The organism is Peribacillus sp. NPDC058002 (genome assembly GCF_042886655.1).
In the GTDB taxonomy this organism is placed as follows: Bacteria; Bacillota; Bacilli; order Bacillales; family DSM-1321; genus Peribacillus; species Peribacillus aracenensis.
In genome coordinates, this window is record NZ_JBHVQU010000004.1 from 24,432 (window position 1) to 66,592 (window position 42,161).

Annotated in this window: 46 protein-coding genes and 2 pseudogenes; 13 read left to right on the top strand and 35 right to left on the bottom strand. The window is 40.2% G+C overall.

The genetic code is table 11. From position 1 onward, the window contains the following. A partial coding sequence (locus ACFVSH_RS01875) for an SH3 domain-containing protein (RefSeq protein ID WP_387704511.1) occupies window positions 1-485 on the bottom strand: 485 nt, incomplete at its 3' end. A 592-nt stretch (window positions 486-1,077) separates the two neighbouring features. Here ACFVSH_RS01875 and ACFVSH_RS01880 point away from each other — a divergent pair. The 4 genes from ACFVSH_RS01880 (at window position 1,078) to ACFVSH_RS01895 (ending at window position 3,083) form a co-directional block, all read left to right on the top strand. Beyond that, a complete protein-coding gene (locus tag ACFVSH_RS01880; protein WP_214790017.1) occupies window positions 1,078-1,683 on the top strand; it encodes a protein kinase family protein in 606 nt (201 codons plus the stop codon). A 34-nt stretch (window positions 1,684-1,717) separates the two neighbouring features. Then, on the top strand, window positions 1,718-2,161 hold the full coding sequence (locus ACFVSH_RS01885; protein ID WP_387602926.1) for a DUF6376 family protein: 444 nt from the start codon (window positions 1,718-1,720) through the stop codon (window positions 2,159-2,161). Window positions 2,162-2,285: 124 nt separating this feature from the next. Further along, complete coding sequence (locus tag ACFVSH_RS01890) at window positions 2,286-2,714, top strand: SRPBCC family protein (RefSeq protein WP_260285168.1); 429 nt, start codon at window positions 2,286-2,288, stop codon at window positions 2,712-2,714. Continuing rightward, window positions 2,715-3,083, top strand: a complete 369-nt coding sequence (locus ACFVSH_RS01895) for an ArsR/SmtB family transcription factor (RefSeq protein ID WP_387704513.1) — start codon at window positions 2,715-2,717, stop codon at window positions 3,081-3,083. Window positions 3,084-3,130: 47 nt separating this feature from the next. Here the strand turns inward: ACFVSH_RS01895 and ACFVSH_RS01900 are convergent, their stop codons facing one another. The 11 genes from ACFVSH_RS01900 to ACFVSH_RS01950 all read right to left on the bottom strand — a co-directional run bounded on the left by ACFVSH_RS01900 (window position 3,131) and on the right by ACFVSH_RS01950 (window position 15,364). Continuing rightward, window positions 3,131-5,980 carry a YhgE/Pip family protein gene (locus tag ACFVSH_RS01900; RefSeq protein ID WP_387704561.1) on the bottom strand — a complete coding sequence of 950 codons (2,850 nt, stop codon included), beginning with the start codon at window positions 5,978-5,980 and terminating at the stop codon, window positions 3,131-3,133. 2 nt (window positions 5,981-5,982) lie between these two features. Continuing rightward, window positions 5,983-6,489 (bottom strand): RrF2 family transcriptional regulator, encoded by a 507-nt coding sequence (locus ACFVSH_RS01905; protein WP_076370178.1) that lies wholly within the window; start codon window positions 6,487-6,489, stop codon window positions 5,983-5,985. Window positions 6,490-6,662: 173 nt separating this feature from the next. Continuing rightward, window positions 6,663-6,977 (bottom strand): thioredoxin family protein, encoded by a 315-nt coding sequence (locus ACFVSH_RS01910; protein ID WP_387704515.1) that lies wholly within the window; start codon window positions 6,975-6,977, stop codon window positions 6,663-6,665. Between the two features lie 142 nt (window positions 6,978-7,119). Continuing rightward, window positions 7,120-8,025 (bottom strand): alpha/beta fold hydrolase, encoded by a 906-nt coding sequence (locus tag ACFVSH_RS01915; RefSeq protein ID WP_387704517.1) that lies wholly within the window; start codon window positions 8,023-8,025, stop codon window positions 7,120-7,122. A 34-nt stretch (window positions 8,026-8,059) separates the two neighbouring features. Next, the gene (locus tag ACFVSH_RS01920; RefSeq protein WP_387602938.1) at window positions 8,060-9,535 is read right to left on the bottom strand and encodes a sodium:solute symporter family protein; all 1,476 of its coding nucleotides are present in this window, start codon (window positions 9,533-9,535) and stop codon (window positions 8,060-8,062) included. Further along, the gene (locus tag ACFVSH_RS01925; protein WP_387704519.1) at window positions 9,532-9,732 is read right to left on the bottom strand and encodes a DUF3311 domain-containing protein; all 201 of its coding nucleotides are present in this window, start codon (window positions 9,730-9,732) and stop codon (window positions 9,532-9,534) included. The genes ACFVSH_RS01920 and ACFVSH_RS01925 overlap by 4 nt, the downstream gene beginning before the upstream one ends. Window positions 9,733-10,508: 776 nt before the next feature. Next, entirely contained in the window at window positions 10,509-10,904 is a 396-nt protein-coding gene (locus ACFVSH_RS01930; RefSeq protein ID WP_387602941.1) for a VOC family protein, read from the bottom strand. Window positions 10,905-10,949: 45 nt separating this feature from the next. After that, window positions 10,950-12,227, bottom strand: coding sequence for a family 8 glycosyl hydrolase (locus ACFVSH_RS01935; protein ID WP_387602944.1), 1,278 nt, complete (start codon window positions 12,225-12,227; stop codon window positions 10,950-10,952). Window positions 12,228-12,862: 635 nt separating this feature from the next. Continuing rightward, window positions 12,863-13,549 (bottom strand): VOC family protein, encoded by a 687-nt coding sequence (locus ACFVSH_RS01940; protein WP_387602947.1) that lies wholly within the window; start codon window positions 13,547-13,549, stop codon window positions 12,863-12,865. A 191-nt stretch (window positions 13,550-13,740) separates the two neighbouring features. Next, window positions 13,741-14,388 (bottom strand): pentapeptide repeat-containing protein, encoded by a 648-nt coding sequence (locus ACFVSH_RS01945; RefSeq protein WP_387704521.1) that lies wholly within the window; start codon window positions 14,386-14,388, stop codon window positions 13,741-13,743. A 496-nt stretch (window positions 14,389-14,884) separates the two neighbouring features. Further along, window positions 14,885-15,364 (bottom strand): DUF4306 domain-containing protein, encoded by a 480-nt coding sequence (locus ACFVSH_RS01950; protein ID WP_387602953.1) that lies wholly within the window; start codon window positions 15,362-15,364, stop codon window positions 14,885-14,887. A gap of 130 nt (window positions 15,365-15,494) precedes the next feature. On the opposite strand from ACFVSH_RS01950, the gene ACFVSH_RS01955 reads away from it, so the two are divergent. After that, entirely contained in the window at window positions 15,495-16,166 is a 672-nt protein-coding gene (locus tag ACFVSH_RS01955; protein WP_387704523.1) for a DUF6944 family repetitive protein, read from the top strand. Window positions 16,167-16,268: 102 nt separating this feature from the next. Here the strand turns inward: ACFVSH_RS01955 and ACFVSH_RS01960 are convergent. Next, a pseudogene (locus tag ACFVSH_RS01960) lies at window positions 16,269-16,641 on the bottom strand (VOC family protein). A gap of 86 nt (window positions 16,642-16,727) precedes the next feature. Beyond that, window positions 16,728-17,129, bottom strand: coding sequence for a hypothetical protein (locus ACFVSH_RS01965; RefSeq protein ID WP_387704525.1), 402 nt, complete (start codon window positions 17,127-17,129; stop codon window positions 16,728-16,730). A gap of 167 nt (window positions 17,130-17,296) precedes the next feature. On the opposite strand from ACFVSH_RS01965, the gene ACFVSH_RS01970 reads away from it, so the two are divergent. Then, window positions 17,297-17,716, top strand: a complete 420-nt coding sequence (locus ACFVSH_RS01970; protein ID WP_387603171.1) for a MarR family winged helix-turn-helix transcriptional regulator — start codon at window positions 17,297-17,299, stop codon at window positions 17,714-17,716. 12 nt (window positions 17,717-17,728) lie between these two features. Then, window positions 17,729-18,928: an MFS transporter gene (locus ACFVSH_RS01975; RefSeq protein ID WP_387602962.1), complete on the top strand. Its 1,200-nt coding sequence runs from the start codon at window positions 17,729-17,731 to the stop codon at window positions 18,926-18,928. Between the two features lie 68 nt (window positions 18,929-18,996). On the opposite strand, the gene ACFVSH_RS01980 is transcribed toward ACFVSH_RS01975, so the two are convergent. The 16 genes from ACFVSH_RS01980 to ACFVSH_RS02055 form a co-directional block, all read right to left on the bottom strand. Next, complete coding sequence (locus ACFVSH_RS01980; RefSeq protein ID WP_387704527.1) at window positions 18,997-20,196, bottom strand: hypothetical protein; 1,200 nt, start codon at window positions 20,194-20,196, stop codon at window positions 18,997-18,999. A gap of 28 nt (window positions 20,197-20,224) precedes the next feature. Further along, window positions 20,225-21,055, bottom strand: a complete 831-nt coding sequence (locus ACFVSH_RS01985; RefSeq protein WP_387704529.1) for a hypothetical protein — start codon at window positions 21,053-21,055, stop codon at window positions 20,225-20,227. After that, complete coding sequence (locus ACFVSH_RS01990) at window positions 21,052-21,738, bottom strand: ABC transporter ATP-binding protein (protein ID WP_387704531.1); 687 nt, start codon at window positions 21,736-21,738, stop codon at window positions 21,052-21,054. Before ACFVSH_RS01990 ends, ACFVSH_RS01985 begins: the two co-directional genes overlap by 4 nt. Next, entirely contained in the window at window positions 21,735-22,115 is a 381-nt protein-coding gene (locus ACFVSH_RS01995; protein WP_192206758.1) for a GntR family transcriptional regulator, read from the bottom strand. Before ACFVSH_RS01995 ends, ACFVSH_RS01990 begins: the two co-directional genes overlap by 4 nt. A gap of 192 nt (window positions 22,116-22,307) precedes the next feature. Next, window positions 22,308-23,063, bottom strand: a complete 756-nt coding sequence (locus tag ACFVSH_RS02000; protein ID WP_260285187.1) for an AAA family ATPase — start codon at window positions 23,061-23,063, stop codon at window positions 22,308-22,310. Window positions 23,064-23,160: 97 nt separating this feature from the next. Continuing rightward, window positions 23,161-23,745 (bottom strand): YdbC family protein, encoded by a 585-nt coding sequence (locus ACFVSH_RS02005; RefSeq protein WP_387704533.1) that lies wholly within the window; start codon window positions 23,743-23,745, stop codon window positions 23,161-23,163. After that, window positions 23,726-24,277 (bottom strand): GrpB family protein, encoded by a 552-nt coding sequence (locus tag ACFVSH_RS02010; RefSeq protein WP_387704535.1) that lies wholly within the window; start codon window positions 24,275-24,277, stop codon window positions 23,726-23,728. Before ACFVSH_RS02010 ends, ACFVSH_RS02005 begins: the two co-directional genes overlap by 20 nt. After that, window positions 24,249-24,860, bottom strand: coding sequence for a GrpB family protein (locus tag ACFVSH_RS02015; protein ID WP_387704563.1), 612 nt, complete (start codon window positions 24,858-24,860; stop codon window positions 24,249-24,251). The genes ACFVSH_RS02010 and ACFVSH_RS02015 overlap by 29 nt, the downstream gene beginning before the upstream one ends. 6 nt (window positions 24,861-24,866) lie before the next feature. Beyond that, window positions 24,867-25,367 (bottom strand): hypothetical protein, encoded by a 501-nt coding sequence (locus tag ACFVSH_RS02020; RefSeq protein WP_387602984.1) that lies wholly within the window; start codon window positions 25,365-25,367, stop codon window positions 24,867-24,869. Next, on the bottom strand, window positions 25,364-25,735 hold the full coding sequence (locus ACFVSH_RS02025) for a hypothetical protein (RefSeq protein WP_387704537.1): 372 nt from the start codon (window positions 25,733-25,735) through the stop codon (window positions 25,364-25,366). The genes ACFVSH_RS02020 and ACFVSH_RS02025 overlap by 4 nt, the downstream gene beginning before the upstream one ends. Before the next feature lie 647 nt (window positions 25,736-26,382). Continuing rightward, window positions 26,383-26,988 (bottom strand): undecaprenyl phosphate transporter UptA, encoded by a 606-nt coding sequence (gene uptA / locus ACFVSH_RS02030; RefSeq protein ID WP_387704565.1) that lies wholly within the window; start codon window positions 26,986-26,988, stop codon window positions 26,383-26,385. A gap of 105 nt (window positions 26,989-27,093) precedes the next feature. After that, window positions 27,094-28,260: an MGDG synthase family glycosyltransferase gene (locus ACFVSH_RS02035; protein ID WP_387602989.1), complete on the bottom strand. Its 1,167-nt coding sequence runs from the start codon at window positions 28,258-28,260 to the stop codon at window positions 27,094-27,096. 237 nt (window positions 28,261-28,497) lie between these two features. After that, entirely contained in the window at window positions 28,498-29,088 is a 591-nt protein-coding gene (locus ACFVSH_RS02040) for a DedA family protein (protein WP_387704538.1), read from the bottom strand. Window positions 29,089-29,106: 18 nt separating this feature from the next. Then, window positions 29,107-29,808 (bottom strand): polysaccharide deacetylase family protein, encoded by a 702-nt coding sequence (locus tag ACFVSH_RS02045; RefSeq protein ID WP_387704540.1) that lies wholly within the window; start codon window positions 29,806-29,808, stop codon window positions 29,107-29,109. A gap of 35 nt (window positions 29,809-29,843) precedes the next feature. After that, complete coding sequence (locus ACFVSH_RS02050) at window positions 29,844-31,205, bottom strand: sensor histidine kinase (RefSeq protein ID WP_387704542.1); 1,362 nt, start codon at window positions 31,203-31,205, stop codon at window positions 29,844-29,846. 3 nt (window positions 31,206-31,208) lie between these two features. Next, window positions 31,209-31,907, bottom strand: a complete 699-nt coding sequence (locus ACFVSH_RS02055) for a response regulator transcription factor (protein ID WP_387704544.1) — start codon at window positions 31,905-31,907, stop codon at window positions 31,209-31,211. Between the two features lie 423 nt (window positions 31,908-32,330). Between ACFVSH_RS02055 and ACFVSH_RS02060 the strand changes: the two are divergent. Continuing rightward, window positions 32,331-33,022: pseudogene (locus tag ACFVSH_RS02060) on the top strand (COG4705 family protein). Window positions 33,023-33,220: 198 nt separating this feature from the next. Here ACFVSH_RS02060 and modA read toward each other — a convergent pair. After that, window positions 33,221-34,024, bottom strand: a complete 804-nt coding sequence (gene modA / locus ACFVSH_RS02065) for a molybdate ABC transporter substrate-binding protein (RefSeq protein WP_387704546.1) — start codon at window positions 34,022-34,024, stop codon at window positions 33,221-33,223. A 147-nt stretch (window positions 34,025-34,171) separates the two neighbouring features. Here modA and ACFVSH_RS02070 point away from each other — a divergent pair, with 147 nt between their 5' ends. After that, on the top strand, window positions 34,172-35,098 hold the full coding sequence (locus ACFVSH_RS02070) for a substrate-binding domain-containing protein (RefSeq protein WP_387603004.1): 927 nt from the start codon (window positions 34,172-34,174) through the stop codon (window positions 35,096-35,098). A 55-nt stretch (window positions 35,099-35,153) separates the two neighbouring features. Here the strand turns inward: ACFVSH_RS02070 and bioB are convergent, their stop codons facing one another. Beyond that, window positions 35,154-36,119 carry a biotin synthase BioB gene (gene bioB / locus ACFVSH_RS02075; protein WP_387603180.1) on the bottom strand — a complete coding sequence of 322 codons (966 nt, stop codon included), beginning with the start codon at window positions 36,117-36,119 and terminating at the stop codon, window positions 35,154-35,156. A 379-nt stretch (window positions 36,120-36,498) separates the two neighbouring features. On the opposite strand from bioB, the gene ACFVSH_RS02080 reads away from it, so the two are divergent. From ACFVSH_RS02080 to ACFVSH_RS02095, 4 genes are all read left to right on the top strand, one after another. Then, on the top strand, window positions 36,499-37,083 hold the full coding sequence (locus tag ACFVSH_RS02080) for a biotin transporter BioY (RefSeq protein WP_260285201.1): 585 nt from the start codon (window positions 36,499-36,501) through the stop codon (window positions 37,081-37,083). Next, window positions 37,062-37,769 carry a dethiobiotin synthase gene (bioD, locus tag ACFVSH_RS02085; protein ID WP_387704547.1) on the top strand — a complete coding sequence of 236 codons (708 nt, stop codon included), beginning with the start codon at window positions 37,062-37,064 and terminating at the stop codon, window positions 37,767-37,769. The genes ACFVSH_RS02080 and bioD overlap by 22 nt, the downstream gene beginning before the upstream one ends. Continuing rightward, window positions 37,766-39,148 (top strand): adenosylmethionine--8-amino-7-oxononanoate transaminase, encoded by a 1,383-nt coding sequence (bioA, locus tag ACFVSH_RS02090; RefSeq protein WP_387704549.1) that lies wholly within the window; start codon window positions 37,766-37,768, stop codon window positions 39,146-39,148. The genes bioD and bioA overlap by 4 nt, the downstream gene beginning before the upstream one ends. 61 nt (window positions 39,149-39,209) lie before the next feature. Continuing rightward, complete coding sequence (locus ACFVSH_RS02095) at window positions 39,210-39,383, top strand: hypothetical protein (RefSeq protein WP_387704551.1); 174 nt, start codon at window positions 39,210-39,212, stop codon at window positions 39,381-39,383. Between the two features lie 21 nt (window positions 39,384-39,404). Here the strand turns inward: ACFVSH_RS02095 and ACFVSH_RS02100 are convergent, their stop codons facing one another. From ACFVSH_RS02100 to ACFVSH_RS02110, 3 genes are all read right to left on the bottom strand, one after another. Next, window positions 39,405-39,965, bottom strand: a complete 561-nt coding sequence (locus ACFVSH_RS02100; protein WP_387704553.1) for a hypothetical protein — start codon at window positions 39,963-39,965, stop codon at window positions 39,405-39,407. A gap of 57 nt (window positions 39,966-40,022) precedes the next feature. Continuing rightward, window positions 40,023-40,313: an alpha/beta hydrolase gene (locus ACFVSH_RS02105; RefSeq protein ID WP_387704555.1), complete on the bottom strand. Its 291-nt coding sequence runs from the start codon at window positions 40,311-40,313 to the stop codon at window positions 40,023-40,025. 252 nt (window positions 40,314-40,565) lie between these two features. Next, window positions 40,566-42,059 (bottom strand): peptide MFS transporter, encoded by a 1,494-nt coding sequence (locus ACFVSH_RS02110; RefSeq protein WP_387603014.1) that lies wholly within the window; start codon window positions 42,057-42,059, stop codon window positions 40,566-40,568. Window positions 42,060-42,161: the final 102 nt, after the last annotated feature.

Sequence of the window (42,161 nt, forward strand, 5' to 3'; positions counted from 1 at the left end):
TTGGCTTTGATCTTCGCCCAGCCTTTGGACTCCGAATACACCGTTACCTGTGTGCCTCTTGTCAGCTTTGCGACTAGGCTGGCACTATCTATCCCGCTTTTCCGCATATTCAGTGAACCCGTGCTCACATTCACATATTTCGTTGCCGTTTTAGCCGTTACCTCAGCTTTGGTCACCGTTCCTGGTTTCGTTGATGATAGATACTTCGCACTGACATATCCTTCTTTTCCATTGGCTTTGATCTTCGCCCAGCCTTTGGACTCCGAATACACCGTTACCTGTGTGCCATTTGCCAGCTTTGCAACTATGCTTGCATCCTCCGCCCCGTTTTTTCTCATATTGAGCGAACCGGAACTTACATGTACAAACATGACGTCTCCTATATTCGCCTGTTCCGCATGTAGTGGAGCTGCAGATATTTTTTCTTCGAAAGCAACGGTAGACAACACTGCAAAACAAAAAGTTGGTATAATTAATTTCTTCATCTCATTCTCCCTACTAAAGAATTATATTTCTAACATTTATTTAAATATCGGTTAAAATAAGTATAATAATATAGGCATATATGCTCATTCGTCTAAAATATATCATATTCCGTTAGAACTACAGGGAGATAAAGGAGATTGTAATATAATAGTAAACTAAGATACATTTAAGTAATAAAATAGAAACATTTGCAATGATGGGTATGTATCTGGCAAACAAATGATCAATATAAAGTATATTGATATAATTACTGACCACTCAAATTAATGCTTTTGAGACGAGCATCTTCCTTCCTTTACTGAATATATATAAAGGGTGGGCACACGCTCCTTATATTTGACGGATTGAGGCAATAACCTATATAATTACTGTATATAACTTATAAGAATCCTTCTGTTAAGGGGAGTAGCTATACAATAAAGTCGTCAGTACAGGATTGAATCCTCGGCTTTATTGGCAACTGATTTTAGTTGTTTGCAAGACCTTGCCGATTATTTGGTGAGGTCTTTTGATTTTTAAAAGACGGTATGACCAATAATCGGTTATACCGTCTTTTTTGATTCGAAAAATTGCACAATAGAGGTGAAAAGTATGCAGAACTATAATGAGTTAGCTCAAAGCGTTAAGATTTCCGATGATAAAAAGCATATATTGCTTGATGCCGACCCATCTTTATCACTTATCGGAAAAGGCCGAAGCGCATATGTATTCAAAATACATTCCACCAATAAGGCACTTAAAGTGTTTTTCCCGGATCATACTCACACAGCTAAAGTTGAAGCTGAAATATACAAAACCGTCCAATCCATCGAATACTATCCAACCCTATATGATGCGGGGGTAAATTACCTTGTTATAGATCACATTGAAGGCAACACTCTTTTTGAATGCTTAACATTGGGAATCCCGATAACGGAAGAAAACATCGCGGAGATAGACCATGCCCTGCAATTGGCAAGGAAAGAAGGATTGAACCCTTCGGATATCCATTTACGAAACATCTTCATCACCTCCGAAAAAAAGGTGAAGATCATTGACGTTGCAAGGTTTAAGCAAGTGAAATCCTGTAATCAGTGGCACGACTTGAAAAGTGCATTTCACCTTTTCTATTCGAAGTCATTTTTTCCGAAGAAGATTCCCAGCTTCATACTGAATTCCATTGCAGCGATTTATAAAAAGAGATTTCTGCCCATCTGATCCTTACCATAAAAAAATCACATTGGAGGCATATATGAAAAAAATAATGACCATTGCTCTACTGTCCATACTTACATTAAGCGGATGCTCAGCTTTAGAAGAAGTCAATTCATCATTGGAGTATGCAGATCATGCGACGGAGTATGTAAATACCGTTAAGGAATTTGCCAATGAGGTGCCTGCATTGTCACAGGACGCCGTAACGAATGGCGAAGCAAGAGCAAATCTTGAAAAAGAACTGGAATTGATGAAAACGGAAATTGAAGAATTCAATGCAATGGAACCACCCCAAATCGCTGAAGGCATCCATGAGAAGATCGTCAGCTCGAATCAACAGCTTTCAGATGGAATTGAATTATATCTGAATAATATTGAAAATGGCCAAATTGACCCTAAGGCATTGGAAGATTCAGAGATAATGAATTCAATCGATACTATAACAGGATTGGCAAAACAAATTGAAGAATTGGGGAATTAAGCATCCTGCAATGAATAAAAAAGAATCACTTGAAACAAATTATTGACATGAAACCAAAAGGTTTTATATAATCAACAAAGCGAAACCAATTGGTTACATATTTCAATTAAAAAGGAGAATCAGTATGGAAAATCAACATACACTACAGGACATCAAGAAGACAGTTATTCTTGAAGCCCCTATCCAACAAGTTTGGGATACAGTTTCGACTGCAGAGGGCATAGCTTCATGGTTCATGCCAAATGATTTTCAACCGAAAGTGGGACATGAGTTCCATATGCAATCACCTTTTGGTCCATCTCCTTGTAAGGTGACGGAGTTAGATGCTCCTCATCGTCTTTCATTCAGTTGGGATACGGACGGTTGGTTCATTTCCTTCATTTTAAAAGAACTGGACGGCAAAACGGAGTTCACCCTTATTCATGGTGGTTGGAAAGAGCCTGAAACGATTCTTCCGAAACCGAATGAAAAAAGCTCAGTGATTCGCGAGAGAATGGATCATGGCTGGGAACAGATTGTTCATGCAAAACTTAAAAAGGTTGTTGAGGGCTAAGTGTCTGCAGCAGAAAAACATGATGTATTTCAGGCTATCGCCGACCCAACCCGCCGAAAGGTCCTGCAATTGCTTGCTGAAGGGGATTTACCCATTTCAGAAATCACTTCTCACTTTTCCATGAGCCGTACAGCGATTGCCAAGCATCTTCATATCCTTTCTGAAGCTGAATTGGTCAGTGGCCGGAAGGTAGGCAGACAGAAACGCTTTCGGCTTCAGCCAGAACCTTTAGCGGAATTGAAACAGTGGCTTTCTTTTTACGATCAATTCTGGGATAACAAATTATCCATCCTTAAACATGTGATTGAACATTCAGGGGAAAATGGATTGAAAGTCATCGATAAAGAAAAGGACATGGATGAACCTTAATGAAGAAAAACCCCCGGCTCATTGCACCGGGGGTTTTTTCCATTAGTTTATGCTTCCATCTCCAAATTGTGTGCTTTGCGCTTCTTGATGACCATCGTTAGCAATAGCAGTAGATTGAAGACAATGATGCATCCAGTAAGGAATACTATACTCGTTGTCAATGCATCAGCTCCCAGGCTCGTGCTCATCGCCTGACGGAAGCCCATGACAGAGTATGTCATTGGTATGAACGGGTGAACATGACTGAAGAAGTTATTGGTCAGTTCCACAGGGAACATTCCTCCGCTTGCACCTAGCTGTAATACAAGGAATATCATCGCCAATAAACGACCCGGATTTCCAAATCCTACGGTCAAGAAGGTGACGATGAACATGAAGGTAAGGGAAGTCAGTATGGAAACCCCAATGAATTGCCCCATGTTCTCGACCTGTAAATCCATTCCCCAAATCATGATCGCATCCAACACTAATGCTGAAAGCGTCGCTTGGATAAACAGGACCGTAAATTTACTGAACCACCATGCCACTCCTGAAGTAGGCCTTGTGGAAGGCAAGCCTGTCGGGAATCCCATATTGAAAGCAATCGCTCCTACAAATAAGCCAAGAGACAATACATAAGGAGCCAGTGCATGACCATAATTCGGCACGTCACTGCTTTTTTGTTCTTTAACCTGTGTCGGTTCGGCAATCATGCTGTAATTATCATCGGTTGTTTTGTTTTCACTTATTTCTTCTGCTCCATCACCGAGTTTTTCCGAAAGTTCGACCGTTCCATCTTTAAGTGAGGATATGCCATCACCCAATTTTCCGGATCCTTCAGCAAGTGCCGAGGAACCTTCATTGATCTTACCTGCCCCATCGGCAAGCTGGATGACTCCATTGCTTAAAGTAGGCAGATTGCTTGCCAATTGTTCAGTGCCCTTAACAAGTGCTGATGAGCCATCATTCAAGGCAGCTGAGTTGGCATTCAGTTCATTGGCCCCGCTAGCAAGTTTGCTTGCTCCTTCGCCAACTTGGCTAACACCGAACGCATATTTCTCAAGACCATCCCCAAAGGAGGTTGACCCTGCTTGAAGTTGTGAAACTCCATCTACCAACTGACCAGATCCCTCAGTTAGTTTTGATAGACCATTATTCAACGAGGAACCGCCTTGTGCTAGCTGGTTGATCCCCTTCACTAATTCTGGTGTCCGTTCATTTAAACTTTGTGTTGCCGCCGTTAATTGATTGCTGCCTTCTACAGCCTCATTCAAGCCGCCATTTAAATGGGTTGCACCAGGAATCAATTGTTCTTCAAGTGCGTTCCTTATTGCCGTATATCCGTTTAACGCTGAAACGGCGTTTGGATTGACTTTATTCACCGCATTATTTAAATTGGCCACTTGTTCTGGAAGCTGGCCTAATCCATTCAATACAGGCATTACATTATCCTTCAATTGCGTTGATAAGTCGGATACACTTCCGGCAAGAGTCGAGGCGATTTGTTTTTGTGCCTCCGCTTGGTTTTGAAGTTCATTTTGAATGGCTCCGATTAATTCGGATTGTTGTTCACTTGTCATGCCTTTGAATGCTTCCGTGTTTTGAACGGCATTGATCGTGCTCTGACCATTATTCGCAATGGTTGATTGAAGTTCCGTTAAGGCCGCTTGACTGTTATTGAGGTCTTCAGTAATGCTAGATACGGTACCGGACGCGCTGCTTCCTGCAGGAATCGCTTCTTGCAATTGATTTACACCGCTTTGAATGCTTGTCAGTCCTTGCTTAAGCTGACTCATCTGTTCTTCTGCGGGCAATTGGCCATCCATTTTTTTCAGGCCGTCATTTAACGCTTGGCTTCCTTCTGCCAGTTTATTGATTCCTTCATTTAAACTTTGCTGACCTGATGCCAATTTTGGAATTCCTGTCGATTGGTCCGTCAGCTGGCCTGCATTTTGTGATAATTGATTCAACCCATCATTCAAATTCGCACTGCCTGTTTGCGCTTGTGCCAATCCCGTATTTAAAGTTTGCGCTCCTGGAACCACTTTGGCGAGCCCAGTGGAAAGTTGGGATGAACCTTGTAAAAGTGCTTCACTATTATTAGTTAATTCCCCTGTGCCTGATGCAAGTTCGTCCGCACCCTTTTGCAACTGGCCGACACCGGAAGTATATTGTGATATCCCCTTATTTAAATCCGACGCGCCACTTTCAAGCTTGTTGGCTCCTTCCATAAACTCGCCGACGCCGATTTGAAGTTTATTCGCTCCATCTTTGAAAGTTAATGTGCTTGAAGCTAATTTATTCAGATTTGCCGTCACTTCTTTGTTTCCATCATGCAGTTCTTTTGCGCCATCATCCAGTTTTGATGCCCCATCTGCTGCATCATTGAATCCCTCTCCGATTTTATCAAGCTGGGAGAAAATCGCTTCTGCATATTCTTTTGTGACACTTTCGGCAATTTCCGTTTTCAAATTATTCGCTGCCTGTTTTCCGACCGTTTCAGAAACGAAACTGCGCCCTGGATTCACGTCATACGTCAAATTCATTTTTTTTGGCTTATCATCCATGACGGTTGCAGCATTTTTCGAAAAGTCCTCAGGAATGGTAACGACCATATAATATGTACCATCATCAAATCCTTTTTTCGCCGCTTTTTCCGTTACGAAATGCCATTCTAAATCATCATTGTCCTTTAAGTTCTCGATTAGCTCATTACCGACTGATAAGGTTTTACCCTCATATTCCGCCTTCACATCCTTATTCACGACTGCAACAGGCAATTTGCCTGTCTTTCCGTATGGATTCCAAGCGGAACTAAGAAATAACCCCCCATAAATAATCGGGACGAACAGTAAAACGATCGCGACACCGACCAGTTTTCGATTTGTTAGGAAAAGCTTCCATTCTTGTTTAAGCATGTTCACTTCTTTTCACCTTTCTTTTCACGCAGTACATCACTCAATGACGTTGAATTCCAATTAAGAGTCGGTATATCCGTGGTGCCAAAGCTTTCTTTCAGCAAATCTGCCACTGTTTGGCTGGAAAAGAACTCTATCAAAAGTTGATCCGCCCGGGAAAACATCCGACGAAGGACATCCATCCCCTTCTCTGCATACTCTCCATCTTTAAACGCTTTTTCTATAAGTCCCGTATCCGGAAACATCGAAATCGGGCCTTCCATCGCCTCAATAATTTCAAGGTTTTTAATCTTATCTACACTTTTGGCAAGAGTAAGGCCGCCATTATTACCAGGAACGGAAGTGATTATCTGCTTAACGACCAGTTTTCTTATGATTTTTTTCAAATAAGAAGGAGACACCTCCAATCGCCTGCTGATCTCATTAGACGAAAGCGGTACATTTTTATCCTGGGTGGAGAGGATAACAATGATGCATATAGCTTGCTCGACCCCTTTTGTTAATTGCAAATCAGTTCACCTCTTTCAGTATCTATGTGGATGTTTGATATCCATAATGGATATTCGGTATCTATAATTAAAACCCGTTTCATCTTAGAAATCAAGTTAATTCTAGAAAAAATTTCTAAAAAAAAGATGAACCCCTTATGACAGCATGATAAGGGGTTCACCTTTCAAGGTTTTTATAGGTCATTTAGAAATTCATTGACCGCTTCTGGAGTTTTAGCATTTGCACTGTGCAGATGTGCAATCTTTTCCCCATTCTTAAATACTAATAGTGATGGAATTCCCATTACCGTTTGCTCTTCAGAAATCTCGGGGAACTCGTCACGATCGATTGTAAACCACTGTTTATCTTGATGTTCTTGAGTGATTTCATCGATGAACATGTCTAAACGTTTGCAGTCTGGACACCATGTTGTCGTAAAAATCCCGACCGTCAGTCCCTCTTGATTGATTTGTTTACGGTATTCTTGTTCAGTATCGATATTTTTCATGATCGTCTCCTCTGGTCTTTCTTATCATCATACATTAATCCATGGATTAATGTACCCAAGGATTAATATATAATTAATTCCTTTACAGCACAAACGGTTTATCCTGGATCCATCCAACTCTTGCACGGTTCATGTACCTTTTCTATGCTTTGGGCAAAGCCGCATTTTCCTGGAGTCCCAATCTCTCGTTTATGAAAGAGGAAACCCTTGAAATGAACTCCTTATTTTCATCAATGAAAAGATAATGACAGCTTTTTACAAAAATGATCAATTCACTGTCAGGAATCTTTTCGGCGATGAGAATGGATGCCTCAATAGGAGTGATCCAATCATGACGGCCGCCTGCCACTAATGTTGGACACGGTATTTGATCCAGCTGGTCCACTAAATCAAATGTTTTCAAAAACTTGGCCCCTTCATTAGCCGCTTCCCAATTAAAGTTCGATTTCTTCTTTCTCATCATCTCTTTTTCCGCTTCAGTTCTTACTTTTCCCCTTGATGAGTAAAAATAGAGCGGTTCCATGACTATACTGAATTCAGCCATAAGCTGTTTTTCCATAGCCCCGTCAAATAGAAGTTTTGCCATCCTTTTTTGATCATCCGTACCGGTTTCCTCTATTTTCACCAGCGCCTCTTCTCCAAAGATGTGGCTTGGTGAAGTTGCGATCAGAAGAAGGGCAGCCACACTGTCCGGATACCGAATGGCGTACTTTTGTGCAACCATCCCCCCGTAAGAATGGCCCAATACAATAACCTTTCCCAACCCTAAATAGTTCCGGATCGCCTCTAGATCCTCCACGTTATTCTCCAGGTTATATGTTGATTTCGGACCGCGTTCAGAACGGCCGCAACCGCGCTGATCAATGTAAACCAACTGCATCGATGCCGAAAGCGGCGTCAGGAATGGTTTAAATCCAATATGCTCGCCCCCAGGTCCTCCATGAATGACGAAACAGACCGGCTTCTTTCTCCATGAATTCCCTTCAGGCACCAATTCCGCCCCTTCCACATCGAAATATATCCTTGTTCCGTTAACTTTAGCAAACATCATGGCCCTCCTCTTTTACATCCTCTTTTTATTATCAAGCAGCTTCCCATTCACCTTTATTATCCTTGGAAAGTTTCCTTGTAATAAGACTGACGCCAATCATTACAATCACATTTATGAGGAGAGCGACAAGACCAATGTTCAAATCTTTAATGGCTTGCGGCAATCCCGGGAAAAGTGTCCCAATTGTAGCGCTTGTTATGGTTGTATACCCAACAGTGGCTAAACCGGCAATGATGCCTGCTGACGCACCCTCTTTCGTCACGAAGTTACTTTGCAGGAGACTGGCGATGAAAGATGGGAATAATTGAGTCACCATGCTGTATCCCATCAATAAAAGGGCCACGATCGTATTTCCTCCAGTCAAAGTAAAATACACGGCAATGAGAGCAAGAACAGGTACAAGCAACTTGGCAATCGTCGTGATTTGTTTATCCGAGGCGGAAGGAGAAAAATGCTGATACACGTTTTTGGCAAGCAAAGTCGCTGAACTCATTAAAATCATCGAGCCAGGAACAAGGGCGGTCAATAGGCCCGCTGCCCCGATAACCCCCACAAACCAAGGATCGAAGGTATTGATCGAAAGCTTCAATAACGCAAGATCCATATCCGATCCTTGCAACCCAGGAACTTTAATGATGGCGGCATAGCCGACAAAGATCGCACCGACGGATAATGCTCCGTAAAGCGGAAGAATGAATGCATTTTTACGGAATGTCTTGGCACTTTTAGCTGTATATGCAGAACCGAATGTTTGCGGCCACATATAGAAACCTAACGTCGTCAAGATGATCGTGGATATAAACCATGAAGCACTCATCCCCATATCGGGCAGTGTCAGGAAATCAGGCTTGACGGCATCGACTGCTTCGAACATCGGCTGGATTCCGCCAAAATAATGAAGCGGAATGTAAATCCCTAAAAATAACGCGACCAAAGCGATCATGATGTCTTTGAGAACTGCTGTCCAAACCGATCCATGGATACCCGAAATCATCACATAAGCCGTAACTGAAACAGCTCCGATCCAAACGGCAACCGTCGGGGAAATCGAGCCATATGAAGTAGTCGAAACGATGATGCCCAGACCCTTTAATTGCAGAACCAAAAACGGTACCAGGGCCAAAACACCGACGATTGAAACAAGTACCCCCAATAACGGGCTTTTGTACTTTTTAACATAAAAGTCTGCTTGTGAAATGAGCTTGTGTTTATTTCCGTAGCTCCAAATGGCAGGATAAATCCAATAAGAAAACAGGTAGCCCAATGCTGCGAACGCCGTTCCGTACAATGCCGGACCGCCTATGCCATATGCCCATCCGCTGGAGCCCAGGAAAGTGGAGGTGGAATAGATTTCTCCCGCCAGTAATATCATGATGATGAAAGGGCCGAATCCGCGTCCGCCGACTGTCCATTGTTCAAGGTCCATGTCCTTGCCTTTTCTTGCCCTAATCCCTAAATAGAGTGACAGCAACAGGAAACTGAAAATAATGATGATCGCTATATTCATTTCTCTTCCCTCTCTTTATTCTTGGGATCTAGCATATAAATGATAAAAACGACTAAAGCGGTAAAGATCAGCCACGAAAAGTTCCAGAAAAAGAATAGCGGCATGCCAAGAATGTACGGCTCGATACGATTAGCCCAAAAAGGCCCGCCAAGTATGGCGATTACAGGAATTAAAGAAAGAAAATAAATTAGTTTCATGAGATTCTCCTTGTCTAATGATATGAACTGAATGTGGTGACACGAACATTGATAACTTTGATTCATCACCTGCAAAGCAATCGTGATGAGGTGCGGAGCCGCCGCAGTTTCATAGTCCCCCTTTCTTCCGTCGTCAATATGTGATATTACTTTTAATCTAGCAATCCGCATGCCAATATTGGAATTTTCAGAAATATGGGTTATATATCAAGGAAATTAGTTTCACAAAACTTATGATTGAGGATAAATCAACGTGCTGTTGATGGGGGTATCCTTTTTAATGAGTAAAAAAATTTTTACAAGTAAAAATTTTTTTCATCCCTTAAAGGGAATAAGAGTCTCTACCATTTTTTATTTATAATCGTTCCAGGTGATTTCAGAAATCCGCTTCCTTTCCGCCGACTGTCTGGAGAGGAAATCAACGACCCAGTCATAATCACCGTCGGAATGAGACCATCCTGAGCCCCCTTTTTAGACAAAAGGGTTTCAATCTAAAGTGTTAAACATCGTTGATTGGAACGGAAGGCACGAGACTCCTGCGGGAAATGCGAGTCAATGGGAGACCCCACAGGCGCAAAACGCAGAGGAGGCTCCCGGACCGCCCGCGGAAAGCGAAGGCCTGGAGTGGAAATCATGTAGTACCACCAGGTCTCGTTTAAAAATCATGGTTTGCAATTTTTCGACCGTCCGCGCCTCATGGTCTGGGGTGTCACTTACGAACACCTTTGGTAAACAAACTGAAAAAAGCCACTATCCAGTGGCTTTTTTCACATCATTCATATTGGGAGAGTAAGTTGCCAGGAAACACCAAATTTATCAGATATCCATCCGAACTTCTTACTAAAGGAATAATCACCCAATGGCATAAGCTCTTGTCCGCCATCAGCTAAGCTCGAATAAAGCCTGTCAATTTCCTCTTCACTATCACATGTAAGGAATATTGAAAACGAAGGCGTAAACGTAAATTGATGCTTAACATTGCTATCGATGCACATAAATTCCTGATCTTTCAAGGTAAAGGTAGCCTGCATGACACTCCCCTCTGTACCTGATTCATTGGCACCATACCGTACCATGCTGGTTATTTTCGATCCTTCGATTAAAGATGTGTAATAATTCATTGCTTCTTCCGCATTTCCTTCGAACATCAAGAAAGGTGTGACTTTCATCATTCTCATCAAACTCCTGTTCTTCTTTAATTAAGCTTCTTCATTGAATCACGGCGCCCACCAGTTACCTGAAGCCACGATCATTGTCTGTAATTTTATCGTATTGGCAAAATAGTCATCATCGTCTTGTTTCTGTATCGTCCTATCCCATAATTCGTTGATCCATTGCTGGTTGGAGGAATCAACCATGGCACTCACCATGAATGGAGCAACGAAGGTTGTACTATTCCCTTCTTCCACGGCTTTTCCGCTCAGCGTATAGCCGGATTGGATATTTTCAGGATTGCCATCCGTTTCCGCTTTAATCCAATCATTCATCCTCTTCAATTGCGGCAGGGCTCGTTCATCACCAGTCAGTAAGTAATCGAGTGTATAGCGCCAAGGGGTCCTGCTGCTGTTCCAGCTGTAATTGCCGTCATTCTCCCCTTCTAAAAAATCAGCATGAGCCGGCTGATATTCTCCCCTGGATTGTACAATGAAGTCCGGCATGAGACCAGTATTGCCGCTTTTCTCCTTATAAATCGAATGAATGATCGCATAAGCCTTATCCGTTACATCTTTCCATTCATCAGTCCCGGTTGCCGCCTCAAATGACTTAAAATGATTGAGAAGAAGGTCAGATGAACGAGTCGATTGTCCGTATACCTTATCTTTATCTTCCGCCCAGTCCCCTAGCTTGACCAAGGACTGCGACGGATTTATCTCATTCGACATGATCGCAGCCAAGATGTCCTTTGCACTGGCAAGATAGTCGATTTCCCCTTCACTTCCCCACTGGCGATCGGCCAATAACAACGAATAGGCGATATCCATATCGCCATCAGTTGCTGAATCGGCATCCCCTGGCGTATTGATGATTTTACCCGACTTATCCTTAACTTGCTGCCATGCCATTAAGGAAGGGTCATTATCACTTCCATGGGCTTTATAAAAACGATAAAGACCATCGAAGTACTGCTTGTCTTGGCTGCCTGCCATGATTGCCGTTATCATCATCCCATAACCGTGCGCTTCAGAGACGGTCACTGCATTCTTGGGCTCTGCATATCCTTTATCATTGTAAAAAATATAATATTGATCACTTTCAGCAGCTGGCTGCTTAAGATATTCATTTTTCCAGGCTTTATAAAAATTCGCTACGCCAGCATCCAACTCCTCCTGTGAAACATTGTCAGGCTTTATCGTACCCGCTTGATAGACTGTATGCTGAGGAAATGCTTTTTTACCGACAAGCTCTTTCTGTTTGGTTTGAGGTACCCATGCTATCGAGGCAATGACCCCTAGAACAATCACGCCCAATGCTATCAATAAACTTCTTTTTTTCATGGCTGGCTCCTTGAGTTATGCTGCAGTATTCACTGCTATTGTATGTTCGGCTAGGAACATAAAAATGGTGCTGCTAAAATATATGTTATCAATTCTTCCTCTATTAAACATAACTTTTCTTATGTAATTGCACTATATCATAAGTTTTTTGGATATTTATGTTATTATAAACGTCAAATTCTGTGTGTTTCTATTTATTTTAAAAAAGGAGTGTATTAATGAAAAGAGTCTGCAATCAGTGCCAAACTGAAATGATAAATGATTGCAAAGTAAATGTTCAAGGCGGAATGAATGGGATAAAGATTAGTCAAAAGAAAGGGATTTTCAGTAGTGTTTCTGCAAACCCTAAAGCATCCTTATGCCCAAATTGCGGTTATGTAGCTTTCTATATTGATGAGTTTAGAGAATTCACTAATTGAAAATACAAATATATACAGCTAACTGACGTTTGTGAGAATAGTAAGTTAGCAAGTATATATTTATGTTAGGAAGAAATATCAGATTATGCTTTATCATGGCCTTATATAAAGAAAGCTGGTAATAATAGTAACTAGTTCATACTTGAATTGAGTAATAAGATTAAATGGTGGTTTGGATATACATCTATGGGCCGAATGAAGTGTATGACTAAAATATCATTCCACTTTTTTCAATTCCATAACTCCTTTGCCATCCATTGAAATATCCAGTTGCTGATTTATGACTATCGAAAGCGGAAAGATTTCCGAATCTTTATTCGAAAAAATCCACCGCCGTTTCCTTGGACCTAAAAGTAAAAACGAACCTGCTTCGTGTTCCCCCATGAAATTCAATCCATCTTCACATATTTCTTCACCATTCCTTACAGGTACACCATTACTGATCAACTGATTTCCCAAAGCCCTGACTTCATCTGTCGTAATGTTTATTTCACTGATGCACAGGATGTTTTGAGCTGAAAAATACCTAGCCTCGGATTTGGGTGATACGGAATATCTTGATATGAACTCAACAATGTTGCCTGAAGGGTCTGTAAAATAAAAAGCATGTGCATCAGAATAACTGAAATAAACTTCGTCATAATCATCTTCTATAGTCAATTCCACTTTTGATTTCGCCCATGCTTTTGCCGAAGTGAATAAATTGGTTGGAATGTTCAGGGCAAAATGATAAAAAGGCTTTTCTTTGTGATGATATCTTTTAATCTCAAGCACACTTTCCCCTGCCTTCATTTCAAAAACATCATCAGTTTGCGATAATAACTCAAATCCTAACACATCAACATAAAAATCCCGCATTTCTTCCCATGCATGACTATACAAAGTGACCTTATTGATAATCAACGTTCAATCCCCCCATTCCACCTAACAAATATTGTAAAGCAATCCTGTATTTGTGCAAACATTCCGTACTTTTCAAAGTCATATATTCAAATACACGCTGCCCATTTTTACTATGCCAACTCAAAAAGGACCACCAAATTCGGTGGTCCCTCATGTCAGCTCCATTGAGTCATTTTTTCATCTTAAAAGGTTCACTCTTTAATTTTCAGGCCCAGCATGGCTGCAAATACGATCGCTTGGTCCGGGGAAACTTCGCATCCCTTTAAATCTTCCATGGAAACGGTAAGCCTTTGAAATGTAGAACTGCTAATATCAATTCCTTTGAGCGGTGTCCGGGAAAAGTTCACTTCATTTAATCTACATGTTTCGAACTTCACTTTGATGAATTTACACTCATAAAAATCAGCACTTTCCAATGAGCAATGATCGAACTTCACTTGCTTTAAACTGGAATAACCAAAAGCACTTAAATTCAAGTTGCAATTCTCAAAGCAGACATTCCCTAAACTCGCGTCAGACAGGTTAATGCCTAATAGTTTGGACTCTTTGAATTCCACCCGATGAATCGAGCCGCCCATGAAATCGGCATTCGTCAAATCGCAATGATCGAAAATGACATCCGTCAGCTCGATATTCCTGAATGATACTTCGCTGAATGTCACATTTTTAAAAACGACCTGGGATAATACGATTTTGTCCATCTTTTCTCTATCGATCGTACAATTGGTTATCAAACATGAATCCAGATAAGGCTCATCTTGATAATATATTTCCTGAAAGTTCGCTTGAGTTAAGTCTTGAGGGATCTTTGGCTGTTCAATTTTGATTTTGCCTGACATCTTATCACCTTTTCACTTTATTTCTTCAATCACTGGATAACTTTTTTCCAACTGCCTCACACTTCTTTACCGGAAACGGTATGATTTATATTTTAAAGGTCTGAACCGATATGGGTCCACCGCTGGTAATATACTAACCGTAAGCTATATTTCAGTGAAGTTCAATCTAAGAATTTCGCAAAAATGACTATTATTTTTCGTTATTTTGTGTCATCTTCCATCAACATTTTGCAAAAAAAAAAGCTGTTTTCGCATACTTTGTTGCTATTCACCAAGTAGTGCGGTGTGGTTGATTTCCCATCCAGATGCTCGCTTTCCGCGGGGCGGGCGGTGAGCCTCCTCGGCGTAAACGCCTGTGGGGTCTCACCTATCCCGCTGCTCCCGCAGGAGTCTCGCACTTCCGCTCCAATCAACCTTAAATTGTTTCGTTTTAAAAACAACAATCTTTACGAAAAAAGCCAAAAAAAAAGGCTGCCTCATTGGCAGCCTTTTAACTTTAAACTTCAGTATGTAATCCTGTTGGCCTCAGGAAATAATATAGCGCTGCACCTATTACGGCTATCATTCCGCCTACCAGAAAAAATGCTGCAAAGATATTTCCTCCAACAGTCGGGGAATTAGATACAAAACCAGTTGAAAGCAGAAAAAGGACACCCAATCCCAACAGGAAAAGAGCCATTTTTTTAATACTTCTTTTAAATAAGATATATCCCGTAAGTATGATTAAGTACGATGCGGCAAGGACCATAAGAAATGGAAATAGCGGTTTGAATTTAGCGGCATACACGAAATTATCTAAATTCGAAATATCCTTTGCCTCCATCGCCTGAACATCATTTACTTGTGTGAAATGCGTGGAATACTTCCATTCCCAAGGCCTATCCATAATTTCGCTGCCTTCATACCAAGTACAGAACGTAAAAACCATGAAGAAAAATGCAGCGATAATCATTTGCAACAAAGTGTTAAAAGTCAATATCATCTCCTCCATCTGCCATTATACCAATAAATGGTTTGTTTTTAAATATGCCGGTAAAAGCAATATGTAAACAATCACTTTTTCCTGAATAATATAATCTACCCTCTTTTAAGGAGTGTTTGGGAATATGACTATACGTGGAGAAGATCTTCTTCTTTCGGGAGCATGGATACTATTTATTGGTTCACTTATTGATACAACCGGGCAGACCCAGCAAACTTTCACCCACAGCAATCAGGGGAAAGATTTAATCGTAAAAGGAAATGCGATTGAAGCATTCGGAAATTCGTTGCAAGCCATCGGGAGAACTAAGCTGTTAAAACCAGAGAGGGAGCTAGCTCAAATATATACCATCTTCGGTGCTTGGCTTGAGGCTGCTGGTAATAGTACAAATGCAGTTGGAGTAAGTATTGAACTAAATGGTGCTGAGGAAGACGGAACAAAAATAGATGCCCTTGGCAGCGGCGTCCAAGGGCTTGGTGCAGCTTTTGAAGCAGTAGGTGCATTTCTTGAAGAGGATTCATCCTATAGGGAACTTGCGATTATAGGAAATAGCTTCATTTCCTTAGGCTCTTTTTTAGCAGCGATCGGTAATATTTACGTTTTAAACGAAAAAAGTGTAATTGGAGAACAGATTCTATTGATCGGTAGCTGGATTCAAGTTATTGGTGCATTTATATTACTTCATGCTATTACCCTTGAGGTTGAACACATTAAACACGAGGAACACGAGAAAAATCCGAAACATGGAAACGGCAATTCTTATCCCTATTCTTATAATAATTATTCCTACACCTGATAAAGGCGCTAGCTAATGCTAAAGATGGATGTCGTTAGTTCTTATTTATCATAGTGCAGTTGCTATGCCATTTCCCTTCATCTTACCAATTAACGAAAATACTTAAGGTGCCGCCAATTCAACTTTCATCCTATCTGGGCCTTCAGAGTAAACACATAATGTTCCTTCCCACCGGCGAATGGGTACTTGTCAGCATAGAGGATGGTAATTCCTCTGTCCCTTAATTTTCTGGTGATCTCATCAACCTGATGACGGGAGGTGGCGTGAAAGGCTAAATGGTTAAAACCCACTCGTCCCCGATGAAGGGAATGTCAAGATACCTTGTTTCTGCTTGTACAAAAACAATGTACATATCATCCAATCTCCAACTCTTCCCGCTTTCCTTGGAATGACTCATAATTCATTACCAGCCCCAAAAAACAACGCTCCTATTTAAATTTGAAACATTCAGCTCATGAAAATCCCTACAGAACAAAAAAGGGCTGTTGCATTATGCCCTTTTTCCCCGAGCCCTTTATCAATACCAATAAAGGTCTCTATACAACACTTACGCAGGTCCACTTATTTTAAGATTTCGTCATAAAGCTCTCCGCCGCCATTTATTTTGATAATTTTCAGGCGGTTGGAATTTTTGACGAAAACGGTTTTATATTGTTTTTCACCGTTCAGCTCAATAAGGAAGACTCGTTTATCATCGTTATCCGTTTCCTTATTGAAGGTATAGTCTTCGTTGCCGATTTGCTCGATGATTTTGTCATATTCAGGCAAAGAAGACCACTTCTCATGTTTAGGATTTGCTTGAGTTTCTGTTTGCGAGGCTTGTTTTTGTTGTTCATTTTCAGTATTGGTTTGATTTTCATCTGATGTTTGTACAGATTTCCCCTTGTTTTCATCCGCTTTGTCATTATTGCATGCAGTTAGCATGGCTGCTGCGGCAAGCAACGCGATCATAGATTTATACATGTTTACATCATCTCCTATTCCTATATTCCCATTCACTTTAACTAAAAACCAAATTTAGCTAATCACTTCAAATCCGAGTGGACAGAAAGGATTTATTTTGCTATTATAGTTACCTAGGGTAACAATTACTAAAGCTAACTATATATTATGTATAAGGGGTGTTTCTGATAGAGACTTACCAAAAGTTCTTTCAGCAACTTTTGCTGCTGTACCGTCCGTTTGAAAATAATCTTAATATCCAGCTGAACAAGCATGATTTACACAGGGCGCAATGGTCCATTTTACATTTCTTATTCAATTATGATTCGGCAACGTTAGTAGAGCTTGCCAATTATCAAAGTGTGGAAAAACCCACGATTACAAGGACCATTACCCGTTTGGAAGAGCTGGGATATGTCGAGCATGTGCCCAGCAAAGATAAACGCGAGAAAAGAATGCGGCTTACGGAACTTGGCTCAAAGATCTACAGTGAAGTCCGTGTGACAATCGATCAATACGAACAGGACATCTTGAAGGGGATTACTGAAGAGGAACAACTCGCAGCCATACGCATCATGGGCGAAATAAGAAATAACATTATAAAGTAAGGAGATAATAACATGGATCAATCCAGAGCCAGACTGTGGACGAAGGACTTTGTCATCGTTTCGTCCATCAATTTTTTCATAACATTAATCTTTTATTTACTGATGGTGACACTTGCCATCTATGCCGTAAATGAATTGGATGCTTCTACAAGCCAAGCCGGACTCATATCGGGTATTTTTATTATCGGGACGTTAATCGGACGTTTGTTCATCGGCCGTTTCATTGATTCAATCGGCCGCAAGAAAACATTATTCATCGGTTTGATCTTTTTCACTTTGACAACCCTTCTATATTTTGTGGACCTTGGAATTGGCTTCCTGCTTGTTAACCGCCTGATCCATGGGATGGCGATGGGGATGGCCAGTACTGCGACGGGAACGATCGTCGCGCAGATCATCCCGGCAACTCGAAAGGGAGAAGGCATCGGCTATTACAGCATGAGCGCGACTCTTGCGACGGCAATCGGTCCTTTCATCGGTCTGTATATGGCTCAACATACAAGCTTCCAAGTTATTTTCAGTTTCTGCCTGGCTTTAGGGGTGCTTTCTTTAATTACTGCATTCTTCCTATATGTCCCGGCATTGAAAGTGGCGGCAAAAGTTACGGAAAGCAAAGGATTCAAGCTTTCCAATTTCATTGAACCTAAGGCACTGCCCATTTCAATCATTACTTTGTTATTGGCATTCTGTTATTCCAGCGTCCTTTCTTTCATCAGCTTCTATGCCATCGAAATCAATCTGGTCAATACAGCAAGCTTCTTCTTTGTCGTTTATGCAGTAGCTGTATTGTTATCGCGTCCTTTCTCAGGACCGTTAATGGACCGGAAAGGATCGAACTTCATTATGTATCCGGCGTTCATGCTTTTCGGGATCGGCTTGCTGCTTTTAAGTATCACAACCAATAGTTTCACTTTACTTGCAGCTGGTTTCCTCATCGGCCTTGGATTCGGTAATATGCAATCAAGCTCGCAGGCGATTGCCGTTAAACTTACACCGCCTCACCGAATGGGGATGGCAACGTCCACCTTCTTTATCATGCTTGATGCAGGACTTGGATTCGGCCCTTATATTCTCGGATTCATCATTCCAGTAACGGGTTATAGCACACTTTATGTCATCCTGGGCGTTGTGGTCATCGCAACCTCCGTCCTTTACTACTTCTTGCACGGCAAGAAGGAACGTGCAGCTAGAGCGAATCTGGCTTCCATTTAAATGATATCAAAAACAGGGATATCCCATTGGGGGATATCCCTGTTTCATTTAAAGCTTTTTATAGGTCCTTATTTTATTTCCAATTCATCAATATAAAGTCCAAAACTTTTGCTGTTCTTTTTATTTATGACTGTTTCACCTTTATATAAAGTCTTTCCAGACTTTAAATCTGTTATCAGAAGTTTGGCAGGCTTGTTTGATCCGCCTTCTTGATTCATTTCGTTTAACAGGAAGTACACACGCCCGTTTTTAAAGGCAGCGGTATATTGTTCTTCCTCATTAGCAGCTATATCCAGCTCCGTATCATTTGTTAACGTTTGACTGCTAAGGTCAAATGTTTTAATGCGATATTTTCCCGATTTCATTTCAACTGTATATAGGTTTTTCCCGTCTGCATATCCTGATCTTGCCATGTCCAGGCTAAGCGGTCCTTTTTTAACCGTTTCTAATTTTTCCGTTTCATAATTATAAGATATCAGCTTGCTTTCTTTTAATTTTTCCTCAAAGGGACCCTCCTCATGATTTACTCCTTTGATTAACGAAATTAATACCATGCTGTTTGGCTGGGAAGGAGCAACATCAATTGGCATTTCAAAATCAACTTGATTAGGGTAAGTAAAGGTTTCAGATAAAAGGGTTTTATCGCTCAAGACTTTTTTATTAGCTAAATCGATCGTATACAGATGAACTTCTTTCGTTTGCTTCTCATTGTTTGAATTCACATCGATCATCGTTAAAACCTGTAGTTTTGAATGGACCAACTGCACATCCCTGACATCAATATTCATGATTCTCTCTTGATGGGGAAGTTCAATTTGGAAAGAAGTTTCTCCTTCGTCTTTCTTCTCCAGTAAACCGATATCAAACTTCGCTTCCATTTTGCCGTTATTCGTAAATTCGCTATTCACCCAAGCGTAAGCCAGAAAATCATCGTCTTCATATAAAGAACTAATGGAATCCTTGCCACGCATAAACGAACGATGTTCTTTTATTAATCTTTCAATTTGATGATCATATCTGTCAGACCATAATGGCCTATCGCTGCCATATGTGGTTCGATTGGATTCAATCGTCAATGGTTCATAAAAATCACCATTTTCAAGTGTTGCTTGTACGATGACCGGATCAAGCTCTTTATCGCTGCCTTCAATCGTCTTGAACGTATACCTTGGAAGGCTGGAAGCGGAGGAAGCTACTTTGACATAATAGGTCCCGATGCTTAAGAGGACAACCAAGCTAATAATGATGCTGCATAAATAACGTTTCACCTTAATTCACTCTCCTTTTTGATTGTTTTTATACGGTAACGCGGTTTTTCAATAACCATGAACCAAGCCAAACTGATAATCCTGTTACGATGATTCCCAATGTGAGCAGAAGACCGAATAATTCATTTGAGTAAAAATGGAAAATTCCACCATTCATTATGAAAACAGGAGCTAAAAACAGCGCAGCAGTAACTCCGCCATACACCAACCCCAATATGATTCCTTTAATGCGGAAACTCCGTTCAAACATGATTGCTGTGAATACGACCGACATGACCATAAGGCCGATCCCATAGGATAGCAGGAATTCTGTGAAGTTGTTTGGAATGATCATTGCCAAAATCGGACTGGTTTTAGTTATAGTAGGAATTGACATTTCATTCAAGAACGCTTCCGGTATTTTTGAATGAAATAGCGCATTTTCCATTGGTAAAATGATGATCTGGAAAGCAACCATTCCTAACACCATCAAGAAGATGGCCGTGGCTTTGGAAAGGTAGATCGATAATCTGGATGCCGGTAACATCAACAGGCGATAAATGAATGTATTTTTTCCAACCCAATCACGGTACCAAATAAGGAAAATGTAAAAAATAAGGGCAACCGCACACAGCGCAATCGGTCCTGCAAAAAAGAGGGTATGGACGATATGGGTAAAATCAATGGCTCCATAATTGGCAACATAAGCGGCTTCCGATAGTTTTTCATTTGATATGATCTCCTTGGCATCATTAAGAAGACTCTTCGTTACGATCAGCACCCCGGCAAATTGCGAAACCAAGGTTATCAACAATAAGCTAAGATAGATTTTACTAAAACGGTTGATTTCAAAGTTGACTAGCTTTATATAACGCATCATGCTTGATACACCTCTCTCATTACATCGACTACCGATTTCCCTTCATCTTCACGCATTTCTTCTGTATTGAACTCTTTAAGGACTGTGCCATTATCCAATAAAATGACCTTGTCGATCAAATGTTCGATATCACCGATTTCATGGGTCGTGATGACGACGCCCCTATCTTCAATAAGGTGGCTCGCAAAGACATCAGCGATTTGCTCGCGGCTGAATATATCGATTCCCGAAAATGGTTCGTCCATCAGCACATAATCCACGTCAAGGGACAGTCCCAGCATCAAGTTAAGCTTAGCCGTATTGCCTTTGGACAATTCCGAAATGCGGCTTTCCTCTTTCAGCTTGAAGAATTCAAGCAATTGAAGGGCCCTTTCCTGATTCCATGAATGATAGAAATCCTCCATGAAAACCATTGCCTGTTTTACCGTCATTTGCGGAAGCATCGTCGGTGCGTCCGGAATGAAGGTGATTTTTTCATAACTATCCTTAGTCATCTTTTGACCATCGATCAGGATTTCCCCTTTATATGGCGTCAAGCCCATGATCGCTTTGAGTGTAGTCGTTTTACCGACACCATTTATCCCAATCAGGCAAGTGACTTCGCCTTTATTCGCGGTGAAGGACACACCGTCCAATATTTTTTTGCGGCCATAATTTTTGGAAACTCGTTTTACCTCGATCATTTACCTTCCTCCTCCCTTATTTCTTCCGAATATTTTTCTTTAACGACACGAAGCAACTCATCGACTGGTACATTAATCGGACGAATCGCGTCGACAAACGTATCGACGGCTGCCAAAATCAATTCCTGCCTCACAGCCTGTAAAATCGTTTCATTCGTCGTAATTTGACTGGGAAAATTTCGTTCAGTATGAATCAAACCCTGTTCCTCCATTTCTTTATATGCTTTTTGAGCGGTATTAGGATTTATGTTCAGTGTAGCCGCCAGCTCTCTTCGGGAGGGAATTTCCTGTCCGGCCACGAATTTGCCTATGGCTATTTGTTCTTTAAAATGCCTAACGACTTGCAGATATACCGGTTCCCTGGTATTTACGTTCATTAAAACCACCCCCTATTTATTTAAAAAAAGTTTGATATGCATAAAGTCTTACGTGTATGTACTAAGTGGTTCATACACCTTATAGATGTACTATACCTGTAATACACTTGAACTGTCAATAATGAATTTCAACAAAATGAAAAGCCCGAATGCGCAGTGCAATCGGGCCTTTTTAAAGGAGATGCTAAAAACTCATTCGAATAGATGATGCAGCAGCCGATCTTTATCTTCAAAAAACTGTTTCATTAGCAAGTAGTGATTGGACTCCTCTAACGTAACCTCATTCATTCCCTCATCTGTAATTTGGAGGATTTTAGCATCCGGGTAGGCCATGATGATCGGGGAATGGGTGGAAATGATGAATTGGGAACCTTGTTGAACAAGCTCATTTATCCTGGCCAGCATCGATATTTGTCTCAATGGCGATAAAGCAGCTTCAGGCTCATCGAGGATATACAATCCATTGCCTTGAAATCGTTCTACAAAAGCTGAAAAAAACGATTCCCCATGAGACTGCTGGTGAAGTGATTTTCCACCGAAGGAATCGATGATTTTCGACCCGAACGATGCCTCCCTATCCAATTCCTCAATATTCGTAGCTAAATTATAAAAGGTTTCCGCCCTAAAGAAAAAATGATCCTTCGGTTTGTACACGCCTTTTTTCAAACGGAGGTACTCGTCCAAATTGGAATGTGAATCATAATTGGAAAAATTGAAATTCAACGTTCCACCTTCCGGATTGAAGCCATACGCAATTGCAATGCCTTCAAGCAAGGTGGACTTCCCCATTCCATTTTCCCCGATAACATAGGTAACACTGGGATGAAAAGCCACTTCTTGAAGGTGCCTGATAACCGGCAGGTCAAGGGGGAAATGGTTATACGAAGATATTCGGTCTCTATTCAGGTAGATGCCCCTGATGTACTGTGAATCATAATCTAGTTTCATTTGTAATCACCTTCTGTAGAATATATTGGGAGCGCTGAAATGTCCATCATTCTTACATTCCACTGCAAACCAAGATGCCATTGATCAATGTTAGATTCTAAATGACCGCCCACTTTGGATGCAATTCAATCACTCCCGCTTCTCTTATCAAGGCAGCCAATTCCTTATCCACATACCGTTGATGTGAATATTCATTGTCCCATAATGAGGCGGCCAGGTATCTCCCGGATTGTCCTTTTCCGATTGCACCAGACAGCATGCCCGGTGTCATCCCTTTGTTCCATATGTTCCTTTTCACCTGCTCAAATCCGGCCTTTTTATCATTTTCAACAGAACAGTCAGCCACCCGAAGTAATTTCCCCTTGCAAAAAAACGCTGTCATGTCTGTTGTTCCTATATTGAATATTTTCTCATGGATATCGACAGAAATATTTGTATATGTACTTCCTTGGTCACTCTTCCCGAATATTTCATCATGCTGATTCTGCATGAAACTTTGATAGGATTGAAGATCTTTCCAAATGGACAGAATGCCTGCTTCATAGAGTTCATTTCTATTCCACCCTCCGATTTGTCCCATGAAACCAGAACAATGGCGCAATTCCCCCCATCTCTCTTGTGCTTTTGAGAATGAACGCTTGTTTTCCTCATTCACTTGGCATTTAATCCACTTCATTAACATGATGATCACCCTTCTCATTCAAGGATGCTGCCCAATGTTTCGCCCTTTCATCACTCTTTTTTATGAAATCATTTTTCCCATTTACATACCCTTTGATATCATCTGAGAATTCCGCTGCCAAGCGCTGCTTCAGCCTGCTATACCTTTGTGCTTCCTCAGGGTGTGCCAGCAAATAATCCCGAAAAGCGAGGTGTCTGGCTATTTCTTCATGTCCTTTTTGAAACATGTGAATATGGTGAGACCTCTCATCCCCGCCTTTAAGAAAAAAACTTCGTCCAGCGATTCCATTCTCACCCCTAGCATCATAACCTATCTCTTCCATCTCTTTATAAAAATCAGCGACACATTCCACATCTTTAACCACTGCCAAAATATCTATTACTGGCTTGGCATGGATTGCAGGTATGGCCGTACTGCCAATATGGTATAAATTTATCATTTCATGCCCGAAAATATCCTGTAATTTTTGGCATTCATCATGAAATAGCTTGGACCACTCTTCCTTAAATGGTACGACTTCGACCTTTCTCATGAAAGCCTCCTTTTAGACGTTCCTGGCAGTTATAATTTTTGTCGTTTTCTGCATTTGCTAATTCTATGACACTTAATATAAATGGTGCTTTTGCTTTCGTGTACCCCACAATATCAGCAGGATGCTTTTGAACTAAGGATAATTTTAATTCCTGATATTGACTTCGTATGTCAGGATAGCTTCTTAGATAGTCCCTGAACGAAAGTTGATTCTTCCACTGTTCACTTCCGTATTTATAGATATGCAAATGGTGTGTTCCCGCTCTCCATTGACCTTTTCTAAAAAAAAGCCTTTCGGGAAACTCCTTATGCAGGACAAATTCATACCCAATCGATTTCAAGGGTTCAATGAACATGTCAGCTTCGGCTAAATGATGGACGCAAGCCATGATGTCCAAAATCGGTTTTGCTCCCAATCCTTTGATGGACGTACTTCCAATATGCTCAACACAAAGGGAATCGTTCTTTAATACCTCCATTATCCTCGCTTTTTCCAGTTGAAATTCACTAACCCAATCAGGATTATACTCTTCGATCTTCACTGTTTTTTCCATATAATCATTCAACTTTTCATGAAATGGCATTGTCAATCATTTTTCATCACGTGACCATTTGACGAGAGGATCCTGCGTGCTCGGCTCATAGTAAGTTCCGACATACACTTTCTCTTTTCCCGTTATTTTATTCGTCCGGATGACTGTATATCTTCCTATATCATAATTTTTGGTAAGATAATATTTCCGGTATGAAAACCCTTTTTCCGGACCGGTTAACTTTTCTTTAGTTTTATACCCTTGGGGCTTATTCAAGCTCTCTTTCACTACACTTTTAATATTCAGCGGCGTGCCATCAAGCTTAACATCACTTCGGAAATTGCCGTTGCTGTTCTCGGTTTTCCCTGACGGCACGGATGCGATTTCGATCGTATCTTGGATTTGTTCCGAGAATGTTTTAGTGACACTGTATGAATAAAGGATATTCATGGAACTTATATTATCTTTCATTTTGCCAGCAAATTCAGGCATGGCAAAATTCAACAAAAAGGTGATCGATATACATACGATTAATAATGTAAGCGAAATTTTCTTCATATTTCCTCTTTCTCAACTATGTATTCTTGTAATTCAAATTGTTCATATTCCTTTGGAATAATCCCCAATTTAGCGATTAATAGAATGGCAAGAAAACTGAAACAGCAAAAACTAGTATTATCACTTGTAATAAATGAATCCGGTATAATACGGGATCCCAATAATGAATTCAAAATATAAGAAAAAAGAAAACCTGAATAAGATAGGCAAACCAGATAGTTTCCAATCAGTAGCCGCTTGTAATGTGCATACTTCGATTTATTTCCTTTTCTGATACTAACTATTTGCCGTATTTGTATTATGAGACCGTATGTGAACGCAATGATCAACATTACAATAATAAAAAAACTAATTATTGCTTCAATCACTTTTTTATCCCCCCTTTAAATAGGTCTAACACTAATAGATATAAGCTTTAGGACGGTTACTATCCGTGGAGAAAGTGATACAACCTTTTGAAGTTCATAATCAGTTGGTTTCCTTATTTCCATGAATGAAAGCATGCTTTCTAAGGACTAGTACATGTTAGTTAAGTAGTTCTATTGCCATTTGAATATTTGTTCTATTAAAAAATATTACTAATACATTTTCTATACTATTTATAAGTATTCTATTGCTTCTATATTCCTTCCCGTTCAAATTTACATAAAAGAATCTTAATATTATGAGGAAACCTAACAACGACCGTTAACCCCATCCATTTCAAATGGCGTTTCTTAAATATGGCTTTCTTGATTTTTCACGTTCACTACTATCGTTCACATCATATACGGATTACGGATGATAAAGTTTCAAAATAAAGGAAGAAATACCAATCTACTTCCCCATAAATTAATTAAAAAGACCACCAAATGGTGGTCTTTTTAATTAATTCATATTATAAAACCCAACTGCTTCCATTGAATGTCCCCTTGGAAATCTATTACCTTCAATATCGATGATTCGTTGTGAAGTTTTCACGTTTATCGGTTCGGTTCCCGTTGTTATAAAGGCTTTTGTAAGGAATCCATATACTTCATAAAACTTTGTTTTTCTTTTTTTTCATGTAACCGCGAATGATCATTCCGGCAATAATGAGAACCGCCACCACTGCGATTGGCTGGATATAGGGCTTGGCCATCTCATTAATCTGTCCCCAATTGCTTCCTAACTTCATCCCGAGGAATACAAAAAGCACAGACCATGGAAGTACGGCAAGTAGCGTATAATTCGTGAATTTTATTAAAGACATTTTAGAAATCCCTGCTGGTATCGAAATAGCATGTCTGACAACCGGAATGAACCTAGCCGTAAAAATGACGCTTGGACCATAGTTAGTAAACCAAGATTCCGCTAGTTCAATATGTTTTTTGTGAATGAATATATACTTTCCATATCGTTCTAAAAATGGTCTTCCCCCATAATATCCGATTAAATAAACAAATATTTGGGCGATGGTTCCTCCAATCGTTCCAGCAATAACCGCCCCAACAAAACTGATGCTACCTTGGGAAACTAAAAAGCCACCATAGGATAATACAATCTCACTTGGAATAATTTCAATCATAAGACCAAGGGTAATTCCAAGGTACCCATAATCCATGAGTGTAAGTAAAATAGTTTGGATAAAGTCGTTCATAATTCAACTTCTCTCTTTCATTTTCGCTTTATTCAAAACGAATCACAAATGTTGTTATTAACTCCCCTTGTTAATGGGCCACTGGCGACAAGGTTAATGGAATGACCCTTAGCTATAAATAACTTTTGACTGATTTGTGAGATAGGATGGCTTATTGACTTGTTTAAGATTAAGAATCAATTTCATAATGCCCACCATTTCCTCAGGGTTTTCCAATTCCATTTCCTTTTGATAAGTTTCGATTGATTTATCCCACTGATCCATTTTTTTATGGTCCTTTAATATATTAAGCATTTGTTTTTCAAATGAGAATTTGCGATTGATTTCAAATACAAGTTTATTGTCTTTTAAATACTGTAGATTAATTTCCTCCTGTCCCGGCAGCATCGAATGGACAAAAATCGGAAGTCTTTTCCGAAGTGCTTCACTAATGGTAACACCACCTGGTTTCGTAACGATTACATCCACTTCTTCATAAAGGTCGTTCATTTCCGATCTTGATGAAATATAAGGTAATGGTTTAATATGAGCTAAATCCCATGTTTTGATCTCATCAAATAGTTTTTTGTTGTTGCCACAAAGTACAAAGTAATCAAAATTGGTTGATTTCTTTAACTCACCAGCTAAATTCAATATCCCGCCAAGGCCACTATTTCCTCCTGAGATTAAAACTTTGGGCCGATCGGTGTTTTTTAAACCACGGGCCTTTTTAGTGATTTCCTCATGCACAGGGATACCTGTCACCATCATACTATGTTTCGGTATTTGATTCTTGCTTAATAGCTTTTCTTTCAATTTTTGACTTGGAATAAAGTGAAAATCAATCCCCTTGCTTCCCCAGACATTATTAATAAAGAAATCTGTATATACGTTGATAATTGGGACATTGCATTTCCCTTTTAATTTTAACTGGCTTAATAGTTGGGAAGGAAATCCGTGTGTACACACAATTAAGTCTGGATTTTCCTCATCTATCAATTGTTCCATTTTCTTCAAGAATATAAGTTGACTCCATTTAAATGGACGTTCCTTTTTCGAGTTAACGTAAAAAAGGTTTTTGTAGGCGAGATTATAGGTTTCAGGTGCATAACGAATCCATTTTAAATATCCGGCCGTTATCATTTTTTCTAAAGAATTATTCGTATAGCTTAACAGATCCACTTTTTTCAAAATGACTCCGTTTGTATGTTTTTTTAACAAATCCATTAAGGCCTCTGCAACTTGATGATGTCCCGACTGCATGCGGAAGAGAGGTAAAAACAAAACCTTCTTCATATATGTCATCCCCTATAGAAATCATTCTTTTAATCGATGGATACGTACCAAGAAAAAAGCCCATTTGTATGTTCAAGATCTTTTTCCCCCTTACAATATATCACTGTTTTTGTAAAAACCTTTCTTTTTAATCAATTTTTAATGATATGTTCATGGTATCATAAGCCCCAGTCCCAAACTTAATAGCCCGATTAGAAAACCAATTATAGAACTGGTTATTCCAATCGGGACGGTAATTTATTCTTTTTTTTTCCTCTTCATATAATTGATAAAAATATATATCAATAAAAAGACTAAAAATACGACACCTAAAAGTGGAACATATTCCGGATTTATATGAAAGGCATTCCCTATATAATACCCTGCCACTATAAAAGGGACAGTCCAGAGAACCGTGCCTAACAGGGAAAGGAGAATAAATTTGAACAGGGGAATACGATTGATTCCTGCGAAATACGGACTGATTTGTCTTATTCCAGGTAAATAAAATCCAAACACGATCGTTTTTTTTGTATTTTTCATATACTTTTTCTGTACTTTCTCCCAGCGATCATTGGTAATGCCCACGTATTTCCCATATTTTTTTATAAATGGATACCCCACGTATTTCCCACATACATAAGCGATAAGCATCCCTATAAAGGCTCCGAGAAATGCACTGAGCACGGCTAAACCAAATGAGAGTTTATTTTGCCCAATCAGGACTCCAATTAGAAATAGAAGAGATTCTTCCGGAGCGGGAATCCCCACAATGCCCATGAATAAAAAAAGAAATATGATTAGATAGCCATATAAGTCAATAAAATGCAGAATACTATCTATGTTCATAAAGTCCCCCCGAATCAGTTATAAGTCTTTTAATGTAATAAATTGTGTTCCCTTTTTTATGGTCTCCTCTAGGTAAACTTCCAAAACTTCAATCATATATCGGGGTGCTTCTTTATCCGCCCCTAAGGTTTCCCCACAGTCATGGAGCAGGAGGATCGAATTTTCCGTTGAGGTTGTCCGCAATTGATTAAGCAGGTCATTCCTGCATGTTTCCACTTTCCAATCTCCGAAAATGTCTGACCACATGATCACTTTATATTTCTTGCTGGCTATTTTCGTGAAAATATTAAAATGGCCCCATGGAGGCCTATAAAAAGTGACTTTTTCATGCGTACATTCCATTATCGCCTTTTCCGTCATACTCAACTGTTCCGATAACTGAAAGGGCGAGAGGATCCAGCTTGAAATATGATCAAAATGATGGATTCCAATTGTATGCCCCTCTTCATGCATCCGTTTAATGATATCAGGGTTATTTTTCACTTTACTTCCCACAACAAAAAACGAACCCTTTATCTCGTACTTTTTTAAAAGATCAAGTAATTGTTCCGTATATTCAGGGTTTGGGCCATCATCAAAAGTAAGGGCTATCCCATTATTCCTCTTGTTTTTTTTGGTAATGCCCAGACTGCATACACGAATAATTACAGTAGGGAAAATCGAATAAATTAGAAATAACAATACTATGATACTCAGACTAATTATCCCTATATGTGTCACTCACAGAACACCTCATTCTTGTATTTAGCAGCAAATTACCTTTTGGGTAAGGATAATACCATTTCTGTTCCAATTCCGGCGATACTGGCTACTTTAATCTCCCCATTATGTTGATTCATTATATTTTTGGCTATCGACAAGCCTAGCCCTGTTCCGCCTGTTTCCCGACTCCTAGCCTTATCCACCCGGTAAAAACGTTCGAAGATATTTTCCATTTCATGCTCAGGAATACCAATCCCATAATCTTTTACCCGAATGACCGTAGAGTATAACTGATTCTCTACATACACATCAATTTTGTCTGTACTATATTTGATTGCGTTATCCAAAAGGATAATAATCACCTGTTTTATCTTCAATTCATCTGCTGTAATCGTAATGGTATCTTCTTGATAATGAAAATTTATTTCTCGCCCATAGACCTCTTTGAATTGTTTAAGCACGTTCTCACATAAGGTTATTATATTCACTGATTTAATATCTAAAGTATTTTCCATTTCCGTATCGGCTAATTCCAGCAGCCTTTCCGTCATTTCCTGTATTCGGGTTGCCTCTGAATGAATTACATTTATAACATCCAATGCCTTTTCTTCGCTTTTTATCCGGCGTCGGCGCAAGAGATCTGCATAACTCTTTATTATCGTTAGCGGAGTCTTTATTTCATGTGAAGCATCTGAAATGAATTGCTTCTGTTTATCCAAATTCACATCCAATCTGCTCATCATCCGATTGAAAGTAACAGCCATTTTTTGCAGCTCATCTTTTGTTTCCTCTTGGATGACGATTTTTTTCGGAATTCCGCTTTGTTCAATATCCTCCATCGTATCAATCATATTGGAAATAGGTCTCATGATTACACTCGATAACCACCTGCCGCCAAGCAGCGATAACCCCGCCCCTAATAGGGTACAAAATGTGAGAATGGAAAGTAATACATCCTTCCCTAATTCAAGTCCTAGTAATCTATCTCCAATTTCTAAAGTTCCAACAACTTTACCTTTGGATTGGATAGGAACCCTAACGATTAATATTTGTTCTTCTTTATGCGCTTGTTTAATTGTAGTTCTATACACTTCTTGTTCAGAAGAAAATTCCCCTTTAAATTTCGTAAGCAAATAGTGGTCGCTGGACACTTCGCTACTGATTTTAGAATCAGGTTGAATGATCCTTATAAATGAATGATTCGTCAAATATGCGGTTAATTTTTTTTCTAATTCATGGGGCGTATCATCCATTTGTATTTCAGCAATGACATTTTGCGCTTTATGAATTAATATATCTTCTTCCATATTTACAGTAATCTTCATAAAAGAAAAAAATACAACAGCATTGACCGCAATCAACACACAGAGTATCCAAGCCGTAGTAATCAGGTTAATTTTTGTTGTAATTTTCATTACCTATTTCTCCCTTACAGTATAACCAATTCCTCTTACCGTCTGAATAATTGTCGGGTCAGAAAAACCTTCTTCCGTTTTCTTTCTTAAATGGCGGATATACACATCGATTACATTGGTCTCCCCTTCATACTCATAACCCCAAACATTCATCAGGATATTTTCTCGCGTCACGATTTTGTTTTTATTGGATAGTAAATAAATGAGTAAATCAAATTCCTTTGGGGTTAACGCTATGGAAGAATCCCCCCTCTTGACCTCTCTAGTATCGAGATTAATGAATAAATCTTTTATTGATAAGATCGTTTCCTCTTCTCTCGAAGCATTGGCAGTTATTGAATTATGACGTATAGCTGAACGTATTCTTGCCAATAACTCATCGATTTCAAAGGGCTTCGTTATATAGTCATTGGCCCCTTGATCTAGTCCTGTCACCTTATCCATTGTAATATTTCGAGCTGTTAAGAGGATGATTGGCAGTAAAGAGTTCTCATTTCGGATCCTTCTTAAAACTTCTATGCCATTCAGTTCAGGTAACATAACATCTAAAAGTACTAAATCTAATTTTTCTTGTAATGCAGCTTCCAGCCCCGACTTGCCGGTATGGGCAACAAGCACTTCATACCCCTCATATTCGAGTTCTATCTTTAATATCGTCGCTATCTGGACTTCATCTTCTACAACCAGAATACGCTGTTTCATTTAAAACCCTCCTACTTGAGTGGTATATGGCAAGGAGTTCACCACCACATGTATTTATCGTATCTAGCTAGGAATATTACTTGCATCTTAAACACGAAAAATTGTCCTCCGCTAAATAATTCAATCCCCTTTATATTTGCTCCAAAGTCCTGTATTTTAATCGTTTCCTTATAATTGAGATGCTCTTTCTACAATTTAGCATTCTTTGGCTTTTTATTTCACCTTTTAATTGATTTTTAATCCTTTTTTCAAGTTGCGTTAAGGTTGACTTGATATAGTGTCAGGGAACAGTAGAAATAGACAATAAGGTTTTATCGTAAACGAAATAAAACAAGAGAAGATAAGGGAATGAATGATACAAAAGGCTCATCCATCGGGCGTCAGATGTTGAACAAGGTTCCAGAAGTCATCATTTAATTCTGGATAATTAAAATAATGGCAATCACTGTGGGCGAGACGGCTGCACAATCTGAACTTGGGCTTGGCCAATACGACCTTAATCATGAATATTCTTTTGATCATAACGCTTTTCTTCCAATTCAAAGCGAGTAAGTATGTGCCAAGGATTTATTGGCTCACGGTAGTGATGATTGGCGTTGTAGGCACGCTAATTACCGACAATCTCGTGGACAATCTCGGGGTCAGTCTGGTGACAACAACTATCATCACAATCGCGATGCTTGCGACGTTTGCGGCTTGGTACGCGAGTGAAAAGACGCTGTCCATTCACACTATCTACACATCCCAAACGAGAAGTATTCTACTGGTTGGCCATCTTGTTCACCTTCGCCTTGGGTACAGCAGCTGGTGACCTCATAGCAGAAGGTCTCGATATCGGCTACTGGAAGTCTGCACTTATGTTCGCGGCGTTGAGTGGGGTGGTTGCCATCGCCCACTACGGTTTCAAACTAAATACAGTGCTTTCCTTTTGGATCGCCTACATCTTGACCCGTCCACTTGGCGCCTCTCTTGGCGACTCCCTCTCACAGCCGCGTGTTAAGGGTGGACTTGGTCTAGGTACGACGGGAACCAGTTTGGTCTTCCTCGTTATAATCTTAATCCTGGTCGTCCATTTGACCAAAACAAGAAGAGATGAAAGCAAAGTTGTGGAGTAGGGCAGGGCAAGTACAATCTTCTAAAATTCAGCTGTCCAACACTTAACAGGTTAAAGACCTCCGGGAAAGAGTACAACCTTTTCCCGATCTATCTGCTACATTTACTTGATACAACCTTCATTGTTCGGGTTTCATCCTATAGATTGCACCCATGCCGGGTGCACAAAAAAAAGGCCACCAAATTGGTGGCCCTTTCAATTATTTAAGATCTTTAAATCCGTATTTTTCAAAAACCTTCATTGAATCTTTATTTTGGAGATACTCGTAAAATAGTTGGGCTTCTTTAGGATGCGAACTTTCCTTAATCACACCTACCGGATAAATAATCGGATCGTGTAAATCTTCCTTCGCTGTTGTAACGATATCAACTTTTGATGAGCTCTTGGCATCCGTTTTATAAACAAGTCCTGCGTCCACATTTCCTGTTTCTACATATGTAAGCACTTGACGAACATCCTTGGCATACACCAGTTTTTCTTCAATCTCTTTCCAGAGATTCAGTTTTTCTAATGTTTGCTTAGCATATTGTCCTGCTGGTACTGACTCAGGGGTACCGATGGATATTTTAGTAAATTTAGTAAGGTCTTCTATCGATTCAATCCCTTTATCGGAACCTTTTGGCACTACTAGCACTAATTCATTGCCTACTAAATCGATCCCTTTTTTCTCTTCAATATGATCTTCATCTACTAATTTATCAAATTTGTCTTCTGCTGCAGAGAAAAACAGATCCACAGGTGCGCCTTGGGAGATTTGTTGTTGAAGAGCTCCAGAAGCTCCAAAGTTATAGTTAACTTTTACATTTGCATTTTCTTTTTCAAATGCCTTTTTTATATCATTTAAGGCATCTTGTAAACTTACGGCGGCCGAAATCGTCAATTTTACTTTCTCGTCAGCATGTTGCTTCTGCTTTCCTGTGACTTTTTCTTCATCACTTGAACACCCTGTGCCCACTATGACAAGCACCATAAGCGAGAAAAGCATAAGATATATTTTTTTCAAAGTCGCTCTCCCTTTCTAACTAATTATAACTAGTTATATCTAATTATAACCAGTATAAGACAGATAAAAGATTTTAATCAATGCTTTTTTGCTGTGAATTTTCTTTTTAAAGGACTCTAAGATACAATAAAGAACGGAGGGATGCACATGTCAAAAGAGCTTTCCTATACCATCGAGGAAGTGTCACAGCTTTTAAAGGTATCTAAATTGACGATTTATGATCTTGTAAAAAAGGGGGAGCTCCCTGTATTTCGTGTGGGAAGGCAGATGAGAATGGATGCAAAAGACTTGGAGATGTACATTAATAACCATAAGTCCCATACATCCCCAGTTTCTGTTGCCGAACCCCAAAGGAATGAAGTGAAGAATTCTCTTAACCTTGTCATCAGTGGGCAAGACATGGTGTTAGACATACTAGGGCAACACATTGAGAAGGACTCCAGCTATAAAACATTACGATCTAACACAGGAAGTCTAAGCGGGCTTATATCCATGTACAATGGGGATTCAGACATTGTTAGTTTGCATATGTTTGATGGAGATACTGGGGAATATAATCTTCCTTATATAAAAAAGATTTTGGTAGGTTATCCTTATATTTTACTTAACCTTGTTTCAAGGAAAGCTGGATTATATGTTAAAAAGGGAAATCCTTTAGACCTTACAGGTTGGACTGATTTAAAACAGAAAGACTTGGCCATCATCAATCGAGAAAGAGGATCGGGAGCAAGAATTCTTCTTGATGAGCAGCTAAGGATTCATAAGATTCCGCCTAAAAGCCTTAAGGGTTATGAAAATGAAGAAACCAACCATTTAAGTGTCGCATCAGCTGTTTCATCAGGTATTGCGGATGTAGGGGTGGGAATTGAAAAAGCTGCAAAAATCGTTGGAATCGACTTTGTTCCATTAATTACAGAACGTTACGACCTTGTTATTTTAAAATCCTCGAAAAACGAACAGCTCATAAACATTGTTAAGCGCATTTTAACATCGAATCCATTTCAAACTGAAATCAACGCTTTAGGTGATTATGATATTTCCCAGACCGGCTCTATCATTTACGAGACATTTTAAACAGGAAGGCTACTGATTCAGCAGCCTTCCTGTTTAGTATGCAGTTTTTAATAGGTTAAAGAGCACATTCTTCAATTTCAAATCCCAGGTCTTCGATGATTCCCCAATCGGCTGTGGGTTCTTGTCCGGCTGTCGTTAAATAATCGCCGACGAAGATGGAATTGGCTGCATAAAGTGCCATTGGCTGCATGGAACGGAGATTGACCTCCCGACCGCCGGCCAGACGGATTTCTTTACTCGGATTAACGAATCTCATCATCGAAATCAATTTCAGGCATTTAGTGGGGGTCAACTCGGAAGTTCCCTCAAGCGGCGTTCCGTCAATTGCATTGAGAAAATTACAAGGAATGGAATCTGCATCAAGGCTTCGTAAGGATAGGGCGATTTCCACCGCTTCCGCCTCAGATTCCCCCATACCGAAAATGGCGCCAGAGCATGGGGACATCCCGGCATCCTTCACAGCTTCAACTGTATCCACCCGGTCTTCATATGTATGTGTCGATGTAATTTTGCTATAGTTTTCCTGTGATGTATTCAAGTTGTGGTTGTAGCGATGAACGCCTGCTTCCGCCAGTTTGCCGGCATGTTCCTCATTCAGGAAACCTAAACAGCAGCAGATTTTAAGGTCCGTCGTTTCGCGGATTTCTTTTACCGCTTCAATGACATGATCGATTTCCCTGTTGGTCGGACGCCTGCCGGACGCAACGATGCAATAAGTACCCGCTTTGCGGCGAATTGATTCTTGCGCTCCCTCGACAATCTTTTCTTTAGTAAGCCAAGCATATTTATCGATCGGGGCTTCCGAAACGATCGACTGCGAGCAGTAGCCGCAATCTTCGGGACATAATCCTGACTTCGTATTGATGATCATATTCAATTTAACCTTTTTCCCATAATGGTGCTTACGTATGTGATAGGCAGCATTCAGAATTTCCAAAACCTCTTCGTCTGGGGCTTGTACGATGGATAATGCCTCTTCCTCCGTCACTTTATATCCTTTGATAACGTTCTCCGCTAACATCTTCCAATCCCTTACCAATGTTTCCAAACCTAATCCCTCTTTTCTTTTAATGTCTATATTCCTTCCCATGAATCTTTCACGATTATTACCTGAATCCTCGGAACGGATTGAATCATTTTGCCCATTCAAGACAAAATAAAACGCTAAATATGTTAACCTTTAAAATTTTAAGTTAACATATAAATTGAATAATAACACACAAACAAAATATGATTCAATGGTCTTTTTTCAATATTTTCCTAGTCTGCCCTTTAAATCATAAGGAAGCTTGCATTTTATATGTTAACTAAATATATAAATTAGTTGACATATAAAATAGGATTCAGGCAAACTAATAGTGGGCATTCTGCCAGCACTTTCTAAAAAGGAGGTTGAAAACTTGAAAGCAAGGACGATTTCTTATGTGGCCCTTTTTACCGCGTTAACTGCCATTGGCGCCTTTATTAAGATACCTATCCCTTACATACCATTCACACTGCAAATTCTGGCAGTCTATTTGGCAGGCGCATTATTGGGGCCCCGGCTTGGGATGCTCAGTCAGTTATGCTACGTCTTGATCGGACTTATCGGGGTGCCCCTGTTTGCTGAAGGCGGGGGATTCGGCTATATATTCAAACCCACTTTCGGCTATTTGCTCGGATATATATTGGGAGCCTATGTAAATGGATGGCTGATCAACCGGTTTTCCCTCTCCACGATTCGTTCCATATTCTTTGCTAATGCCGCCTCTTTGCTGACCGTTTACTTTTTCGGCTGCATCTGGCTGTATGGTGCGATGAAGTGGATTGTAGAAACGCCGCTTTCCATCAACCAAACGATACTTTACGGCTTCTTATTACCTGTACCCGGTGATTTACTGCTATGCATTCTATGTGCTGCCATCATTCAACAAGTACGTCCGCGCATTGCAAAATATATAAACGTAAAGGAGCTGAATCATCCATGGGCCAAGCCTACTTTATAACTGGAACTGGCACGGATATTGGAAAGACCATCGTCACGAGTGCACTCTATCTGTCTCTTCAAACATTGGGAAAAAGCGTCACGATATTCAAGCCATTTCAAACTGGAATCAATGAGGAAAATAATACATACCCGGATATATCTTGGTTTGAGAAGGAACTTGGTGTAAAGGAATCAGGGTTTTACACACTGGAGCCAGAAACCTCCCCACATTTGGCGATTAAATTAACTGGCAGTCAAATCGATGAGAAGAAAGTCGTGGAAAGGGTTCATGAACTTGAGGAAATGTATGACATCGTATTAGTCGAGGGCGCTGGCGGATTGGCTGTGCCGCTCATTGAACGGACGGAAGGTTTCTATATGACGGCGGACTTCATAAGGGATTGCGGCATGCCTGTCCTCTTCGTATCCACAAGCGGTTTAGGGGCGATTCATGATGTCGTGACGACCCATTCTTATGCCCAAGTCCATGATATAAACGTGAAAACCATTTTGTATAATCATTACCGGCCAGAAAATCGGATTCATCAAGACAATATCGAAACCATCGAAAAGCTGACTGGGCTGAATGGCCTCGCCTGCATCCCCACAATGGCAGATGTCAGAAAAGACTTGAGGAACTGCATCCTTGATTTACTTGGTAATCAAAATTATACCCAACAACTGAAAGAGGTGTTCAAAGCATGAATAGTCAGGATTTAGAACAATGGGATAAGGAATATGTATGGCATCCGTTCACACAAATGAAAACGTATCGGGAAAGTAAACCGCTGATCATCGATCGCGGCGAAGGCAGCTACCTGATAGATGTGGATGGCAAACGCTACCTCGACGGCTATGCTTCATTATGGGTGAATGTGCACGGGCATAACGAGCCTGAATTGAACAGCGCCCTTATTGAACAAGTGAATAAAGTCGCGCACTCCACTCTGCTTGGATCTGCGAATGTACCATCGATCTTACTGGCAAAAAAACTGGCAGAGATCACTCCTGGTTCTTTATCGAAAATCTTCTACTCCGACACGGGATCTGCCGCTGTGGAAATCGCCCTTAAAGTTGCTTATCAATATTGGCAGAATATCGATCCCGTCAAGCATCAGAATAAAAACAAATTCGTCTCACTTGACGAAGCATACCACGGCGATACTGTCGGAGCTGTGAGTGTGGGCGGAATGGATCTATACCATAGAATCTTTAAGCCCCTCTTATTTCAACGGATTTCCGCCCCTTCACCATATGCCTATCATATGACTGAATATGGGGATCAAGAAGCCGTGAAAAACCATTGCTTGAAGGAACTGGAGAAGTTACTGCAAGAACAATCGGAGGAAATTGCAGGATTGATCATCGAACCTCTGGTGCAGGGGGCTGCTGGCATCATAACCCATCCTCGGGGCTTTTTGAAAGAGGTCGAACAATTATGCAAAAAATACAATATCCTCTTAATTTGCGATGAGGTGGCCGTAGGATTCGGTCGCACCGGTACCATGTTTGCCTGCGAACAGGAAGATGTCGTCCCCGATATCATGTGTATGGGCAAAGGGATCACTGGGGGGTATATGCCACTCGCAGCCACCATCATGAACGAGCAAATCTTTCAATCCTTCTTGGGAGAACGGGAAGAACATAAAACCTTCTATCACGGCCACACCTATACAGGAAACCAGCTAGCCTGTGCACTGGCCCTGAAGAATATCGAGCTGATGGAAAGCCGTAATCTCATTAAAGACATCCAGAAAAAATCAAAATACCTATCAAAAAGGCTGCAAGCACTATCCGAACTTCCGATAGTCGGCGATATTCGCCAGCGCGGCTTCATGATTGGAGTGGAAATCGTTAAAGACCGTGAAACAAAAGAAACGTTCACCCTCCAAGAGAATGTCGTTTCCGGAATCATCCATACAGCACGGGAAAATGGCCTGATCATCCGGGAACTTGGTCCCGTCATCACGATGATGCCGATCCTTTCCATGTCAGAAAAGGAACTCGATTTCATGGTCGAAACCGTCTACCGTGCCATCCAGGAAGTCTCCATTCATAAAGGATTGATTCCAGCAGCAAACTGATTCAATAAGAACCGGAAGAGCAGGGCTCATCCGGTTCTTTCTTTTCTTTGCAGGGGACTTCGTGAAATACGCAGCCATTAAAAGAAAGATCACAGATAATGTCCACAGTGTGATTCCCTTCCATGGGAAATCAACTGTTAAACCAATCATCTGCACGGCTGCACTTAATAAAATGCAAATCATCATTGCCCGGATTTTCATCCTGCACCCCCCTCTCGTTAATTCCATTCTATAAAAAATTTTCATATGAGAATTTTTACTTTAATTCAATTTTCTTGGACCAAAACTCTAATGCCTCCATTGGCTCTTCTCTTGTGTGTATATAATACAATTCCACATCACTTGGTTTTACGTTCCCTGGGAGATCGAATGTAAATTCAAATTCACTATTTGTATGTAAATCAAAAATTTGCGGTTCCCACTCGAGATGAGTTTTTTGCCCAAACCAATTTTGTACTTCTTTCTCTAAAAACTCCCCATCCATTTCATTATAGGATTTAACTCTATTTCGTTTAACATTGGAGACTTTCTCATTATTAGGGACATAGAAAACAAGAAAATCAGCAGGAAATCGATACGCATCTAACCGATCCTTCCAAACTCCCCCCACGAAGTATGCTTCATTTTCTTTATGGACAGTTAGTTGCAATGAGTCAGGTGTTGTGTGGTACAACGTATGATAAATGAAGTATCCTATAAATGAAATGACTGCTAGTAAAGGACTAAACAAGAATATCGATACTACCCTTTTTCTCTTCAAAAAACGAATGCCTCCATATGTACAGCCTATAATGATGAATATGATAATAAGAAACATGAAAATCCCCTTAAATATTTTATTAATGAGTACAACTTATTTTCTTAAAATAAAAAATTAAAATAGCGAATCAAACAAAGGGATTTCCGGCGGCATCCCGGCTTCAGGCAAGAAATAAATGAAAATGGTGAAACAAATGATAAGCACGGAAAAGATGATGGCAATAAACGAAATGCCCAAGAGAAATTTCTTTCCTGCTAAATATAAGCTGATCACCAGACTTGCAAACCCAATGATCAAATAAACGCTGGCACCAACAAATGAATTCAGCTTTGGAAGAATCCCTGTGATGAAAAGCAGAACGAAAGTCATTTGCAGGGATATGCATATTCCAAGTAAACGTTTCATTTTTACCTCCTGTCTATAATTTCTCTACTCCTATTTTCAGCTACTTTGGAATGAATCATCATTGTTTTTTTAGCATAAACTATGAAGCTGCTAAAACATCATATCAATTTTTTGGTAAAAATGGTATTCGATGAATCCCGCATGGTCGATAACTATTACCAGGCGAAAAAGCAAGATGCACAAAATAATAATAATAAAAAAGATGACCCCGGTTAACTCGGAGGCCATCTTTTTTTTGCTGCTGGCTAAGTGTTAGCGAATGCCTTTCATATAACCTTGAATCTTTGGTGATAAGACCATAAGGACCAGTCCAAGGACCATTGAAGCGACACCGATCACGCCAAAATAAGCCATTTCGGTTTGGGGCGTGTAGAATCTGACGATTTGTGCGTTCAGTGCTTGTGCTGCTGCACTTGCCAGGAACCACAGGCTCATCGTTTGTGCCGAGAATGCGGCCGGAGCCAATTTTGTAGTTGCTGAAAGTCCAACAGGAGATAAACAAAGTTCTCCAAGCACTACAAGGAAATAACTAAGTACAAGCCATAGCGGATTGACCAATGCGTCGGATCCACCGAAATAAACAGGAAGCAGGATCACCAGGAATGATAAACCGGCGAACAATAATCCGATTGAGAATTTCTGAGGAATGGTCGGCTGACGCTTTCCTAGTTTAATCCATAACCATGCGAATACTGGTGCAAGGGTAATGATGAACAAAGGGTTCAAAGATTGGAACCATGCCGGGTTTATTTCTAGTCCAGCAAAATTCAACTGTGTCCGTTTGTCTGCATAGCTTGCTAATATAGTTGCACCTTGCTCTTGAATCGCCCAGAACATGACAGCTGCTATAAACAAAGGAATATAGGCAATCAAGCGTGAACGTTCAACAGAAGTTGTTTTAGGGCTGCGATACATGAAAATGAAATAAAGGGTCGGAATAACGATCCCTAGGATACCTACAAGATTAATAAAGGTTTTAATCGTTAAGATGCCTTTAGCGGCGGTAATGCCGATGATGGCAGCTAAGATAAGTGTAGCTATCCCCAATTTCGTGAATACGCTTTTCTTTTCATTCTGTGATAATGGGTTCGCAGGAAGAGTTCCAGCAAGGCCCAGGTTCTTTTTCTTTGTTGCAACAAAGACGATAAGACCAATTAACATTCCAATTGCTGCAAGTCCAAAACCAAGATGGAAGCTGTAGCCCATTCCGACGGTACCGACAACAAACGGTGAAAGGAATGCACCCATGTTGATACCCATATAGAATATACTGAAACCGGAATCCCGGCGTTCGTCATTTTCTGCGTAAATTTCACCGACAATGCTGGAAACATTCGGTTTTAATAACCCAGTACCAAGAACAATGAGTACCATGGAAACAAAGAACATGGAGAGACTGCCTGGTACAGCAAGGACAATATGCCCGAGCATGATCAAGATACCACCGTAAAATACGGCTTTGGAAGTCCCGAAGATCCTATCGGCAAGCCATCCGCCAATTATACCTGACATATATACTAAAGATCCGTAAATGGATACAAGGGCAAGGGCTGTGTGTTCATCAAGACCAAGTCCCCCTTTAGAAACTTCGTAATACATATAGTAAACAAGAATGGCCTTCATACCATAATACGAGAAACGCTCCCAGAACTCAGTAAAGAAAAGGGTGAATAATCCTTTAGGGTTTCCAAAAAAACCTTTTTGAGGTACACTATCCACAATTTTCTGTTTATTTATCGTTGCCATACCTAGCCCTCCTTTTATTATTGTATAATAACTTTTATTTTCTCTATTGTAAACAAATATTTAGTATATTTAAATAAATAATTTAAATATACTATAGAAGCT

Excerpts from the sequence above, each read along its gene's own strand:
- ACFVSH_RS01880 (WP_214790017.1), top strand. The coding sequence starts at position 1,078 with ATGCAGAACTATAATGAGTTAGCTCAAAGCGTTAAGATTTCCGATGAT.
- ACFVSH_RS01885 (WP_387602926.1), top strand. The coding sequence starts at position 1,718 with ATGAAAAAAATAATGACCATTGCTCTACTGTCCATACTTACATTAAGC.
- ACFVSH_RS01890 (WP_260285168.1), top strand. The coding sequence starts at position 2,286 with ATGGAAAATCAACATACACTACAGGACATCAAGAAGACAGTTATTCTT.
- ACFVSH_RS01900 (WP_387704561.1), bottom strand. The coding sequence starts at position 5,980 with ATGCTTAAACAAGAATGGAAGCTTTTCCTAACAAATCGAAAACTGGTC.
- ACFVSH_RS01910 (WP_387704515.1), bottom strand. The coding sequence starts at position 6,977 with ATGAAAAATATCGATACTGAACAAGAATACCGTAAACAAATCAATCAA.
- ACFVSH_RS01915 (WP_387704517.1), bottom strand. The coding sequence starts at position 8,025 with ATGTTTGCTAAAGTTAACGGAACAAGGATATATTTCGATGTGGAAGGG.
- ACFVSH_RS01920 (WP_387602938.1), bottom strand. The coding sequence starts at position 9,535 with ATGAATATAGCGATCATCATTATTTTCAGTTTCCTGTTGCTGTCACTC.
- ACFVSH_RS01925 (WP_387704519.1), bottom strand. The coding sequence starts at position 9,732 with ATGAAACTAATTTATTTTCTTTCTTTAATTCCTGTAATCGCCATACTT.
- ACFVSH_RS01930 (WP_387602941.1), bottom strand. The coding sequence starts at position 10,904 with ATGATGAAAGTCACACCTTTCTTGATGTTCGAAGGAAATGCGGAAGAA.
- ACFVSH_RS01935 (WP_387602944.1), bottom strand. The coding sequence starts at position 12,227 with ATGAAAAAAAGAAGTTTATTGATAGCATTGGGCGTGATTGTTCTAGGG.
- ACFVSH_RS01945 (WP_387704521.1), bottom strand. The coding sequence starts at position 14,388 with ATGTCAGGCAAAATCAAAATTGAACAGCCAAAGATCCCTCAAGACTTA.
- ACFVSH_RS01955 (WP_387704523.1), top strand. The coding sequence starts at position 15,495 with ATGACTATACGTGGAGAAGATCTTCTTCTTTCGGGAGCATGGATACTA.
- ACFVSH_RS01965 (WP_387704525.1), bottom strand. The coding sequence starts at position 17,129 with ATGTATAAATCTATGATCGCGTTGCTTGCCGCAGCAGCCATGCTAACT.
- ACFVSH_RS01975 (WP_387602962.1), top strand. The coding sequence starts at position 17,729 with ATGGATCAATCCAGAGCCAGACTGTGGACGAAGGACTTTGTCATCGTT.
- ACFVSH_RS01985 (WP_387704529.1), bottom strand. The coding sequence starts at position 21,055 with ATGATGCGTTATATAAAGCTAGTCAACTTTGAAATCAACCGTTTTAGT.
- ACFVSH_RS01990 (WP_387704531.1), bottom strand. The coding sequence starts at position 21,738 with ATGATCGAGGTAAAACGAGTTTCCAAAAATTATGGCCGCAAAAAAATA.
- ACFVSH_RS01995 (WP_192206758.1), bottom strand. The coding sequence starts at position 22,115 with ATGAACGTAAATACCAGGGAACCGGTATATCTGCAAGTCGTTAGGCAT.
- ACFVSH_RS02000 (WP_260285187.1), bottom strand. The coding sequence starts at position 23,063 with ATGAAACTAGATTATGATTCACAGTACATCAGGGGCATCTACCTGAAT.
- ACFVSH_RS02005 (WP_387704533.1), bottom strand. The coding sequence starts at position 23,745 with ATGTTAATGAAGTGGATTAAATGCCAAGTGAATGAGGAAAACAAGCGT.
- ACFVSH_RS02010 (WP_387704535.1), bottom strand. The coding sequence starts at position 24,277 with ATGAGAAAGGTCGAAGTCGTACCATTTAAGGAAGAGTGGTCCAAGCTA.
- ACFVSH_RS02015 (WP_387704563.1), bottom strand. The coding sequence starts at position 24,860 with ATGCCATTTCATGAAAAGTTGAATGATTATATGGAAAAAACAGTGAAG.
- ACFVSH_RS02020 (WP_387602984.1), bottom strand. The coding sequence starts at position 25,367 with ATGAAGAAAATTTCGCTTACATTATTAATCGTATGTATATCGATCACC.
- ACFVSH_RS02035 (WP_387602989.1), bottom strand. The coding sequence starts at position 28,260 with ATGAAGAAGGTTTTGTTTTTACCTCTCTTCCGCATGCAGTCGGGACAT.
- ACFVSH_RS02040 (WP_387704538.1), bottom strand. The coding sequence starts at position 29,088 with ATGAACATAGATAGTATTCTGCATTTTATTGACTTATATGGCTATCTA.
- ACFVSH_RS02050 (WP_387704542.1), bottom strand. The coding sequence starts at position 31,205 with ATGAAAATTACAACAAAAATTAACCTGATTACTACGGCTTGGATACTC.
- ACFVSH_RS02055 (WP_387704544.1), bottom strand. The coding sequence starts at position 31,907 with ATGAAACAGCGTATTCTGGTTGTAGAAGATGAAGTCCAGATAGCGACG.
- ACFVSH_RS02070 (WP_387603004.1), top strand. The coding sequence starts at position 34,172 with ATGTCAAAAGAGCTTTCCTATACCATCGAGGAAGTGTCACAGCTTTTA.
- bioB (WP_387603180.1), bottom strand. The coding sequence starts at position 36,119 with ATGTTAGCGGAGAACGTTATCAAAGGATATAAAGTGACGGAGGAAGAG.
- bioD (WP_387704547.1), top strand. The coding sequence starts at position 37,062 with ATGGGCCAAGCCTACTTTATAACTGGAACTGGCACGGATATTGGAAAG.
- bioA (WP_387704549.1), top strand. The coding sequence starts at position 37,766 with ATGAATAGTCAGGATTTAGAACAATGGGATAAGGAATATGTATGGCAT.
- ACFVSH_RS02100 (WP_387704553.1), bottom strand. The coding sequence starts at position 39,965 with ATGTTTCTTATTATCATATTCATCATTATAGGCTGTACATATGGAGGC.
- ACFVSH_RS02105 (WP_387704555.1), bottom strand. The coding sequence starts at position 40,313 with ATGAAACGTTTACTTGGAATATGCATATCCCTGCAAATGACTTTCGTT.
- ACFVSH_RS02110 (WP_387603014.1), bottom strand. The coding sequence starts at position 42,059 with ATGGCAACGATAAATAAACAGAAAATTGTGGATAGTGTACCTCAAAAA.